The sequence below is a fragment of the Hungatella sp. SL.1.14 genome, from assembly GCF_024460495.1.
Lineage (GTDB): Bacteria > Bacillota > Clostridia > Lachnospirales > Lachnospiraceae > Hungatella > Hungatella hathewayi.
On the sequence record NZ_JANFYJ010000001.1, the window covers coordinates 230,686 to 285,887 of the forward strand.

Consider the following 55,202-nt stretch of genomic DNA (forward strand, 5'->3'; position numbering starts at 1 on the left):
TTGAAGTCTCTTTTTATACCTTCTGACGATTTTTTTAAGACGTGGTTTGATGATATGTATTCCTTCTTTGATGAACGTTTAGGGTTTCTTATGTTGCCTGTTGATCTGCTTGTAAACCTGATTGATATGGTTGTATCTGCCGATTCATCAAATGCAGGTATTCCGTTTCCTGAAATTCAATGGGAAGGCACTATATTGATTCCTGCTCAGACTGTTAAAATAGAAATATTTGATACGGATTTCGGCAAAGAATTACAGGATAAACTTTACTTTGTTGGTAACGTTATTATGATTGGTGCATTGCTTTCATTGATGCATCGTAAGATTGAGGAGGTGTTGCGTTCATGATCTTAGAATCCGTTTTAAATCTTGTAGGTGGACTGATAAAGCTTGTATTTGGGTGGATAAATCTGCCTGACATGCCCTCTTCCGTTACGTCTATCATAGACGAATTGTTCGGGTATATCCGTGGTTCCATGGGGCTTTTAGGTGTCTTTGTCGATCTCAATATGGTTAAGGTTTTACTGCCTATGTTGCTGATCGTGATTAACTTTGAGCATGTCTGGAAGTTTACTATGTTCATTGTCAGGAAAATACCGTTCTTAGGTATTGAATAGAATGTCATGCCATCGGCGCAAGCGGCCAGACCGCGCGCCGTGGCTGTCTTTATGGAGGTGATCTGTTGACTGAACATGAAATAGAGTTTATGGAACTGCTTTCCCACTTAACAACGCTTGCAAATATTTTTTGCGAACATGCAAAGGATACGCCAAATTTAGATACCGATTTGCTAAATCAATTTGTTATTTTAAATGACTATGTTCAGCGTATAAATGAGGTGTTGACTTGCTTCATAGATTAATGAATTTTACTCTCCTGCTTTCATGTCTGCATCTATGAGGGCTTTAACATATCCACTCATGGCTTTATAACCTTGTTTTTCAAAATGTGCTTTAATAGCTTCATATTCATCTACTGGAATATAAACTTTTACAGTCTTGTAGGTTTCTTTGTTGTATTCTCTTTTATAATCAGTTAGTTCTTTTTTATTCATATGCCCTCTTTTCTAGGCCTAGAAATAATGCACAAATACTAGGCCTAGATTTTGTTAGATATGTCAATATACTAGGCCTAGAAAATATGCTATACTTTAGTTACAAGGTAAGTATATCAAATGGTTCAGGGAAAAGAAAGGGGAAAATAAAAAATGACAAAGAAGGAAAAGGAAGCTTTTAAGGCGATTTACAATGATTCTATTAACCAGTATATGCGCTTTCTTATGAACGGTGAGGAAATACCACCTAGAATTGTTATTCGTGGTCTTACTCTTGCTGAATTAAATAAAATGTTTTTTCCTGATGAATATTCAGATGAAAATGAGGTGGGGGCGTAAGCCCTCTCCCCTTTAAACTAGCCGTTGACGGTCACAAGCCCGTATGAGAAATAGTGAGTGGAGGATTAAGACGGAAACTCACTATCTGTATATGTCAAGCTTCATTAAAGGCCAAAGTCTTATAGAAAAACTCACTGTATGGATATGTCAAGCCCGTTTATATTTCCTTGTTCAAGTTGTTTGTTATGACGGTATTCTATCGAGAAATCCGCCGCTGTCGTGTCGGTCTTTATGGCCTTACATCTGGAAGTCTGACGGAGCTATTTCAGAAATACGGGTGTCTGGCACATTGACAATAAAATATAGAAGGAGAAAAAAAGATGAAAGTTAAAATTTTAGGTATTCAGAACGTTGATTACGTAAGCAGGAAAACAGGGAATCCGGTAGTAGGTGTAACCTTACATACCTCTTTTTCTGATGCTCAAACATTGGGGACGGCAGTTGATAAGATTTTTATCTCTGATAATCCGCATCTTCCCTGTATCAAAGATCTGGCGATTGGTCAGACTGTTGATATCGAGTATAACAACCGTGGCTTTGTATGCGGCTGTGAAATAGTCGGTAAGTAGTGATGGCCGATTCCCCTGGTATTTCCTTGTTTACCTTCCCCTCTGGCTCCCCTCGCACGCGTACGTAACTACGGGCGGAATGTGGGAGCATCGCCGGGGGGCCCACATTCACGGCGTTACCGTGGGTGAGGAAGTTCCGGTATAGTATTACCCGGAACTTCTGTCGCAAGCACCAACAAACCTTGTAAAACTGGGGCTTGCCAGTCCGCGACAGCACATTGTCACTTCTGTCGCCGTCGCAAAAAACAAACAAAGGGGAAATAAGCATGGGTGAAAATGTGAAAGACAGCCAGTCACGTAAATGGCAGTTGACAATTAACAATCCCGTTGAAAAGGGATTTACGCATGAGAAGTTAAACAGCATTCTTGCTTCCATGGCTTCGATAGTTTACTACTGTATGGCTGATGAAATAGGTGAGAATCAAACGTATCATACACATGTTTTTCTGTGTGGTCGGTCTGGTATTCGCTTCTCAACTCTCAAGAAACAGTTTGAGGGTGCACACTTTGAAATGGCAAAGGGTACCGCCGAACAGAATATGCAGTACGTTTCTAAAACTGGCAAATGGCTGAATGACCGGAAACGCGAAACGTGCGTAGATGGAACCTTTGAGGAATACGGGGAAATGCCTATTGAAAGGCAGGGTAAAAGAAACGATTTGGATGATTTATACGGAATGATTAAAGACGGGCTGACGAATTATGAGATTATGGAACAGATGCCCGAAGCAATGCTTAATCTCGATAAAATTGAAATAACACGCCAGACGCTTATACAGGAAAAGTATAAAAATCAATGGCGTGATGTACAGGTGGAATACATATACGGCGATACTGGTTCAGGAAAGACTCGTTCGATCATGGAGCAATACGGTTATTCAAACGTCTTCCGTGTAACAGATTATCTCCACCCGTTCGATGGTTATAAGAATCAGGACGTTGTAATATTTGAGGAGTTCCGCTCTTCTATCCGGTTCACCGAAATGCTTACATTAATTGAAGGTTATCCGGTAGAACTGCCGTGCCGATACGCAAATAAATATGCCTGTTACACTAAAGTTTATATTATCACCAATGTTCCATTATCGAAACAGTATCCGGCTGTCCAGTTAGATGAATCTGTCAGTTGGTTAGCGTTTTTAAGACGTATTCATAAGGTTAAAAAGTATACTTATGAGGGTATTCAGGAAAGCCATATCGAAATAACTAAAGATGGTTTTCGAACGGTTTTAGACGGTGAATTTATACCGTTCCGTGAGGTAGTTAATGGTAGTAAAAACGTTGTTGAAAGGCTTGCATTATGACGGTCAACTATCACTCCGCCGCAAGACAAAACACTGGTTTGATTATCTCAGTGCATCACAATCTCAAATGGTAAAATGGTATGGAAATTGTGAGGTAATACGTTCTTGTATAATAGACGGGGTTCTGGTAATATATGTAGAGTAGATCAACTAATTCGTTAAAAACAACTTTTGCAAATAGTAGCAATACGTGGGGCGCTCCTGCGTGAGAATGAATGTCGCGCCCCTTGCGACTATTCGCAACAAGTAGATCTTTAACGAATAGTTGGCGCACAAAAGCACCGTTTTACACCAATTACATAAAGGAGCCATTTTACATGAAACTTCAACGGCTATACAGTCTCACCCGCCAGGCGATCGACTACTACCATCTGATTGAGGACGGCGATCACATTGCTGTCGGTATATCCGGCGGTAAAGACAGCCTTACTTTGTTATATGCGCTGCAGGGGTTAAAACAATTTTATCCAAAGCGTTTTGAATTATCAGCCATTACGGTGGATTTAGGCTTTGGAGACTTTGACTTATCTCCTGTTAAAGAACTCTGTGAGCGATTTTCCGTTCCCTATACGATAGTTTCTACGGAAATTGGAAAAATATTGTTTGAGACGCGCAAAGAATCTAATCCATGCGCACTCTGTGCGAAGCTCCGCAAAGGTGCTTTAAATGATGCTGCCATCAAGCTTGGCTGCAACAAAATTGCATATGCGCATCACCGTGAGGATTTGATTGAAACCATGTTGTTGTCGTTAATTTATGAAGGCCGGTTTTACGCATTTTCGCCCAGCACGTATTTGGACCGCACGGGATTGACCGTGATCCGTCCAATGATCTACGTGAAGGAGGCTGACGTGATTGGCTTTAAGAATAAATACGATTTACCCGTATGCAAAAATCCGTGTCCGGTGGATGGTCATACAAAACGGGAATATGTTAAAAAACTAACGAAAACATTGGAACAGGAAAATCCTGGCGTTAAGGACCGTCTCTTCCATGCAATTGTCGATGGAACGATTGAGGGATGGCCGGAAAGGGGGCAGCTGTCATGAACACACTCTCCTACCATCAGCAGAGAGATATTGAGAATGTCAAGCATCTAAGAGAACTGATCCGGGAACTTCCGCCCTTCTGCGCCGATTTCTTTCGCGGAATCGAGCCACGCACCTCTTCCAGGACCAGAATTGCCTATGCGTATGATTTAAAGGTATTCTTCGATTTTCTTCTGAAAGAGAATCCTGTGATTGCGAAGATGGATATGAAGGATATCAGTCTGGATCATCTCGACAATCTGAAGCTTGTAGATATGGAAGAATATATGGAGTACCTAAAATACCGTTTCAATGATAAGAATCAGGAAATAACCAACAAGGAACGCGGAATTATGCGGAAAATTTCTTCCTTGAAGAGCTTCTACAACTATTATTACCGAAATGAACGGCTTGTAAACAACCCGGCCGCTTTAGTACAGCTCCCGAAACTCCATGAAAAGGAGATAATCCGTCTCGACGTGGATGAGGTCGCTCTTCTCCTCGATGAAGTGGAAAAAGGGGAGGCGCTTACGGAGAAACAGAAAAGCTATCATGAGAAGACGAAGCTGCGCGATTTGGCGCTGCTTACGCTGATGCTGGGGACCGGAATCCGTGTGTCCGAGTGTGTTGGCCTGGATATTGACGACGTAGACTTTAAAAATGGCGGAATCCGGATTCACAGAAAGGGCGGAAAGGAAGTAACCGTGTATTTCGGTTCTGAGGTTGAAGACGCTCTGAACGATTATCTGGAAGAACGGAAAATGATCATTGCGGAGGAAGGCCACGAATCGGCACTGTTTTTGTCCCTTCAGAGAAAAAGACTGGCTGTGCGCAGCGTGGAAAATCTGGTTAAAAAATATGCGCGGATCGTGACGCCTTTAAAGAAAATTACGCCTCATAAACTGCGCAGCACCTATGGAACTAATTTGTATAAGGAGACCAATGACATTTACCTGGTCGCGGATGTGCTGGGGCACGCGGATGTTAATACGACGAAAAAACATTATGCGGCTCTTGAAGATGAGCGGCGGCGCAGTGCGCGGAATAAGGTACGGCTTCGTGAGGACTGAGAATCGTATCAGTATCTATGGATCTTTGGAGTCAGGGTCAGGAAGAGAGAATTTGGTCGGAATCGATCCAATTCTCTCTTCCATTTTTAACAGAGGAGAATATTTATATGCTGAAGATTTACTGTAAAGTCCCTGCTATAGAGATAGTTCCACTGTCGAAAAAGCCTGTGCAGTTGTAGGACCATCTGCCTTCTGATAAAGGAATGGTTTTGGTTTCGCTGCTGCCGCCCATGGTAATGCGCTGCTCCTGGTTGGACGGAGAAAATAAAAACAAATCTACGCTGCCGTTTATGGAAGATGTAATTTCCAGGGTCAGAATCTGTCCGTCTTTTGCCTCAAAGCCAGAGGAATGCACAATGCATTTTTGCCCTTCATCGCTTAAATCTATTACAATCATATCATTTGGATCGGGATCGGTTGCAGTAAGGCCGGAGGGGGCATCTCCCGCCGCTTCTGCCGCCGCAGACTGTGCAGAGGATAACGTACCCACTATGGAGATAGTTCCGCTGTCGAAAAAACCTGTGCAGTTGTAAGACCATCTGCCCTCCGATAATGGGATTGTCTTTGTCTCACTGTTGCCTCCGATCGGAATGCGCTGTTCCTGATTGGATGGAGAGAATAAAAATAAATCCGCAGCCCCCTTTATGGAAGAGGTGATTTTCAGGGTCAGAATCTGTCCGTCCTTTGCCTCAAAGCTTGAGGAATGTATCACACTGTGCTGCCCCTCATTGCTCAGATTTATTACCACTGTATTTTCTGCATCAGGAGAAGCCGCATAAGCACCGGTCACAGCTGCAGTAAAACTCAATACTAAAACCAGGGCAGCCGAAACTGCCGCAGTTAAGCGAGTTGTTCTTTTAAATCTCATAATCGCATCTAACCTCTCTTTCAATAATTCCCTGCTTTCGTTGAGCGTCACGGAGGCAAGAGAATCCCTGTAACGTCCTCCGGCCCCCATAGCATGCAGTAAGGTATCTCCATAGGCTTTCCGCCCGCCCGGGTCAAGGGTCTTTATGACAGCTTCGTCGCAGGACAGCTCACAGGCCCGGTCGATTTCACGTCTCATCAGGTAAACAAGCGGATTAAACCAATGCACGCACACAATTAACTGTATCAGCCACTTATAAAACATATCCCGTCGTTTATAGTGCGTCAATTCATGCAGAATCGTATATTCAAAATCGGAGGATGATAAGTCGGCTGTCGGAAGTACGATACAGGGATGGAAAAATCCGATGAGTAACGGTGATGAAATGAGGCTGTTCGTGCAAAGCTCCACCGTATTTTTCACCCTGCTTTTTTCCACAAGTTTTCCAAAACGCTCCAACAGGTCGATATCTCCTGCTTCTTCGCTGCCGGCCCGAATATATTTTACAAAGTCCTGGTAGATCGTGATTTTCCGAATTAACAGGATGAGAGCAATGGCGAACCAGCCGGGCCACAGATGTTTCCACATGGCCGATGATATGATGCGTGCCAGAATGCCGGCGGATTTCATGGGTTTTCTTTGTTCATGATGCAGCTTTTTGGATCCGTCAGCTTTGTATTCCGCTGAAGAAATACCGGCCACAGCGGTCTGCTGTCCGGTTGGAGCCGCCAACTCTGTCTGCGTGACGGCCCTGTCAATTCCTTGAAAAAATGTTCCCATGAAGTTTTCTTCCGGTGCAAAAGGCAGCATCAGACGGGCGGCGACTACCAGCCAAATATAGTATTGCCACCGCTTGCTCAGCCGCTCCTTAATCACCGGACGGAGCAGAAACAGAAGGAGTATTAACAGGGAGCCGGACAGGGAAAGGGACAATACGGTTTTTAGGATCTCGGTCATTTACCGCTCTCTCCCCCCTCCCAATATCTTCTCAAATCTTCCATATCTTCAGCAGAAAGCAGATCCTTTTCAATTAATGTGGATACAAGCCCTTTTGCATTGCCCTCATAGATTTTCTCCAGGAAGGTCTCCGCCTGTGCCGTCTGATACGACGATTCGGAAACGATGGCGATATATTCATTTCGGCGCCCGATCTTGGCCGTTTTCAAAAAACCTTTGGCAATCAGTCTGGAAGATAATGTAATAATTGTATTTTTCGTCCAGGGCGTTCCCCTGTCCTCCAGTGCTTTTGCAATATCTGCATATAAAGCTTTATTGCCGTTTGCCCATATGATTTTCATCAGTTCCAATTCATATTCCGTTATTTGATGCAAGAATATCAGCCTCCTCATATAAGATTACAATTTGTACTCTAAGTGTATGATAACATTTTGTACTCAAACTATCAAGCCTTTTCCCTGCTTTTTGAAAAAATACTTGACAGAATGATGTGAAACGCTTATGATCAAGTCAGGTAATTTCAGGAACAACAGAAAGAAAATTATAGAAATCAGAGGTCTGAGAGATTGTATATTAGATTAAGATAGTAAACTGTTCGTTATAAGACACCATGTACAACGCCATAACCGTGCAGTACCGTAAGCATTTGCCGGTACGCCTGGTTTGTGTAGTTTGTATGTGTTGATAACCGGAACAGTTTTTTGTGTCTTAGTCTGCCGTTTTGGCAAAGATACAATCTCTTTTTTTGTACCTGAAATTACCACAATGCCGCAGCAAGGAGGCTGAATACTATATGAAACAATTAAATGAGACCATAAGACCCCGCGCTCTTCTGGCAGGGGTACGCTTAAATGAGAATCAAGATTTTGAAGTATCCATGAAAGAACTGAACAATCTGGTAAAGGCCTGTGACATGGAACCAGTGGCCAGGATCGACCAGAATCTGGCCAGTATAAATGCCGCTTACTATATTGGTTCCGGTAAGGTTGGGGAGATTCGGGAGGCGGTGGAAACACTTCGCGCTGACTATGTGGTATTTAACGATACCCTGTCCCCTTCCCAGCTTAAAAACCTGCAGAGAGAGATCGATGTGCCCGTATGGGACCGCACGTATCTGATCCTGGAGATATTTTCACGGAGAGCCCAGACCAAAGAGGCACGGATGCAGGTGGAATCGGCCCGGCTCCAGTACATGCTGCCCCGGCTTATGGGACTCAGAGACTCTCTGGGCCGCCAGGGCGGGGCCAGCGGTTCTCTAAGCAACAAGGGATCCGGTGAAAAGCAGATTGAGCTTGACCGGCGTAAAATTGAGGGGCGGATCAGTGAATTAAGACGTGAACTGGAACGGATGGAGCAGGAACGAAATGTTCAGAGAAGAAAGCGAAGCCGTGGAACCTGTCCCCAGGCCGCCCTGGTTGGATATACGAATGCGGGTAAGTCCACTCTCCTGAACAAACTGGTGGAGCTGTCAAACGGAAAAGAAGAAAAGATGGTCATGGCGAAGGATATGCTTTTTGCCACTCTGGATACCACGGTTCGAAAGATCTCGCCGAACGGCAGCCAGGATTTTCTGCTGTCTGATACGGTTGGATTTATCAGCAGGCTTCCACACAGCCTGGTAAAGGCGTTCCGCTCCACGCTGGAGGAGATTCGCTATGCGGATCTGCTGCTTCACGTAGTGGATTTTTCAGATGAGCACTACAAAGAACAGATGGAAGTAACAGAAGAGACACTGAAGGAACTGGGAGCCGGTGATATTCCCCGAATCTATATTATGAACAAGGCCGATTCCGTTATGGAGGGGGAAACTCTCCCTGAAATTTCCGGGAACCGGATCTATATGTCTGCCAAATACGGCATCGGAATTCCGGAGCTGCTGCGTATGATGGAACAGATTCTCTTTTCTGAATATCAGGAGGCCCGTTTTTTGATTCCTTATGAAAACGGAAACGTGGTACACTATTTTAACAGCCGCGCCATGGTTCACAGCCAGGAGTATCAGGAACAGGGAGTCTGTCTGACTGTCAGCTGCCGGGAGGGCGACAGAGAGAAATATAAACAGTATTTGACGTGATAATATCATGAAACACTTGATCTGCCGATAAAGAAAAGTACCGGATACAGCAGGCCGTCACACGGTTTTTTGTATCTCTGGTACTTTTCTTTTCGGAATATATGTTTTTGATCAATGGCTGTTCTCCTGAATCACCACTGAATTAATCCATGATCACGAGATCTGCAGACGCCGGATTAACGAAAATACGTATGCGGTCTACGGATACCGTTTCGTAAGATCCGATCCGTCTGTTTTTGATATCATCGAGAAGCTGTTCCTTGCCCGCCAGAAAGAGTTCCATATCATTCTGAAGGTAGGCGAATTCAATTCCCACAAACGGATCCTCTGATTCCTGCTCCGAATCTCTTAAGTAGGGAGAGACCGCCTGCTCATTATAGGTGATCTGAAAACGAACGGTATTCTCCGGAACCGTCTCATCCGGTATAATCTTAGTGGGATTACCCGAATGGCTGTAAAAAAAGTAATTGCCATATATTCTCAGCTTCTGATCCTCCTGAAGCTGAAACGAATAGTCGAGATTCTCTGTTACCATCTTCACATCACCAATCGTTGTCTTTCCGGAATAGGCAAATGACGAAAATTCGGAAAGGGCGATTCCGGTGCCGATTCCCGTAATGAATATTCCACTGCAGAAAACTGCGATAAGGGCCTTATGTATGTTACGCATCCTGTACCTCCTCTGTGAGTTCAATAGCGGTTTCCTCCGCTTCATAACGGTTTGATTTGCTGTTTATGCGCAGCAGACTGATACAGAAGCAGGTAAACGCACCGCTGCAGAGCACGGAACCGAACAGAACCAGGGTGGGGCCTGTCAGGGGATATCCCTTGAACAGCCATACGAGAAGAACACCGAAGCAGAACAGGGATCCCAGAACAAACAAACCGCCAAACAGGGCGAGAAACATCATAAACAGATTAAAGCACCACCGCAGGCACCAGAGGAACAGGCGAATGATTCCATGAAAGCCGCTTTGGAACCCATGGGCGATGGAGCGGCCTACTGTATGCAGGACGGGGATTGCCCCTGCGGAGTTCGCTGAGGCAGTTCTTCTTCGCTCTCTCTTTCTTACTTCCGTATTCGCGGTCACAGTACTCTCCTCTCTGCGCAGCAGACTGCGAAGCTTTCGTATGGGACAGAGTAACAGATAAACCGCTTTTCTTCCCAGGGTTTTTCCCGCCTCAAAACAATGGACGGCACCATTTTGTACCGCGGTGAACAACTTCTTACAAAAACGGACGAGCTTATCACGGAGATCCGTTCCCTGTACAGTTCCGGGCTTTACAGGCGGCTTGCCGCTTCCTTTTGCCGTGCCACCGGAAAATTCCGCCTTGACGTGGTAGGCTTCCAAAATCTGGGCAGCCAGCTCCTTAACGCTGCCAAAATCGCGGATCGCTTCCTCTTCGCTCAACCCGCTCTCCACCTTCATATCAATATGTTGGGAGTACTCTTCCAGAATATCCTGCTGTTCCTCATCTTCAAGGACGAGGAGATGCCGGTTTAATTCTTCTAAAAATTCGTTTTTATTCATCCTTCTGCTCCTTTAAAAATGTACATACCCGCTGCTGAAATTCGTTCCACTCCTGCTCCAGCTTCTCCCGGTAGAGGACTCCGGCAGCAGTTAAATGGTAATATTTCCGCGGCGGCCCTTCCGTGGACTCCCGCAGATAGGTCTCAAAATAGTGCTCGTTGGTCAGACGCTTCAAAAGCGGATAAATCGTCCCCTCATTCACATCGATGACCTTGGATACCTCTTCTACCAGCTCGTATCCGTACATATCCTTTTTCCTAACGGACTCCAGCACCACCAGTTCAAGGACTCCTTTTTTAAACTGTGCATTCATGTTAAGTCCTCCTTTAATACTATATTATACATACTACTATGTAATGTCAAGTACTAATTAAAATAAAATACTGAATTTCTGACGGAACCAGGAAAGGTTCAGACAGATGATACACCAATGGCCCTCAGGATACATGAACAAACACCGGCTTCGCATGATCTGATTCGAGTACAGATCATACGAAGCCGGTGCTTGTTGCAGTTATGAATCAGGTGTGTAATGTTCACCTGTGTATATGAATGACAGGCTGCGGCTTTCCGCTCCTTTCGTTACAATCATAAGATATATTCGCAGTAGATCTTCTCCCACTGCCGTTACCTCTCACCTCTCAGCCAGAACTTCAGAAACAGGCACACAGTACATGATAGTCAGATGCTGTCCGCTGTGGATTACATCCTCCTTTAATCCATTCATATTCTTTAATTCAGTGACGTAGTCAGCAGTGGACATTCTGCAGCTCCCTGCATACTCATCTGCGATTCCCCAGAGCGTATCGCCTTTCTGAATCTCAATGCTGGTATAGTATTTTTGAGACTCCGGAAGTTCTGTTTCATCGGCCAGCGCATTCATCAGAGAATGACCGCAGACGTTCGACAGAATCAAAACAACTAGTGCCATTGTAATCATTATTTTTTTCATCTGTAATTACCCCCTGTTACTCTTTTGTTACGAATGCAGAACACATGTTCTGTATGAAAACATCATACCACTCGAACAAATGTTTGTCAAGAAAGAAAATCATTTTTTTCGAACAAAGGTTTGCATTTTTTTCGAACATATGTTACTATTAAAGAAAGAAAAAGGATTGAGGAGGCTGTGTTATATGGCTCAGGAGAAGATTACAGCAAAACAGCAGGAAATTTTAGAATATATCAAAGAAACCATTTTAAAAAAGGGGTATCCGCCGGCTGTCAGGGAGATCTGTGAAGCGGTACATTTGAAGTCAACCTCTTCCGTCCATTCTCATTTGGAGACTCTGGAGGAAAAGGGATACATAAGAAGAGACCCCACCAAGCCCAGAACGATCGAGATCATTGACGACTGCTTTAACTTAACAAGGCGTGAGGTGGTGAACGTGCCGCTTCTCGGTACCGTGGCCGCCGGTGTTCCTCTTCTGGCTGAAGAGAATATTGAGAATTATTATCCCATCCCTGTGGAGCTGCTTCCAAATGCAGATACCTTTATGCTGAACGTAAAGGGAAACAGTATGATTAACGCCGGTATTTTCGACGGGGATCAATTGATCGTGGAACGGTGCTCCACTGCTTACGACGGAGAGATTGTCGTCGCTTTGGTCGATGATTCCGCCACGGTGAAGCGATTTTACAAGGAGGACGGCTATTACCGACTCCAGCCTGAAAACGATGAGATGGAACCCATCCTTGTGGATCACCTGGAGATCCTTGGAAAAGTGATCGGATTGTTCCGCCTGGGGATCCATTAGAATTTGCGTGATTCATAAACGAATAAAAATGGCAGAAACCGGAGAAGAGGTTGACATAATTAATTTATGTCAACCTCTTCTCCGGTTCTGTCTGTTACTGCATGGTTTGATCTTTGATCGTTGTTTTATTCGATTATTCCAGTTCGCTGACATCCAGTCTCTTTCCGTCCCGCCAGATACGCTCCAGATCGTAGAAGAGTCTGTTGTCCCGGTCGAAGACGTGTACAATGATATCACCGTAATCCATAAGAATCCAGTTGGCGGACTGGTAGCCCTCCACCTGTCGGCAGGTGCAGCCCATCTTGCCGAGTTCCTCTTCCACGTTGTCTACCATGGCCTGAACCTGATTGGAATTGGAACCGCTTGCTATAATAAAGTAATACGCCATGACGGAAACGCTGCGGATATCGATGATACTGATATCTTCGCCTTTTTTGTCAGATAAAGCCGCGTAAGCTGCTTTGACCATCTCGCTAGAATGATTCATAATTTAATTTCCTTTCTTTTCCTCGTGAAGCTGTCTGTAATAATCATATGCCAGATTCGTCATGGAATCTACATAACAGCCTTTTCCATTCAGATAATCCAGGGTGTCCTTTAAAATCTGATAGATGCATTCCTTCAGATCCGTAAACGCCAGCGGGCGCACCAGCGGTAAATCGGGGGCCTCGTACCGGCGGGGCTCGATATAATCTGCTGTAAAGATGATCTCCTCCAGCAGTGTCATACCAGGCCTTCCGGTGGTGTGCCACCGGATAGCCGAAAGGATCTCCGGATCTGTTATATGGTATTTCGTCTCTGCCAGCCATGCGCCGTATTTCGCGTGGAGAACGGCTGGCGCCTTCTTCTCATCCTCCGTCAGCGCAATCTTCTGCTTTTCACATTTCCTGATGATCGTATCATTGCTGTAATGCTTCGCGCAGTCATGGAGCAGGCCGGCCAGTTCCGCCTTGTCTAAATCGCAGCCATAGCGCATGGCCAGCGCAGCCGCAGTAAATGATACGCTGATGGTGTGTTCGTATCTGGAAGGCGTCAGCTTTTCACTTAGTGCGCTTCTCAGCTGTGCAATGATTTCCTGCATTCCGCTACCTCCTGATATAAATGATGCTCCTGAATGTACCTGGCCACCGGCCCGGGTACGAATGCATCGATCGATTCTCCCAGGGCGGTCATCCGGCGCAGCTCGGCTGAGGAGATATCGATCTCCCGGCAGTGCAGCATGCGGACGTCGGCCTGATACGTTTCTTTAAGATAGGCAATCTGCTTTTCCATGGAGCGGCCTGCCGATTCATATTCCCGCACCGCCGCCAGGATGACAGCCTGAGCCAGGACCTTCTCCGGTTCATGCCAGTGCTCGATCTCATAGAGGGAATCTGCACCGATGATGAAATAAAACGTATGGCCGGGATAGAGGCCGTGAAGCATTTCAAGAGTCTGCGAGGTGTAGGTATTGCCGCTCCGCATGACTTCAAAATCCGAACAGGTAAACCCTTCATGACCCTCCATGGCAAGCCGGGTCATCTCCAGCCGGATACGGCCGGCTGTCACGTTGTGGTCCTTTTTGTGTGGCGGCTGTCCCGACGGCATGTACCAGATCTGGTCCAGACCGTATTCCTCATAGGCCTGTTCTCCAAGGAGAAGATGGCCGTTATGGATCGGGTCGAACGTACCGCCCATGATTCCGATTTTCCCCATATTCCGTAACTCCTTACGACACGCTGTACGACAGGTTATGGAAGAACAATCTTTCTCTTCTTCTCTTCCTTCGCCGGTTTATAAAGGACAATTTTTCTTCCAATCACCTGAACCACTTCAGAATGGGTGCGCTCAGCCAGTGTTGCGGCGATTACATTTCCGTCGTCGAGGCAGTTTTTTAATACTGTAATCTTAATCAGTTCCCTCGCTTCCAGCGCTTCCGCGATGGCGGCGGTAATCTCCGGCGTAATGCTGGATTTACCAATCTGGAAAATGGGCTCTGTCGTCATTGCTAAGCCCTTTAAATAAGAACGCTGCTTGCTTGTCATATTTCCTCCATCATACTACTTCTCTATTTTATCATTTGTCTATTTATAATAGTCGAATTCCAGGCCGTACATACGGACGGTATCGCCTTCTTCGATTCCGGCCTCCTCCAGTTCTTCGAGGATTCCGTTTTCTTTTAAGAACCGCTGGAAGAATAAAAAGCCTTTTTCTGACTCCAGGTTCGTATATCCCAGCATTTTCTCGATACGCGGTCCTTCTACGACATAGATGCCGTCTTCGTTTTGCTCCACCGTATACGGCAGTGTCTGATCAATCATTGTCGACGGGTCAAACTCTTTCTCAAAGATGACCGGAGTGGAATCGACCGTCTGCAGTAAATCGTAAACAGCGTATAAAAGCTCCTTCACTCCCTGGCCGCTGACTGCGGAGATCGGGTAAACCTTAATTCCCTTCGGTTCAAATTCAGCCTTCAGCTTTGCTACCGGATCCTCGTCCCCGGCGTAAATAACGTCGGTTTTGTTGGCGGCGATAATCTGCGGCCGTTTCATAAGCTCCGGGTTGTAGGCTTCCAGCTCTTTATTGATGGCCAGAATGTCCTCGATCGGATCTCTGCCTTCTGTAGATGCGGCATCCACGACATGAACCAGCACGCGGGTCCGTTCGATATGGCGGAGGAAATCATGGCCAAGGCCGACTCCCTCGGAAGCGCCTTCGATCAGGCCAGGAATATCAGCCATAACAAATCCCTTGCCGCCGTCAATATCCACCACACCCAGATGTGGATTCAGGGTTGTGAAATGGTAATTGGCAATCTTCGGGCGTGCGTTGCTGACACGGGAGAGCAGCGTGGATTTTCCCACATTCGGAAATCCTACGAGACCGACATCCGCGATAACCTTGAGTTCCAACTGGACCCAGAGCTCCTGGCCGGACTGTCCCGGCTGGGCATATTTCGGCGCCTGCATGGTTGGAGTGGCGTAATGCATGTTGCCCTGACCGCCGCGGCCGCCCTTTAAGATGACTTCCCGCCGGTTTTCACCGGACATATCGGCTATGACTTTACCGGATTCGAACTCTTTTATAACCGTTCCTTCCGGAACCTTGACAATGAGATCACTGCCGTTTTTTCCATGGCAGCGTTTCTTGCCTCCCTGTTCTCCATCCTGGGCAGCGTATTTGCGTACCTGGCGGAAATCACTTAAGGTATTTAACCCGTCATCCACTTCAAATATGATATCGCCGCCGTCGCCGCCGTCACCGCCGTCGGGACCGCCGCAGGGGACATAGAGTTCCCGTCGGAAGCTGACGTGGCCGTCGCCGCCTTTTCCTGATTTTATAAATATTTTTGCTCTATCGGCAAACATGTATTCACCTGTTTCCTTTCCATTGGCTTTTTAAAAGAAACGGCTTCATACGGTGAGGTATGAAGCCGGTCTAATTATTCGCTTATTACTCTTGGATAAACAGAAACCTGCTTTTTGTCTCTGCCTTTTCTTTCAAATCTGACAACGCCGTCCACTGTTGCGAACAGGGTATCATCTCCGCCGCGGCCTACGTTAAGACCTGGATGGATATGAGTGCCGCGCTGTCTGTAGAGAATGTTGCCGGCTAATACGAACTGACCATCGGCTCTCTTAGCACCTAACCTCTTAGACTCGGAGTCTCTGCCGTTCTTTGTAGATCCAACACCTTTTTTATGAGCGAAGAATTGAAGGTTCATCTTTAACATCACTTACACCTCCTCAAATCGGATTTTAATATATTGTTTCCCGTATGATTCCATGATATTCGTAAGGCCGAGCACCAGAGAATTCATAAGGAGTTTTGATTCCGGACTGATCTCTCCTGAAAAACGCAGCTGAAAGTCACCCGAACGTTCATCGGCGCTCCCCTCAAAATCGTCTTCCGTGAAAGTCTCGATCGAGTTATAAGCAGAGAATACCAGGGCTGAAACGGCAGCACAGACAATGTCCTGACCTTCCTCACCGTATCCGGCGTGTCCTGTAAGCTTAAATCCCCGTACCACTCTGTCTGAATCTTCGAAAACTGTTACTTTAATCATAGTCTCTGCCTGAATTAAGCGTTGATCTTATCAATCTTAACCTGGGTATAAGCCTGTCTGTGTCCGTTTTTCTTATGGTATCCGGATTTTCTCTTATACTTGTAAACGATGACTTTTTTTGCTTTGCCTTCCTTCACAACTGTACCTGTTACGGTAGCACCTGCTACGGTCGGGCATCCAACTGCTAATTCGCCGTTGTTTACAACCAGTACCTGGTCAAATGTGACTGCTTCACCAGCGTCAACACCAAGCTTTTCTACTTTAATGATATCGCCTTCAGCTACTTTGTACTGCTTACCACCTGTTGCAATAATCGCGTACATATGGCACCTCCTATTATCATTACTCGCCAACTGTGGTGCTTCGCGCAAAACACGAAAACTTTTGAACCTCATTGTGCGGCATACTGTATCATAATACCATTTGTCCCATGCAAAGTCAACATAAATAAATCAAAAACAGCAAAAAAATTACGGTTCTTTTCACCTTGTTTTTCCACTTTCTTCCTAGTATAATGGAAAAAGTTTGATTTGAGAAGGAGTGGAATCCCCATGAAAACAGATAGAAGAAAACAAATTTTTATCCGCTGCTGCTACGGCTATTCGGTCAGCGGGATGGCGGTGCTGGTGATCGGCGCGGTCCTGCCGTCGGTGATCGCGGAGGCCGGTATCAGCTTTCTGTACGCGGGAGGCTTACTGTCCGTAATGGCGGTGGGCAATCTCCTCTCCAGCTTTCTTTTCCCTGCTATGGTTCCTGTGATGGGAAGACGTGCTTCCATCACTCTGATGACAGCCCTGGCGCCGGTCTGCCTGCTGGGATTTACGCTCCTGCCGCCGCTTCCTGTCATGTATGGCATCATGCTGGTCTACGGTCTTGTGAGAGGTTCTGTCACGATCATCAATAACGCGGCTGTCAACGATATTTATGACGAAGGGGCGGCAGGCAAACTGAATCTTCTGCACTGCAGCTTTGCTGTCGGAGCGTTCCTGGCGCCGTTTCTGACTGCAGTTTTTCTGCGGCTGGGGTTTGGCTGGCGGTCGGTGGTCTGCCTTTTGATTGTTGTCACGGCAACGTCTGCAGTCTCTTACGGTACCATGGATTATAGTCTGTTAAATGAACGGGCCGGAGATTCGGCGTTTAAGAAAAACTCCGGCCGTCGCTCCGGCCGGAGTTTCTTAAGATCCCTGCAATTCTACTGTATTGCCCTGATCCTTTTCTTTTATCTTGGGGTTGAAAACTGTATCAACGGCTGGTTTGTCACGTATCTGCAGAATACCGGCGTCATGAGTGAGACGTATGCTGCCACCCTGGTATCGGTCACCTGGCTGGTTATCATGGCAGGACGAATGGTCTGTGCCGCGCTTTCCGGTAAAATGGCGCGCAGCTCCCTCATTCTGCTGAACGCGCTGGGAAGCGGCATCTGCTTTTTCCTTTTAATTTCTACAAAGAGCCTTCCGCTGATTACACTTGCCCTGACCGGCTTCGGCTTTTTCCTGGCAGGAATCTATCCCACCTGTATTGCAGACGCAGGGCCGCTGATCCAGGGTTCCACCTTTGGCATGTCGGTGCTTACGGCGATATCCGCCATGGGAGGCATTCTGACACCGCAGATAGTGGGAGGCGCAGCGGACCGTGTCGGTATTGTGGCGGCGATCAGTATTCTGGCCGTGAATGTGGTTCTGGTAATCCTGCTCTCCGCAGTGAACCGAAGGCTGTACCATAAGTAAATGCTTCAGTTACCATACACCTTATTTTTTCCATGTAGACGGTGCAAACAGGAAAAGCATCGGGAACACCTCCAGGCGCCCGGCCAGCATGTCGAACATCATGACCCATTTCGACAGGGCGGAAAAGCCTGAAAAGTTGCCGGTCGGGCCGACAGCTCCAAGCCCCGGACCGATGTTGTTGAAGGTGGCTGCCACGGCGGTAAAATTCGTAGTAAAATCAAAGTTATCGAGGCTCACCAGTATGGTTGAGAAGATAAAAATCACCAGATAGGCCACCAGAAAGGTATTGATGGAGCGGATTACCTGGTGCTCAACCGGCTTTCCTTCAATCTTCAGGACCTTGACGCTTCTCGGATGAAGCAGGGAGAATAATTCCTTTTTTACCGTCTTAAGCAGGATAATCACTCTGGAGACCTTGATGCCGCCGCCCGTACTTCCTGCACAGGCGCCGATAAACATTAATACGACAAGCAGGCCCTTGGAGAATTCCGGCCATTTATCAAAATCTACGGTGGAGAAGCCGGTCGTCGTGATAATGGAGGCAACCTGAAAGGCTGCGTGATGGAATGCGGCAAACAGACTGGTAAAGCTTCCACGGATATTGAGCGTTATGAGGAGTACGGTTACTCCGATAATACCCAGATATACCCTGGCCTCCTCACAGCGCAGCGCATCCTTTGGATGGTGAACCAGGAATAAGTAATACACATTAAAGTTAATGCCGAAGAGTATCATAAATACGGTGATGACTCCCTGCAGATAATAGCTGTCGTAATAGGCAATACTGCTGTTTTTGATTCCGAATCCACCGGTACCGGCCGTGCCGAAGCCGGTCGCCAGCGAGTCGAATAACGGCATGCCGCCGGCCAGCAGGAGGAGGATCTCCACGACTGTCATGAAGAAATAAATTCCATATAAAATCTTAGCGGTGGACTTTACCTTCGGAACCAGTTTGCCGACGGATGGCCCCGGGCTCTCCGCTTTCATGAGATACATATTATAGCCGCCGGCCAGAGGCAGAACTGCGAGGATAAATACGAGAACCCCCATGCCTCCGATCCAGTGTGTAAAACTCCTCCATATGAGCATGCAGTGGGACAGGCTTTCCACATCCGGCAGTATACTGGCTCCCGTGGTGGTAAAGCCGGAGATCACCTCGAACATGGCATCTTCAAAGCGGGGGATTTCCCTGCTTAAATAGAACGGAAGGGAGCCGAAAAAACTGAGTACAATCCAGCTTAACGCGACAGAGACAAAACCCTCTTTGGCGAAGAATACCATGTTATCCGGTTTCCTGCGTGTCAGAAAGAGACCGGCCGATCCGCATACGGCCATAACAGCCAGAAACCAGATCCCGCTGCTTTCCCGGTAAATAACGGCAACTGCACAGGGAAGCAGCATAAAGATGGCTTCCATATTCATAATCCATCCCAGGAGATAGAAGATAATTTTTTTATTCATTTCCTTCGCCTTTTCTTACTTTAGTATATCCTTTAAATCATTTAATCCGGTTGTGGTGGTAACGATGATTACCCGGTCTCCGGCCTCAATCACGTCTTTTCCGCGGGGGCTTCTGATCTTACCGTTGCGGTTGATGCAGGCAACGAGAAGATTGTCCTTTAACCGGAGCTTTTCCAGAGGAATACCGACGATGGCCGGATTGTTCGTCACGCGGAATTCCAGCGCCTCGGCGCGGTTTGCCACGATCTTATAGAGCGTTTCCACATTGCTTCCCATGGAATTCTGCATGGCGCGCACATACTGTAAGATGGAATCAGAGGTAATCAGCTTCGGATAGATCACACTGCCCAGATTCATGGAATTGATGACATTCTCAAAGGCGATCTTGTTGACCTTGGTAATCAGCTTTGCCTTCGACTGGCTGGCGGCGTACAGGGACAGCATGATGTTTTCCTCGTCGAAACCGGTCAGGGATGCGAATGCCTCCGTCTGGCGGATGCCCTCCTGCAGAAGCAGCTCCTGATCAGAACCGTCTCCGTGGATAATCATGGCTTTCGGCAGCAGCTCGCTGAGCTCGTTGCAGCGCTCGACGTTCTGTTCTATAATTTTAATCTGAATCTTCGTATTTTCCAGAAGCTTTGCCACGTAATACGTAATCTTGCCGCCGCCCACAAACATGGCGGTTTTGATGGTGTTATTGATGATTCCGGCCTGTTTAAAGAATTCCGTGGATTCCGCAGGAGGCGCAATGATGGAGATCTTATCGCCTGACTGCATCTGGAAATCACCGCTTGGAATGATGACCTCCTCTCCCCTCTCCACTGCGCAGATTAAGACGGAGCAGTGCAGCTTGTCCAGGACGTCGCGAACCTTCATGGCATGGAGCTTCGAGTGGTCGGGAACGAGAAATTTGAGGATTTCAATCCGGCCCTTGGCGAACGTATCGATCTTGATGGCCGACGGAAAACGGAGCAGTCTGGAAATCTCCATGGCGGCGGCCATCTCCGGATTGATGGCCATGGAAAGGTCTAACTCCTCCCGGATATAACGGGTCTCCGTACTGTACTCCGGATTCCGGATTCTCGCAATCGTATGGCAGTTACCCGCTTTTTTGGCAATCAGACAGCAGAGCATATTCAGCTCGTCTGAATTGGTGGTGGCAATGAGCAAATCAGTATCCTGAATCCCCGCCTCCATCTGAACCTTGTAAACCGCACCATTTCCCACAACACCCATGACATCGATTCGTTCTGTGACCGCATTGATCACCGATGTGTTTTTATCGATAACTGTGATGTCATGGTGTTCGTTGTTTAACTGCTCGGCCAGGGTGGTTCCAACCTTCCCGCACCCGACAATTATGATTTTCATGATTCTGCCTTCCCCTTTATAAGCGCGGCCTGTTCATGGAACGGCCTGCGTATTTTTTTTCTGGTGACTTCCACCAGATTCAGTTTTGTAATTTCCACGACTGACGTCTTTACCGGGTCCTTTGACAAGGCTCTCGACAATACTGTTAAGAGTTCCTGCCGGTCCTCTTCCGTCTCCATATCGATGAAATCGATGATGATGATTCCCGATAAGTTGCGCAGCCGCAGCTGGCGGGCAATTTGGACGGCCGCTTCCGTGTTGATCTTCATGATTGTATCGTGAAGATTCTTTTTACCGGAATACTTACCGGTGTTGACATCGATGACGCAGAGCGCCTCCGTGGGCTCGATGACGAGATAACCGCCGGATTTCAGCCAGACCCGTTTTCCGAGCGCCTCATCCATGGCTTTTTCCACCTTGAAAAGCTTGAACAGAGGCAGCAGGGCATCGTCATAGAACGTAAGCTTTTTAAGATCTTCCGGCTGAAACGTTTCCAGATAAACCTTTATGGCCTCGTAGATATCGGGCTCATCCGTCACCACGGATTCCAGAGAACCGTGAAGGCTGTCCCGAATATCTGCTAAATAGGCAGGAGGCGTTTGGTAAAGGAGACTTAAGCAGGTTCTGTGAACGGCATCTCCCATTACCTTGCGGTACAGTGCCTTTAAGCTTCTTAATTCTTCCAGAATCGCATCAAAAGAGGCTTCCGGCGCATTTGTTCTCACAATAATACCGAAATCCTCTTCCTTTTCTGCTTCCAGAATGGGCTTTATCTGTTTCTTCCACTCCATATCCGACAGCTTCGAGGAAAATCCCAGCTGCCGTTTCCCGGCTGTCAGGACGATGTAACGTCCCGTAAAGTTTAAGTTGCCGGTAAGGACGGGCGCCTTAGTCTTGACGGCGTCGCGTTCGACCTGAACGACGATTTCATCACCGACCCTTAACTTCCCGTCCGCTCCGCCTGCGGACGCGTGGTGAATGAAACCGTCCGCAAGATTTAAATATCCCATGCAGCCGTCTCCGATCTCGACGAAGGCGGCTCCTATGTTTTTTACAATGTTTTTAACTTTTCCAATATAAATATTGCCGAGAATGGAACGCTCTTCCCCCGGTTCGAGGTTCAGTGAAACGGCAGAACCTTCAGACTGAACCATAGTTAAGACCATGCCGTTCCATTTCGTAATGATAAGTTTATTCAACTGCTTCACCTATAAGCCCCAGAGGTACCAGATTCTTAAGTTCTTCATCTCCGATATTGCCATAGACTTCTTCACGCTGAATGAGGAAGGCGAATTCCGGACAGGACTCGCCGCGCCAGCGGTCGTACGTCTCCATGACCAGCTCCGGTTTTAAGTTGTCCTGGCTTCCGGCGGAAACCTTCATAAAGATGCGGCCGCCTTCCGTGGAAAGTTCATAGATGGCGGGCTTTAAGTCCATCTCCCGCTCCCCTTTTTTCGTCTTCTTTACAGTGATAATCTGGTCCTGCCGGTAGAATTCCTCCAGTCCTTTGAAAAAGACTTCCGGATCAGAGGGGGCTTTTCCTTCGCGGAAGGTAAGGGTATAATCTGCGGCCGCTACGATGGACATTGCATTTTTCGCCCGGTCTTCCAGCTTGTGGCATTCCAGAATTTGAATTCCTTCCACCATCACTTCATTTAACTGGTTCTTCATGGTTTCGCAGTCAGTCATGGAATTGACTTCGATGTCCATATACTCTCCGTTGCTTGTAAGCCCCAGACCCAGAGGGGCTGCAAACGACATAATCTGATGGGGGCTGAAGCCCTCGCTGTATTTGATATCGATGGCGGCACGCCGCATGGCTTTCTGAAAATAACGCATAACATCGAGGTGGCCGATAAACTTTACGGGTCCCTGCTTCGAAAACTTAATTCTTACCTTCATGGCAGACACCTCCTCCAAAACGCATCGCTCCGCACGCAGAACATTTCTGACGGCAGTTTGGCGTCAATTTTTCTCCGATGGCATTCTGCCACTCTCTCTTTAAGAAGTCTTTGGAAACACCCGCGTCGATGAAATCCCACGGGAATATTTCTTCCAGGCTGCGCTCTCTCGTCGTATAGAAATCGATGGAAAGTCCGCAGGTTTCAAATGCCTTCATCCAGATCCGGTTATCAAAGTACTCAGACCAGGAATCATAAATGGCTCCGTTTTTATAAGCTTCCTCGATCAGTGCGCCGGTCTTTCTGTCACCCCTTGCAAGAACGCCTTCCAATACGGTTAAATCCGCCTCGTGGTAATTGTACTTTAAGCTTTTCTGATTCTTCATCTGACGGAACTTATCCTTGACGATATAGGCTCTTTCAATAAATTCCTCTTTCGTACACATACGCGCCCACTGGAACGGAGTAAACGGCTTTGGCACGAAGAAGGACGAACTGGCTACCACGTTGACCTTGCCGTTTCGCTGCTCCTTGGGAATCTCATAGTAGACTTCCGCCACCTTTTCGGAGAGCTCTGCTATGCCTTCCATGTCTTCCTTTGTCTCTGTCGGAAGTCCCAGCATAAAATACAGCTTGACACGGTTCCAGCCGCCGTAAAAGGCGTCTCTCGCCCCCTGTAAGATCACTTCTTCCGTCAATCCCTTGTTGATGACGTCGCGCAGCCGCTGGGAACCCGCCTCCGGTGCAAAGGTCAGAGAACTTTTCTTCACATCCTGGACCTTGCTCATAACGTCTAAGGAAAACGCATCGATTCTTAAAGACGGCAGTGAAATATTCACGCCCTGTCCCTTAAATTCATCGATCAAGAAATTCACAAGTCCTTCCAGATACGTATAGTCGCTGGAACTTAAGGAACTTAAGGATATCTCCTCGTGTCCGGTGCTTTTAAGCATCTTATATGCGTAATCTTTTAAATATTCCAGACTGTGCTCCCGAAGCGGGCGGTATACGTTGCCCGCCTGACAGAAACGGCAGCCTCGGATGCAGCCTCTCTGAATCTCCAGAACTACCCGGTCCTGAGTCGCCTTGATAAAAGGGACTACCGGAGCTTCAATATAATAAGCGTCGTCCATGTTGACGACCAGCTGTTTCGTGATGGTCTCCTTCGCATGGCTGTTATTGGGATGGAAACTCTTTATGGTTCCGTCTTCGTGGTATTCCACATCGTAAAAAGCCGGAACATAGATACCTGTAATCCCGGCAGCCTGTTCCAGAAACTGGCGGCGGCTTCCGCCCTGCTTCTTATTTTCCTTATAGCAGTCCATCAGTTCGAAATATACGGTCTCACCTTCCCCGATATAGAACATATCGAAGAAGTCGGCCAGAGGCTCCGGATTATAGGCACACGGACCGCCGCCGATGACGATGGGATCTTCCTCGCTCCGGTCCGCAGCATGAAGCGGAATATGTCCCAGATCCAGAACCTGCAGGATGTTTGTATAGGACATCTCATACTGCAGCGTGATTCCTAAAAAGTCAAATTCGCGGATCGGATCCTGGGATTCCAGGGCGAACAGCGGGATGTTTTTTTCCCTCATGATTTTATCCAAGTCTGTCCAGGGGGAATAGACCCGTTCACAATAGATGTCTTCCCTGCGGTTGAACATATCGTAAAGGATCTGCATGCCGAGATGGGACATACCGATCTCGTAAACATCCGGGAAACACATGGCAAAGCGGATGTCTGCTTTGGCCGGATCTTTCGTCACTGTATTTACCTCACCACCGATATAACGGGCAGGCTGTTGAATGCTTAATAGTATTTCATCGTTTAACGCTAGTTTTCTCATGATTTTTCCTTATTTAATGTGCTGTTTACACAGTATTTTACTTTATGCCAAGGGCCAGTCTGAATTGAAAAGAGCGAGGGATTCCATCCTTATCTGCTCCTGTTTGCTCCTGTTTCACCCCTTTTTTTGAAGAAAATCAGGCCCCTTAAAAAAACAACAATATTTTTTATCCCAACTGCACAATACGGGATAAAACAATATGCTACAAAGCTTAATTATAAGGCATATCCCTGTATTAAGCAACACTATTCGGCAGATCTCTCAAACAACCCAAAGCCGCGGTCATATTTTACTTTTTTCTTGAGAATATTTACTGTTGTCCGTTTTTATGAATATACATTCTTATCATATCAGGCGTTCCCTCTTCCTGCACCATACAGAGGAATTTCCAACCGTACCGCTCATAAAAGGCTGTGTGGTCTGTAACAAGATAGAGAGTGTCTATCCCCAGACGGCTCATATCGCTGCAGACGAATGCAAGCAATTTCCCCGCAATGCCTTTGCAGCGGTGTTTTTCTTCAACATATAAGGCACAGATATTAGGCGTCAGATCCCTGCGCTCATGGAAATCATTTTCTATCACACCTGTACCGCCAATTATCTCATCATTCTCCATCACAACATACCATTGTGGAACCCGTTTTTTCTGAGTCAGGCAGTCATGGATGCTCTCTCTGTACGCTTCGGTAGGAACTCCCCATTTAGAATGAAACCACACTGCCGCCTGATCTGCCAGTTCCCGGTATTCTCTGATTTTTCGTATCTCCATTCGCTTCTTCTCCTGTATCGTTTTCGATGATCAGCAGCGCTTCCGGCTGCATAAGATAGATTAATTCCATTGTTTACAGAGGTCTTCTATGAATCGTCTCAAACGCTGTACATTAATCGGAATCCTCTTTGTATCTGTGACAGGCACACTCTCCCATTTCCTCTATCAGTTTTCCGGAAACTGTTTTCTGGCCGGACTGTTTTCTCCGGTAGGGGAATCCACCTGGGAGCACATGAAACTGCTGTTTTTTCCAATGCTGTTTTACTCTCTGTGGATGTCTGCCTGTCTCCGGAAGGAAGAACCAGGTGTCGTATCTGCGCTGGCCCTTGGCAATCTGGCCGGCTGTGCCCTGATTCCCATTATTTTTTACACGTATTCCGGAGTTTTGGGGTTTCATCTTCTGTCCCTGGATATTCTGACGTTTCTGATAAGCGTGCTGGCCGCCTTTTATCTGGCTTACCGCCTGACTCCAGGCAGCAAAGCCGGTAAGTATGAAACACTGCTGGCAGCAGCGGTTATCCTCCTGATGCTGTTATTTTTTATCTTTACTTACAATCCGCCGGGGATTGGATTATTCGCGGAACCATAGCGGTACTCATCTCTGATCAGGGAAGTGCTGCAGAGGTATGACAGGTCCTGGACATTACTCAATAAACGAGTGACTCATGATATAAAATTCCTCCTGACTGGGAAGGAATTTCTTTTCCAGCTTTTCCAGCGTATCATCATACTTCTGCGCTTCTTCTTCAGAAACGACCATAACAGGGCTGTCGTAGTAAAACCATTTCCTGCCGTCGAGTGCATGGGGAATGAGCTCTTTTACCATCATTGCTGCCGGATATTTACCATTCTCAATACAGACATGATACTTTTTACAGCTTTTAAACCCACGGCTTACATAGTTCATGGGACTTCCGAATATGACAATCACGTCATATCCCAACCGTGCCGCCTGTTCAAAGGAATGTTCGAGCAGCAGCTTGCCGTACCCTGCCCTCTGATATTCCGGATCAATACTGACCGGTCCAAAGGTGAGAATCTCTTTTTCTGTTCCGGCTTCATCAATTAATCTGGCTTTTGTATACATAATATTTCCGATTACCCTGCCATCCAGCTCAATCACAAAATCCAGCTCCGGAATGAAATCCTCATGCTGACGCATGATATGAACCAGATAATGCTCTGTAGCCCCCGGAACGTAAATATTATAAAATGCTTTTCTGGTAATTTCTTCTACCACGCTGTAATCGGTTTCTTTTTCGTTGCGAATCATGATCGTGCTCATTCAGTTGCTCCTCATTCTTTCTGTTTATGGGATAGTCCCTGTTCTATTCTGGTTTAATCTCCGGCAGCTGCCGGATAGAAAATGGCCGGTTAATAAAACAGCGAGCCCTTAAGAGTCCGCTGTTCCTGATTTTAATCATATGCAGTACCGTACTATGACAGCATCTGTGACACCACGGGCCGCAGCCTTGCAGCCAGCATAATGGCGAGGATGCACAGCAGTCCGTCCGGAAACATGGTTGGCAGACAGTATACTGCAAAAATCGCCGCCCAGCCCACCGTGTTCGGTGTAACGACAACAAAATGTGTAATAAAATAGAAATACAGGATCCCTGTTCCGTAATAGATCACATAACCGATGGCAGCCGCAAGCACCCATGTCCGAATCTTAGACGAGTGCAGAATCTCACATACTTTTCCCATCGCGTATGCAGCCAGCGCAAACCCCAGAAGGAATCCAAAGGTCGGCCGGATCAAATAGGCCGGACCGCCGCCGCGGGCAAAAACCGGGAATCCTACCAGGCCGATGACCAGATACGTCGTCACGCTGTAAAAAGCCCGTTTCGATCCCAGTAAAAGACCTGCCAGGAGTACAAACAGCCACTGCAGCGTAAAATTCATCGTATCCATACCAACCGGAATCACAATCTTTAAAAAAGCCCCGACCGCGATTAACGAGGCAAAGAGGCCGCATACAGCCATGTCCTTCGTCAATTCCCTTCTCTGGGCTATCACACCATTTTTCTGTCTCATCTGTATCCTACCTTTCTGTTCTTCCCTTTGACAGTGTTTTCATGATGATTGTACACTTTTTTTTTGATTTTTACAATCTTTTTTTCGGCGCTGCCACTGCGAAGGACAGAGCGGTCAAAGCCGCAGCCCCTTAATATCTTTGATTCTGGACAGGATCATATTACAGCTGCTGCTTACGACACCGGGAAGAGGATCAATCACTTCCTGAATCAGCCGTTCCATCTCCTCGCCGGATGCGGCAACTGCGTGGACATGCAGCTTGTTCTTTCCGGTGACACGGTAAATCTGTGTGATGGTTTCATTCTGGCGCAGCGTCTCTGTCACCTGCCCCAGCGTATCCGGTTTCGTCTCAATCTCGAAATAGCAGGACACTGCCCCGCTGATCTTCTGCGGATTGATAATGGTGGTGTACTCTTCGATCACGCCCCGCTTTTCCAGTGACTGAACCCGCATCTTGACTGCCACCCGTGAGATACCGACCAGGCTGCCTATTTCGGAATAGGACATACGGGCATTCTTTATCAATAGCTGTACAATCTTCTGATCCAGTTCATCCAGGCCTTCAAGAAACATGGTGTTCTCCTTCTCTGTCAAAATCTCAGTCATCATTTTCTAATATTATAAAATCATTTCCGCTAAAAGGCAATCCAATAATTGACACTGCCTCGGTTTATCGATATAATTATTACGAAACGTAAGTTATAAATTACATATAGAAAGGTTTGCGCGATTATGAAAGGAGATTTAACCCGGGGACCTGTGATGAAAACCATGTTGATTTTTGCAGTTCCCATGATCTTAGGCAATCTGCTGCAGCAGTGCTATAATGTTGCGGATACACTCATTGTGGGACGTTTTCTGGGGCCGGATGCGCTGGCCGCAGTGGGCTCCTCGTTTACTCTTATGACGTTTCTTACATCGATCCTCCTGGGGCTTTGTATGGGAAGCAGCGCTGTCTTTTCCATACGGTTTGGGCAAAAGGACTTTGACGGTCTGAAAGACAGTATTTTTACGTCCTTTCTGCTCATTGCGGCGATCTGTGCTGTGCTTAATCTGGCTGCCTTTTTAAGCATTGGATGGATTCTTCTGCTTTTAAAAGTACCGGAGGAAATACAGGGACTGATGCGGGATTATTTGATGGTTATTTTCAGCGGTATTACGGCAGTGTTTCTCTATAATTACTTCTCCTGTCTTTTGCGCGCCATTGGCAATTCCGTTATCCCACTGGTGTTTTTAGCGTTTTCCGCTGTGATGAATATCGGTCTGGATCTCTGGTTCGTGCTGGGGCTTAAACAGGGTGTTGCCGGAGCTGCGGAAGCTACCGTCATATCCCAGTACGTTTCGGGAATCGGAATTGCCGTGTATTCCTGGTTTGCCTGCCCCTGGCTGCGCATTGGGCGGGAGCACTGCCGGATTCGTCTTTCCTGCTTAAAAGAGATTGCCGGATTTTCGGTGCTGACGTGTGTCCAGCAGTCTGTCATGAATCTTGGAATCCTGATGGTACAGGGACTGGTCAACAGCTTCGGTACCACCGTGATGGCGGCGTTCGCGGTGGCTGTGAAGATTGACTCGTTTGCCTACATGCCGGTTCAGGATTTTGGCAATGCATTTTCTTCTTTTATCGCCCAGAATTTCGGCGCAGGCAGGAAAGACCGCATCCATGCCGGATTTCGGGGAGCGGTCTTAGTCTCCCTCCTGTTCTGTCTCATAATTTCCGCCGTTATCTGGATGTTTGCGCGGCCGCTGATGCTTCTGTTTGTCAATGAGCAGGAGACGGCAATCATTGCGGAGGGAATCCGCTATCTTCATATTGAAGGCGCTTTTTACTGCGGCATTGGCTGTCTGTTCCTGCTGTACGGACTTTACCGCGCGCTGGGAAGGCCCGGGATGTCTGTGGTTCTTACGGTTATTTCGCTGGGAACGCGCGTCGCGCTCGCCTATATCCTGTCTTCCATACCGGAGATCGGTGTCGTCGGTATCTGGTGGTCCGTACCGATCGGCTGGATTCTGGCGGATGCGGCTGGATTCGTTTATTTTATCCGCCGCAGACGGCTGCTTCTTTAAACAGGCTGCTTCCTGCCGTGTTTTTGCTTTCCTGCTGCCTTGACCAGTTCATACCAGAACACGGAAGCCGCGGAGGTGAAAAAAGCCGTCAGCAGCCGGATACCGGTTAAGGGAGCCAGCTTTAAAAACGAATGAACGGGGCTGTAGAGACTGGCACCCAGAAGCAGCAGAGTCAGGGCAGCCGCCAGCAGCATGACACGGTCGCGTGCCAGTTTACGGGCCGAACGCCAGGCGCTGTCGCACTCCGATGAGTTGACCAGTACGAGAAATAAATTTCCCAGAATTACGATGGCAAGCCCCATGGAACGTGCCTGAGGCGCCGCCTCTCCCCGCCGGAGCATCAGATAATAGCTTCCGAAGGAGGCTGCGAAAAGGACAAGACCCTGAATCACGCTTTTCGTCAGGGAAGAGAGAGTAATGAGCTTCTCCGACCGTTTTCGCGGCGGCCTGCACATGACGCATGATTCGGCTGGCTGACGCTCCAGAATCACCGAACAGGTCGGATCAATCATCAGCTCCATTAATACAATGTGCACAGGCAGGAACATGAGATCCTGAGGAACAATCCCCAGGACGGAAGCCACCAGGGAGGCCAGGGCAATGGGAATATGGATGGTGAAGATATAGCCTACCGCCTTTCGGATATTGTCGTAAATTCTCCTTCCGTCCCGCACGGTTTCAACGATCGTGTGAAAGTTGTCATCCATCAGGATTAAATCGGCCGCCTCTCTGGACACCTCGCTTCCGCGCTTTCCCATGGCGATTCCAATGTCCGCATATTTCAGCGCTGGGGCGTCATTGACTCCGTCTCCGGTCATGGCGGCGATCTCCCCATTATCTTTTAAGGCCTGAACGATCCGCATTTTGTGTTCCGGTATGACCCGCGCAAAGATGGAACTTGATGTTACCGCCTGCCGGAGCTCTTCGTCTGTCATTCGGTCCAGCATCTCACCGGTGATACTGCCGCCTTCACAGTCAATTCCGGTCTGGGCAGCGATGGCCGCAGCGGTGAAACCGCTGTCCCCGGTTATCATGACAATGCGGATTCCTGCTTTCCGGCAGAGGGCGATATCCTCTTTTATGCCTTCACGGGGCGGATCATAAAGTCCTGAAAGCCCTGAAAACACCAGGCTGCATTCTTCCAGTGATTCCGGGATTTTTTCATTCGGAGAAAGCTCTGCCGACGCCATGGCAATGACCCGGAGCCCCCGGCCTGACAGCTCTTCGATCTTTTCTTCCACGGTCTTTCTATCCTCAGCGGAAATGGTACAGAGAGAAAGAACCGCCTCCGGAGACCCTTTTGCGGCGATGATCCGCTTCTCTTCCAACTCCCAGACGTGCCCCATTCTCCTGGTTTCGCTGGTAAACGCGTATTCCTTCAGCAGTATGCCGCTAAAGAGTGCTTCTTTTGGGAAACCTGATTGATCACAGAATTCCAGCATGGCTTTTTCCATCGGGTCATACGCCTCAGTCTCACAGGCCAGCCCCATGAGCCGCGCCAGCCCATCGCTGTCTGTTTTCCAGGGCCACAGCTCCTTCACTTCCATATGGTTCTTTGTTATGGTTCCTGTCTTATCCACACAGAGTACGGAGACCGCTCCCAGCGTCTCTACCGACGGCAGACGGCGCACCAGGGAATGCTTCCTGGCAAGCCGCCAGGCACCCATGGAGAGGAATACTGTGAGCACTACAGGGAATTCCTCCGGTATCATGGCCATCGCCAGGGTGACGCCCGACAAAATACTTTTGATCAGCCGCTCCTGAAACGGATAACCGGAGAGGTTGCCGTAGGTAAATGCGCTGACAAGAAGAAACAGGAGCGCAGCGATGCCGGCACAGACCGTAACCAGACTCTTCGTCTGTTTTTGAAGCGGAGTCAGCACCTTTTCGGCCTGAAGGACACGGCTTCCCGCCTTTCCATATTCGGTGGCTGTGCCTGTCTGTTCCACCAGAACCAGTGCATTGCCCTGTATAACCAGTGTGCCTGCATAGCAGAAGTCCTTCTTCCAGTACCCCTCTCCCTCTTCCTCCGCCCGGGCAGGAACGGTATCGGAAGGCCGGGCGTGTTTCCAGACCCGGATGGGTTCGCCGGTCAGAGACGACTCATCCACACAAAAATCGCTGCTGGATAAGATAACGCCGTCGGCCGGGATCTTAACTCCCTCACAGAGTACCATAATATCCCCCGGTACCAGCTCCGTGCTGACAATCTCCTTCCTGGTTCCGTCACGGAGCACGGTGATACGGGGGGCAGACAGATTTTTAAGGGCCCGCAGAGTACGGTCCGTTTTCCATTCCTGCGCCACATCGATGGTGATCATACCGGTAACAAACAGGAGCATCACGGCTCCGTCCCGGGGTTCCCCCAGAATAAAGTAAATAACCGACGCGACCATGAGCAGGAGAAACATGGGCTCAGCCATGACGCAGAGCGCTTTCTTAAAAAAGCTTTCCTTCTTTTGCGGAGTCAGTTCATTTCTTCCGTATTGTTCCAACAGCTTTTGTGCCCCGGCGGTTGTAAGGCCCTCCGGGATTCCATTTTTTCCAGTGTCCATAAGGAACCTCCCTAATAAAAACTAAAAAGCGCACCTGTGGAACATACTACTGTCCCACAGATGCGCCTGATACCCATCTGCTGCCGCCGAAGCGGCCCGGCTTCATGTCGCATGATCAGACATTGCCTGCTCAGTTTGTACTGTTGATCCCGCATCCTTTCAGATGGAATGCAGTGCAAAGAGATTATCTTATGTTATCTTATGAAGGAGGCCGGAAAATGTGACACCGCAAATTTTCTTACATAACAGGGAACTATCCACATGATATAAAACAGGCAGAGTATGCCTTCTGCTATCGCACACTCTGCCTGTTGACTGCTGTTCTTTATTCTGTATCCTGTTTCCTTAAATGATGCGTTTACTTAAAAGAGTGAAAGAAATCCTTCAAATCCTGCTTCGTCTCCGTGGTGAGCTCTGCTTTCTTTATGCCGAGTATGGCTCCTTCCAGCGAATACAGGCGATGAAGACAGGCCGTATCGTCCATGGCCTTGATTTTTAACCAGGCCTGGCGGCTTCCGATTTCTTTTAATTCCTCGTAAGTTGTGATACCTGCCTGATTTAACTGTTCCTCCAATACTTTGCCGATATTCGGCAGCTTCGCCAGTTCTCCCATAAAGAATCCTCCTTTACCGCTCTGCGAATTTTTCTACAATCTTTAACAGAAGCTCTACCACCTTTTCCATGGACTGTACCGGGATAAACTCATACTTCCCATGGAAGTTATGACCGCCGGTGCAGAGATTCGGACACGGAAGGCCCATGTAGGAAAGACGTGCGCCGTCCGTGCCTCCGCGGATCGGAGTGACGATCGGTTCGATGCCGGTCTCTTCCATGGCTGCTTTTGCAATGTCGATCAGATAGATATGCGGCTCGATAATCGCCTTCATGTTGCGGTAGCTTTCCTTCAGTTCCAGTTCTACGGTCCCTTTTCCGTATCTCTCATTTAAGTAGGCAGCGACCCGGGTAATAAATTCCTTCTTTTCTGCAAATTTTTTCTCATCAAAGTCGCGGATAATATAGTCTAAATGAGCCTCTTCCACAGATCCGGTCATCGTGTCCAAATGGAAAAATCCTTCATACCCTTCCGTATACATGGGATTTTCAAAAACCGGGAGCATGTTGTGGAATTCCATGGCCATAAGAATCGCATTTCTCATCTTACCCTTGGAGGAACCGGGATGAATGCTGGAACCGTGAATGTTTACTTTTGCCGATGCGGCGTTGAAGTTCTCATACTCCAGTTCACCTAAAGCACCGCCGTCTACCGTATATGCAGCATCCGCCGCAAAGCCGGCCACATCAAATAAATCGGCGCCGTGCCCCACTTCCTCATCCGGTGTGAAGCCGATGCGGATGGTTCCATGCGGAATCTCGGGATGGGCCAGAAGGTATTCCGCCATCGCCATGATCTCAGCCACGCCGGCCTTGTCATCCGCACCGAGAAGTGTGGTTCCGTCTGTGGTGATAATGTCCTGCCCCCTGTAGTTTAAAAGATCCGGAAAATCCGCGGTCTTCATGGTAAGTCCGGTCTTCTGGTTCATCAGAATATCGCCGCCGTCATACTGTTTCACTATCTGAGGGCGTACACCGGCGCCTGAGTAAGCCGGCGCCGTATCCATATGAGCGATAAAACCGAGCACCGGAACCTTCTTGTCCATGGTAGCCGGTATGGTAGCGTATACGTAGGAGTTCTGATCCACACGCACGTCCTGCGCATGCATGGCGCGCAGTTCTTCTGCCAGCACCTCCGCTAAGACACGCTGCTTTTCCGTACTCGGAATAACTTCCACATCTTCCTTCGACTGTGTATCGTAGGATATATACTTTAAAAAGTGATTTAATACTTCTGACATCATTCATGTCCTCCTTTATCGATTTGCCAGTTCCCGCGTAATATCCTCCCAGGTTACGCCCTTATCCGCCATCAGAACCATCATGTGGTACAGGAAATCAGAAATCTCGTACTTTACCTCCTCCGGATCGGGATTCTTGGCGGCGATGACGATCTCTGTCGCCTCTTCCCCCAGCTTTTTCAGAATCTTGTCAATGCCCTTATCAAACAGATAATTGGTATAGGAGCCTTCCTTCGGATTCTCCTTCCGGTCGAGGATAACGGCAAAAACATCTTCAAATACCTTCAGCGGATTCGTCTCCTGATACTCCTTTTTGACCAGCGTCTGGAAGAAACAGCTGCGTGCGCCCGTATGGCAGGCGGCCCCGATCTGATTGACCTTTGCCAGCATGGTATCGTTGTCGCAGTCCAGGGAGAGAGATTTCACATACTGGTAATGGCCGGAAGTCTCCCCCTTCAGCCACAGGCTTCTGCGGCTTCGGCTGTAATAGGTCATGAGTCCGCTGTGAAGTGTCGCCTCAAAGGATTCCTCATTCATATAAGCCAGCATTAAAACCTCTGAGGTTCTGTAATCCTGAACAATCACAGGGATAAGTCCGTCGGAGTTCAGCTTAAAGTCTTTCCATGCCACGGTGCTTTCAAACGTATCGGCCGGGATTCCGGCTGCTTTTAACTTCTGTTTCAATTCCATACAGGAAGCGGATGACCCGGTCATGGAGGTAATGACGCCGGAAACACGGCCGGAAGCCATCAGGGCGGCGAGCGTCACAGCGTCAGGCCGGTCTGATGAAAGGAGAAAGATCTCCTCCTTCTCCTCTAACCGCGCCATCTCCTCCTGTGAAGGGCAGGCAGTCCCCAGAATCATGACAGAAGCGCCCAGCTGGCTGTATTCCGCCGTCCGGTCCAGATAAGAAAAATCCGGCAGCCAGGCGTAGATCTTGTCGTCACCGAACCGGTTGGAAGCCTCCTTCATGAGATCTACATTTTCATCCACGTCTGCATTGAGAAATACGGCCTTTGCACCTGCATAGAGGTATTTTTTTACATCCTCAAGCCTCCGGACCCGTCCGCCGGTAATCACCGGGACGTCGGCTGTCCGGGCAATCTCTTTGATCAGGCCGATGGTGCGCTCGTGATCCTCATCCGTCTCGGCCATATCATAGAGAAACAGTTCATCGGCGCCGCTGTCACCGTAATACCGGGAAAGTGTGAGAACGTCATCTTCACAGCAGCCCTGGCCCCACAGCCGGACTGCCTTTCCCTCACGGATCCCGAATCCCGGAATCACCTTTTTATATTCTTTCATAACGTTATTCTCCTTTTTCAATCCCTTCGAATGCGCTCACTGCTTCCTTCAGATTGATTCTGTTTTCATACAGAGCTTTTCCAATGATGGCGCCCTTTACCCCCGCCTCATGAAGCCGTTTTAAATCGTCCATGGACGACATGCCGCCGGAAGCGATGATATCCATGCCGGTTTCCTCGGTAAGGGCTCTTGTGGCCTCCACGTTGGGGCCTGTAAGCATTCCATCCCTGGAGATATCGGTATAGACGACATGGCGGACGCCGTACTCCTTCATCTGTCCGCATAAGTCCGAGGCGGTGATTTCACTGAGCTTCTCCCAGCCCTCGACAGCCACCAGGCCGTTCTTCGCATCCACACCGGCAACAATCCGGTCTGCGCCGAACCGGAGCACTGCGTCCCGGAGAAACAGCGGGTTTTCTACCGCCTTGGTGCCGATGATCACCCGGCTTACGCCTAAGTCCAGCATGCGTTCTATGGCCTCTTCTGAACGGATGCCGCCTCCGATCTCCACAGGCATGGAGACGGCGGAAACGATCCGGCGTATGGCTTCTTCATTAACCGAATAACCGGCCAGTGCGCCGTCCAAATCCACCAGATGCAAAAAAGTGGCTCCCTGCGATTCCCAGTACGCCGCCACCTTTTCCGGTGAGTCGGAATATACGGTAATTTCTTTAAACTTTCCCTGCTTTAAGCGGACACACTGTCCGTTCTTCATATCAATTGCCGGATATAACTGCATAATGTTCTCCTTGTATCTTAGCATAGATAATTTTCTCTTCCAGGACTTTTTTCAACCGGTTCAGCCACGAAATCCGATCCGGTTTTTTATGACCCGAAGACAGCAGAATATGGGCCGCCCCATCCCCGGTAACCGCTATGAGGAAGCCTCCTGTCTCTTCGATGGAAGTAATTCGTGCATAAGGAATGATATCAAACTGGTAATTCCCCGTAATCACATAGTCCGCTGTTACGTAGATCCGGGAACGCGGTTCGAATTCCGAGGCACCGGCAAGCTGACGTACGGCTGTCTGCATCTCTTCTTCGCTCAGGACAGACATTCTTTTCTGTTCCCGCTTTTTCTGCACTGCAAATCGCCGGCATTCGGAAAATCCGGTGACGAAAAATACAACCGGAAGAAAGAATACCAGAAGTGTTCCGTACCACGGCAGCTTTTTTAACCACGTCTGTTTCGCTGAATCCAGATAGCAGGAAGCCACCGTCTGTTTAAACTCATTCCGTTCCATGGGAGCCAGTCCCCACATGGTCTGATAGAATTCCAGCGCATAGTCGTAAATATCCGTATTTTCAATGGATACCGACCGGCCGCGTATGGTAACCGGTTCCGGAATTTCTGTGATTCCGGGATTGTGGGTGTATTCCACAAGCGCCCGGCATTCCTCCGGAAGCTCTCCCGTAAAAAGAACCATGACCGGCTCCATCATCAGTCCGTATCCCCAGTAAAACGTCTGTTTATCATCCTGTGTGCTGGCAAACGGTCCCGCCAGCAGCTGGATGTCAACAGAGCAGTCCCTGCTTTCCTGAAAGGCGTTAAACGGTTCCGGAGCCGTATTCCTGGTATGGATTCCATCATACCAGGCCAGCAGGGAAAAGGCAATGATAAAGGCAGCCGCGGCAGACAGACACGCGATCCCTGTCAGAAGGCGTCCGATCCGGAAACGAAGCCGTCCGATCCGCCTCATACCCTCCTGCATCTCCAATTGGTCTTCCATGGTCACAGCGTTCCTTTCGTGGATAATACGTCCGTGATCCTGGAATCCGTCTGCGTCGCCTCGTCAAGAGCCTTTGCAAACGCCTTAAACATCCCCTCGATGATGTGGTGGTTGTTTTCCCCTGAAAGCTTTCTGATGTGGAGATTCATTTCTGCCGCACAGGAAATGGCGTAAAAGAACTCCTTCACCATCTCGGTCTCCAGCTGTCCCACACGCTCGGCCGTGAACGCCGCGTCGAACACAAAGTAGGGGCGGCCTGATAAATCGACGGCACAGAGAATCAGGGATTCATCCATGGGTAGAATCATGTTCCCGTACCGTTTTAAGGATTTCTTGCTGCCAACCGCCTCCTTGATGGCGGTTCCCAGCACGATCCCCGTATCCTCGATGGTATGGTGGGTGTCCACCTCCAAATCTCCCTTCACCTCCACTTCCAGATCAAACAGACCGTGGCGTGCGAAGCTGTTCAGCATGTGATCAAAGAAACCGATTCCTGTCTGTACCGTGGCTTTGCCTGTTCCGTCCAGGTTAAGCTTCAGCCGGATATCCGTTTCGTTTGTCACCCTTGCTATTTCCGCTGTTCTTCCCATATCCTAGTCCTCTCTTGTCTTTTCAAATCTGACCCTGACAGAATTGGCGTGGGCGGTCAGCTGTTCCGCCTCCGCAAACGCCTCGATATCCTCATGGATGGCCTCCAGGGCGTCCTTGGAATAGTAAATAATGCTGGACTTCTTCACGAAATCATCCACATTCAGCGGGGAGAAAAACTTGGCCGTTCCGTTGGTCGGAAGCACGTGGTTCGGACCCGCGAAGTAATCCCCAAGCGGTTCGGAGCTGTATTCGCCAATGAAGATGGCGCCTGCATTCTTCACACGCGTCATGTCTTCAAACGGATTCTTTGTCACGATCTCCAGATGCTCCGGAGCGATCTCATTGACCGTTTCAATGGCATCAGCCATGGTGTCAGCCACCAGGATGTATCCGTAATTATCCAGTGATTTTTGAATGATTTCGGAGCGGGAAAGCTCCTTTGTAAAGCGCTCCGTCTCTTCTGACACCCTCTCTGCCAGCTCCATGCTGGTGGTCACCAGAATCGCGGAAGCCAGTTCATCGTGCTCCGCCTGAGATAAGAGATCCGCTGCTACAAAACGGGGGTTGGCACTCTCATCCGCCAGCACCAGGATTTCACTGGGGCCTGCGATGCTGTCGATGCTGACATGGCCATAGACCGCCTTCTTCGCCAGCGCGACGAAGATATTGCCCGGGCCTACGATCTTATTGACGCGCGGGATGGATTCTGTCCCGAATGCAAGTGCTGCAATGGCCTGGGCGCCGCCTACCTTATAGACTTCAGTTGCCCCGGCAAGATGGGCCGCGGTAAGCGTCACGGGATTGACCTTTCCATCTCTGCCCGGAGGGGTTACCATGACGATTTTTTCGACGCCTGCAACCTCTGCGGGAATGATGTTCATAAGAACGGAGGACGGATACGCCGCCTTGCCGCCTGGAACGTAGACCCCGACACTGGAAAGGGCTGTGATCTTCTGTCCCAGAATCGTTCCGTCCGGTTTGCTGTCGAACCAGCTGTAGGTCTTCTGCTTCTCATGGAATGCCCGGATATTCTTCATGGACCGCTTCATGACTTCTAAAAGGCCCGGTTCCACCGCCCTCATGGCCTCTTTAATCTCTTCCTCCGTCACGCGGATGGTCGAAGCGTCAATCACGGCATGGTCAAACTGTTCTGTATAGGAAAATACGGCCGCATCGCGGTCACGCTTTACCGTGTCCACAATCTCCTGGACCGTATCTGAATAAGCGGTATAATTGTTCGGGTCCCGCTTTAACAAATCTGCGAGAATATCCTTTCTGGACGCTTCGTCTAACGCAACAATTCTCATCTGTTTTCCTCCTGGCTTGTATATGGGTATTTGATCAGTCCGCTGACTGCAGGTAATTCCTCAAATCATGGATCAGCCGGGTAATCCGGTCGTTTTCCCGTTTCATGCTCACCTGGTTGACCACCATGCGGGCGGACAGCGGGCAGATTTCCTCCAGCACCGCCAGACCGTTTTCCTTCAGCGTCGTTCCCGTCTCCACAATGTCCACAATGACCTCGGACAGTCCGACGATGGGAGCCAGCTCGATGGAACCGTTCAGCTTGATGATCTCCACAGTCTGATGTTTTTTGTTATAAAAGTAATCCTTTGCAATGGCCGGATATTTGGTGGCCACCCGGATCCTTTCATGATGCTTTAAAAGCTCTTCCGCCTCTTTCGGGCCGCAGACACACATGCGGCAGTTTCCCAGCCCCAGATTCATTACCTCATAGAGCTTCCGGCCCTCCTCCAGGATTGTATCCTTTCCGACCACGCCGATATCGGCGGCGCCGTACTCCACATAGGTGGGCACATCGCTTGCCTTGGCCAGGAAAAAGCGCATCCCCAGCTCCTCGTTTGTAAAGATCAGCTTCCGGGAGCTTTTATCCCGCATCTCTTCACACGTGATTCCTATTTTTTCCAGCAGATCAAGCGACTGTTCTGCCAGACGGCCCTTTGCCAGGGCAAATGTCAAATATCTCATGTCATCCCTCATTTTAAGTATTCAGACAGCGGCACCTCATCCGTCCGGTTTAAGTTCAAATTCACGATCTTTACAGAAAAGCCCTTCTCATCCAGATACAGCAGGTTGGTAATGGTGGTGCGTGCCGCATACAACTGATAGGCTTCCAGCGTCCGCCCCGCTTTCTTAAGCTGAAGCTGAACCGGTATGGAGGTATCGCGGAAATGCTTTGCCAGCTGAATCGCCTGTTCCCTGGACTCCGGTTCGAAGAGAATCATGGTGCCCACTACCCGGACCGGTGTATCGATCTTCTGCCTCGATAAAGCCAGCATTAAGTCGTCCACTGAGATTCCGAAGCCTACAGCCGGCGCGTCCTTGCCGAACTGGACGAGAAGCTTGTCATATCGTCCGCCGTTTACGATATAGTCGCCGGTTCCGTAGGTATAAGCCTTGAAAATGATTCCGGTGTAATACTGATACTGGCTCAGCATTCCGAGATCATAGGAAACGTATTCCGATAAGTCATAGTATTCCAGAATCCGGTTGACCTCCTCTAACCGGTCAATTGCCCGCAGGGCCCGCGGATTCCTGGTAAATTCTCTGGCGGCCTGGATCTCCTCTAAAGAACCGAACAACTCAGGAAGCTTTAAGAATGCCTCCTTTAGCTCCTGGGGAATGGGCTGTTCCATCACCAGCTCCTCCACGCCGAAATAGTTCTTGTTCTCAATCAGTTCACGGAGTCTCTCTTCCATCTCTTCATCCATGCCCGCTTCCTCCAGAAGGCCGCGGAAAAAATCGACTTCGCCCAGTTCCACCTGGAATTCTGTGAGCCCCGCCGCCTTCAGAGCCCGGATGACCATGGCGAGAATCTCGGCGTCTGCGTCGGAGGAGTCGTCTCCAATCAGCTCCACACCGGTCTGCGCCGCTTCCTTGAGCCGTCCCTGGTAGCTGGTGTTGTTGATAAAGGTGCGTTCCAGATAGCAGAGGCGAAGAGGCATATCCTCCTCTGTAAAATACTTGGTCACACATCTGGCGATGGCCGGCGTCTCGTCGGGCCGGAGCACCAGGGTATGGTTATCCCTGTCGAAAAACTTAAACATTTCCCTGGCTTTTACGCTTCCGCGGGATTCGTTAAAAATATCAAAGAATTCAAAGGTCGGCGTTTCAATATCCTGATATCCGTACAGATGAAAAACCTCCAGGATCCTGTTCTGGATCGCTGCCTTCCGGGTGCATTCCACTCCGTAAATGTCCCGGACGCCATCCGGCGTATGTAATAATTTGTTTGCCATAACTTCCTCCGAACGTTGCTGTTCATTACTTTCGCATGGTAAAGTGCTACCATGATAACGTGTAGTTTATTATAAGGGACACTGCTCCTCTTGTCAATCTCTTCTGTCCAAATCTTTCTGAATCATCTCCAGATAGTGGACAAAGATGTCTCTGCAGCTGCGTATCTGCCAGGACTTATCCACTTCCTCATAGGTGAAGCTTTTGCGTCCGCCTTCCTCCATTCTGGTCCAGAAACGGTCAATTTCATCGAAAGGAAGGTAATAGACCTCATTTTTCACCGTATAGGACAGAATAATGAAGGAAATACCGCCCTGCTCCTCAAATTCCCTCATGAAGGCAATCTGATGCGGGTGGATATTATGCAAGGGAAACGTCTCCACGGCGCATTCCTTGGCGTCAAAGCAGACGGGAATTCCCTGTACGGCGCCGATGTAGTCTACCGTACTCTTCTGATCGAAATAGGCCAGTGTGATGTGGCGGCTTTCCTTGTCGATGGAAATGGGGGTGATCGGAGTCGGCACCTTCTGGATTAAGGCCAGCTTCTTCTCACGGTAGCTGTCGTTGCTGCGGTTGATGAAATCTTCCAGTGTGGAGCCCCGCAGGCCCCTGGTATTCCATGTTCCCATAGCCTAACTCCAATCCCGGCATATTTTCCGGAAGGTCTGCGGAAGAGGCGCCGAAAAGGTTTTACCGGAAAGATAAGCAAGCGGTTCCGGCAGCTCCGGAAAGGTGACGGTACAGGAATGAAGCATCTGTGACCGGATATTCCAGCGCTTTTTCGCTTCCTCATTGACCGCACTGCTGCCGTATTTGAAATCACCGAGAATGGGATGGCCGATGGAGGCCAAATGCGCCCGGATCTGATGCGTCCGCCCCGTAATCAGCTTGACGCTTAACAGGGTGCAGCCTTCTGCCTGGCCCAGCGGTTCGTATTCCGTCATGACAGGAACACTTCCCTCCACTTCCGCAGCGGTTATGGTCACCTGGTTTGTGACGCTGTCTTTCTTTAAAAAGCCGGTGATGACCTGTTTATCCGTCACACTGCCCTTTACCACGCACCGGTAGTACTTATGCAGGCTTCTGTCTTTAAACACCGCCGACATGATCTGAAGCCCCGGCAGCGACTTGCCGGCGACGACGAGCCCGCTGGTGTTCCTGTCCAGGCGGTTGCAGACCGAGGGGCGGAAGCTCTTTAACTGCTCTGTGGATAACTGTCCGCTGGATACCAGGTAATCGATGATGTATTCCACCAGGGACTCATCGGTGTCCTTCGCCTTCTGGGAAAGCATGCCGGAAGGCTTGTTGACCAGAAGAATATGGTCATCCTCGTAAATGATCTGCAGATTTACCTTTTTGACTTCCTGCAGCGTATGGACGGAAAATTTACCGATGGTCTCATCGGAAAAGAACAGCCTGACCTCGTCTCCCGTGACAAGCTTTTCCGAACCGTCGCACTTTTTCCCGTTCAGCGTGATGTTTTTCTTGCGCATCATCTTATACAGGAATCCCTTACCGGCCAGATTCAAGTATTTGGCCAGCAGCTTATCGAGCCGCTGGCCCGATTCATTTTCAGTAACAATGAGAGAACGCATCTTTCAATTCCCCTTACATGGATAAATTTTTAAGCAGCCGGAGTGTATAATCCACGCTGCCGTCATCCTCGTATTCCTCCGCCGGCTTCAGACTCTCCAGCCGGTGGAAAAACGCCTTTTCATCGAGAATGATCTTCACGCCTGAATCCAGCTTGTGGCCTGCAAAGATCTCTTTCAAACACTTTTCCGCTTTTGCAGTATCTAACTTCGGCGCTGTACAGTAAAGAAACACGCCGCCCGGATGAACGATGGCCGCATCGGCCGGGATGATGGTGTCTCTGGTCGTGATGATTAAGTCGTACAGAATGGAAAAACGTCCCTCATAACCTGCCACTCTCCGGTGAAAATCCTCGGAGGGCGTCTTATAACGCCAGCCTGCCAGAAGCGGGGAAGCCACGTTGGCCGTGGGAAGAACGGAAAGGATCGCCATGACCGTCAGAATATTCTTCCAGGCCGTGCTGTCCACAAAATTTCTGGCGGCCAGCTGGACAATGATCATGGCCGCACCGAAGGCGACCTTGCCTGTCTCCGCTTTTTTATGATGATTCCGGTATCCATACTGTCCCTTGTCGTATTTTTTCACAGTAGTCATTCCTTTTTATCGGTATAGTTTTCAGAGCGCTTTCATGATTCTTAAGATCATGCCGTGAGGCATAATCTTGCAGAGAAGATGAAACGCCTTCATGGAAATGCCGTAGACCGACACCGTTCGTCCCATCATACTGTCGCGGATGGCCTTCTTTACCACTCGCCTCGGATCTGCCATGACGATCCGCTTATAGACAGGAATCTCACCCGTAGTCTCCGCGATGTCGAAAAATTCCGTCTTAACCGGGCCGGGGCATACCGCGGTCACGTAGATGCCGCGAGGCTTCAGTTCCTCATTCAGGGCCCGGCTATAGCTGAGTACGAAAGACTTTGTGGCCGCATAGATGGCAAAATCCGGCTGCGGCAGAAAGGAGGCTGAGGAGGCCAGCTGAATGATCCGGCTGTTACCGGAAAGGTAGGGAAGCACCATATGGGTCACGACACAGAGTGCTTTGCAGTTTAAATCCACCATTCCGGCTTCATCAGCGAGATTGATGGAGCCTACAGGGCCGATCTTTCCAAAACCGGCGGAGTTGATCAGCCATTTGACATCGGGATTCTCTTCTTCCAGTGCATACTGAAATTCCATCAGTTCCTTCTGGTCTGTTAAATCCACGGCAAAAAGACGTAAATGTACGGGAACCGTGGATACCAGCTCTTTCAGCCTGTCTCTGCGTCTGGCAATGACCCAGATTTCATCGATTCCGTTAAAACGGTCCGCCAGCTGCCTGACAAATTCTCTTCCCATTCCGGAGGAGGCTCCTGTTACAACTGCAATCTTCATAAAAATCCCTTCTTTTCTTTTTATTTTTTAACCTTTTTATGAACGTTTCTAATGGTCTTTTTCTTTCCTGTCCGCTTGTCATCCCGCTGTTTTCCCGGACCTTTACTTCCTGCTGCCTGCCCGCTTCCCGGTTTTGTGCCTCCGCCGTATGCGCCGCCGCCCGAGTATCTGGGACGGATCAGGCATTTCTTGTCATATCCGATTAGGTCGGTTCGGCCTGCCTTCTTTAACGCCTCCTCCACCAGATCGTAATTCTTTGGATTGCGGTACTGGATGAGCGCTCTCTGCATGGCTTTTTCATGGGGATTCGTAGGAACATAGACCTTTTCCATGGTACGCGGGTCGTATCCGGTATAATACATACAGGTGGATATGGTAGAGGGAGTTGGATAAAAATCCTGCACCTGTTCCGGCATGTAACCTAAGTCCCTTAAATATTCGGCCAGCTCGATGGCCTCAGGCAGGCCGGAGCCTGGATGGGAGGACATCAGATACGGGACGAGATACTGTTTCATGCCCAGCTGCGCGTTCATATCCTTATATTCCTTGACAAACTGGCGGTATACCTTATTCTGCGGTTTGCCCATACGGCTTAACACCTTGTCCGCCACATGCTCCGGAGCCACCTTTAACTGGCCGCTGACATGATACTGGCACAGCTCCTTTAAGAACTTCCGGCTGGGGTCTGCCAGTACGTAGTCAAACCGGATGCCGGAACGGATGAAGACCTTTTTCACCTTTGGCAGAGAACGGAGCTTCCGGAGCAGTTCGATATAGTCGGAATGATCCGCCTTTAAATTCCTGCACGGTTCCGGGAACAGACACTGGCGGCCGGGACAGGCGCCCTTGGTCAGCTGCTTCTCGCAGGCAGGCGAGCGGAAATCGGCCGTAGGCCCGCCTACATCGTGAATATATCCTTTAAAGTCGGGTTCCTCCGTCAGAAGCTTCGCCTCTGCCACCAGCGATTCATGGCTTCTCACCTGAATGATCCGGCCCTGATGAAAGGTCAGCGCACAGAAGCTGCAGGCTCCGAAACAGCCGCGGTTGCTGATCAGGCTGAATTTAATCTCCCGTATGGCGGGAACTCCGCCTGCCTCCTCGTAGGAGGGATGGTAGTTTCTCATATACGGAAGATCGTAAACGGCATCCATCTCCTCTGTTGTCAATGGCTTGGAAGGGGGATTCTGAACAACGTATAAATTGTCCTGGTACGGCTCTACAAGACGTTTTCCGATAAAGGGGTCCGTGTTGCTGTACTGGATATAATAACTTCTGGCGTATTCCAGTTTATCCGCCTTCATGGCGCTGTAGGAGGGCAGAGTCAGCGCATCGTAGACGCTGTCTAAACTGCTGGTTTTGTATACCGTTCCATCAATAAAAGTAATGTCCCTGACATCGATCCCGCTGTTTAACGCATCGGCAATCTCGACGACAGACCGCTCTCCCATTCCATAGGAGATCAAATCCGCCTGGGAGTCGATCAGAATCGAATGCTTTAAGCGGTCCGACCAGTAATCGTAGTGGGCCAGGCGCCGTAAGCTGGCTTCAATGCCGCCGATAACAATGGGAATCCGTTTATATACGCTGCGGATCAGATTGCAGTAGACAATGGTCGCGTAATCCGGGCGTTTTCCCATAACGCCGCCCGGGGTATAGGAATCCTGCTGTCTTCTCTTTTTGGAAACGGAATAGTGGTTTACCATGGAGTCCATGTTTCCGCCGGATACAAAGAAACCCAGCCGGGGCTCTCCCAGCACCCGGATGCTCTCCGGATCTTTCCAGTCCGGCTGGGCGATGATTCCCACCCTGTATCCGTGGGCCTCCAGAAGCCGGGTAATGATGGCATGTCCGAAGGATGGATGGTCCACATAGGCGTCGCCGCTCACATAGACAAAGTCACATTGGTTCCAGCCGCGGATGTTCATTTCCGCGCGGTTCATTGGCAGATAATCGTGTATCATAGAGCAGCTCCATTTCTGTTTATAATATCGTAATAATCACGGATAAAATAGTCGGCCAGACTTTTCTTCTCCGCTTCCATATGTCTGGAGAATTCATCAGCCACGGCACATACCGTCATGCCGGCCCGTTTTCCGGCCAGAATTCCGGCAGGGACATCCTCGAAAACGAGACAATCCTCCGGAATGACGCCCAGGCGGTCCGCGACATTCAGATAGATATCAGGCGCCGGTTTTCCGGCAGCCACCTCGCAGGCTGTGGCGATAACGTTAAAATACTCTCCGATCTTCAGGGAATCGATCACCGCATCCACCATCTCTCTTCCATTGCTGGTGGCAATACCGGCCGCGATGCCCCTGGCCCTTAAATGCTCCAGGAACTCACGGGCGCCGGCTTTTAACGGCACGTGGCAGCGGTATTTTTCGATGGACATATCCCGCCAGATAGCCTTGATGTCTTCGATGGATTCTCTCAGTCCGAACCGGTCTTTAAAGTAGACGGCAGTCTCGGAAAAACTCATCCCCTCGATCTCCTTCTGAAGCTCCGGGGGACAGTCATGTCCGTAATTTTTAAGGAACTCGATGTCGATGTCCTTCCACATCCACATGGAGTCCACCAGCGTTCCATCCAGGTCGAATATGACCGCTTTCGTTTCTTCTATCATCATTCCTGCTCCTGATCTGTCTTATTTAGTAATTCCAGTTCCTCACGGGTCAGCGGCCGGTACTCTCCCGGCTTTAGTGTCTCGTCGAGCGTAAGCGTCCCCATGGATAGTCTCTTTAAGTATACCACATGACACCCCAGTGTTTCAAACATCCGTTTTACCTGATGAAATTTTCCTTCATGAATCGTAAGGCGGATCTCGGACAACTCCCCGCAGCCCCCGCGGCGCACGAGTTCCAAATCGGCGGGAAGCGTCTCCGTTCCATCGGAAAGGGTCAGGCCAGCCGCCATGCGCTCCTTCGCGTCTTCTGGGAGCATTCCCTCTATTTTGGCGTAATAGACCTTATCCACATGCTTTTTCGGTGAGAGCAGACGATGGGCCAAATCTCCGTCATTGGTTATCAGGAGCAGGCCCTCGGTGTCGATATCGAGGCGGCCCACGGGAAACAAGTCATCCCGCATCCTGCCGGTAATCAGATCCAGAACCGTCCTGTGCCGTCTGTCTTCCGTTGCGGAGACGACGCCCTCCGGTTTATGGAGCATGTAATATTCGTACTCTGCATAGGCCACGATCCGCCCATCCACGGCGACCGCATCGGAAGAGGGGGAAATCTTCCGATCACTCTTTTTCTCTGTCACACTGTTGACCGTGATGCGTCCCTTTCTTGCCATCTCTTTGATCTGGCTTCTCGTCCCCTGGCCCATCTCAGTTAAGTATTTATCCAGTCTCATAAGTTCCTTCATCACATCCACCGCCATCCCGGATAATATTTATTCTTAAGTGCCATGCCCGTTCCCTTTGCAAAGCCCAGAGGGCTGCCATCCACGCAGACGAGGCACCAGCCTTTGACCGGTCCTTCTTCCGGAGCCAGGGAGATGGTTTCCCCCTTTAAGTACCGGATGACACGGTCGTCCTCCCTGTTCCAGGAGATGGTCCGGCGAAATTCATCCGCCTTCAGGGTCATGGCGAGAGCCTGTCCCGGTTCAAACCGTCTGTTTTTCAGTTCTCCAAGCAGAAGCCCCGTTCTCAGATAACGGAGTTCCTTTGCCGGAACGAAATCCTCCGGCAGATAGTAGACAGAATCATTTTTAATCATGATTCTGGAAGGATCAAATTCACGGTCGATCAGGGAGAGAAACTCTGTGAGCTCCGCCGGAAGGGGCGCTGCCTTTCTGCTTTGAAGTCCGTTTAAAAGGGCGACTGTCCGCTGCCTCTCCGAACCGCCTTTTTTATGCAGCAGCGCCATAAAATGCCCTTCTCCCTTAATCTTATGAGGGAACAGGCGGAGGCAGCCGTTAAGCCCGATTCCGTCAGACGCCCCTTCGAACAGAGGGAGCTTTACCAGCTCCATCTCCTCGTGGCGGTTCAGGATATGGCAGATGATCTCCTCATCCTCACAGCGGGAAAAGGTGCAGGTGGAATAAAGCAGCAGACCGCCCGGAGCCAGCATGCGGACTGCCTGGTCCGTGATCTCCTTCTGAATCCTGCTGTAATACTCCGGCCCGTGCTCTTCGTAGCTTTTAACCATATCCTCGTCCTTGCGGAACATGCCTTCTCCGGAACACGGCGCGTCAATTAAGATTTTATCGAACCATGGTCCGAATACACCTGCCAGCTTATCAGGCGTCTCGCTGGTGACGCAGATATTGGCGATCCCCCAGAGTTCCAGGTTTTTAAGCAGGGCCTTTGCCCTGGAATTGCTGATATCGTTGGAGATGAGGACGCCTTTCCCCGCCAGCTTAACCCCCAGTTCCGTGCTCTTTCCTCCGGGCGCCGCGCATAAGTCCAGGACCCGGTCTCCCGGCTCCACGGGCAGCAGCATGGCCGGCGTCATGGCACTGGGCTCCTGCAGGTAATAGAGGCCGGCATAATAGTAAGGATCCTTGGCCGGGCGTTTTGTCCCCTCATAACAAAAGCCGTTAGGAATCCAGGGAATCTTCTTTAAATCCCAGGGGACCAGTTCCGGAAATGCTTCCGGCGAGGTCTTTGCCGTATTGACCCGCAGTCCGTACAGCCGCTCCTCGTCAAAGCTTTTTAGATAGGCGGAAAATTCCTCTTCCCCCAGTAAGTCTCGCATTCTGTTTAAGTACTCTTCCGAAAGTTTCAATTCGCTCACGTGTGCAACTCCTGTCTTTCTCTATGGCATAGCGTGTCAGAATCATGATCATACACTATGGCAATCTTAATATACTAATAGGAATATTTCAACCGGTATTTCTGCAGATATTTTAATACCCAGTAGGGATTGATACTCATTTCATCTTCATGGTCCGTCTTCATATAGATCCCGACATGAAGATGGACCTCAAAATTGCCGGTGGTTCCTTCTACTGTGCTGTACCCGGTGTCGCCCATAAATCCCAGCAGTTCTCCCGCCTTTACGGCATCTCCCTCCTGCCACTCCCTGCTGTAGCCGTACAAATGGGCGTAATAGAGATAGGCTCCTCCCGGAGCACGGATTCCGATCCGCCACCCGCCTTTCTCCAGCCATCCTACTTTTTCCACGACTCCGTCCGACATGGAAACGACGGGATAATATCCCCGGGGCCGTTCCGTACCCATGATGTCACAGCCTTCATGGCAGCGTTCCCCTCCGTATGTACGCTTATCCATCCAGCCGTTTTCAAACGTGACGGGAGGAGAGGCGGCATTCGTATTTTCCGGGATGGGAAAGAACTTTAAATCGCCAAGAACCGTCTCATACGCCTGTTTCAGCTTTCGGTATTCCGCCGGTTTCACGGCCAGCAGCCGGTCTGTATGGCAGATGGTATCCTTATTGTCAGTCAGGTCGTAATTGTGCTCGATCATCAGGGAGGTTAGAAGATCGTAATCGATGGGACCCGATTCTGCGATTAAGTTCCCCAGCTTCATGCTGCGGAAATCGTCGCTCTCATACGTATAGGCGTCCAGCTGGTAATAGGTGGGGTTATTGTAAAGGTAATCGATCATGGTCACATGAAAGAAGGAAAGAAGCAGGATTAAAAGAAGAATCATCATCATATCGATACAGCCTCATCATATATTTGTATAAAACAATCTATTCAGGTGCTCATGAAAAAATCCTTCTTCCGCTTCTGTTCGGTTGCGGTGCTCTGCATTCTTCTGTTAAGTCCGGCGGCCGCGTCCCAGGGGGCAAAAAACGGACTGGTTCTGTGGGCAACGGTAGTACTTCCCGCACTCCTGCCGTTTATGATCTGCTCCAATGTCATCGTCGCCCTGGACGCGATTCATATTCTGACATTTCCCTTCCGCGGGTTCCTTCGGAATGTTTTAAAGCTTTCCGACTCAGGAAGCTATATTCTCGTCTCCGGTCTCCTCTGCGGCTATCCCATGGGAGCGAGAAACTGCAGTGATTTTCTGGATGGGGAGCGGATCACGAAGGCGGAAGCCAGATACTTATTAAGCATCTGCAACCATCCCAGTCCCATGTTTCTTCTGGGCTACGCCGCTTCCGAGCTGCCGGGAGCTGTCCCCGTATGGCTGTTAATGGTCTCCGTCTATTTACCGGTATTCATTCTCGCAGAGCTGTCCCGAAAAGTCTATGGGATACAGGCGGTCTCCCCGTCGCTTCCATATGCCAGGGAGGCACAGCTGACCTTTGACGAAAGTCTGATGGATTCCTGTGAAGTCATGGTGAAGATCGGCGGCTATATCATGCTGTTTTCGATTCTCGTTTTTTATATTACGGGACTTCCGCTCCATAATCCGGCCGGAAAAGCGGCTCTGCTGGGCTTTGTGGAGATCACAACCGGAATCCGCGCCATCTCCGGGGCAATTCCTTCCATGGCAGGCGGCATGTGGATCGCCGCCGCTGCCGCATTTGGCGGACTGTCAGGAATCTTTCAGACAAAGAGCGTCATAAAAAATGCCGGATTATCCATCCGGCACTATGTAGCATGGAAAGCGGTTCACAGTCTGCTTTCTGCGGCAATCTTTATTCTGTTGGCATACTGCCGTCGCCTTCTGTGGGCGGCATAACCGCTCCCGTCAATTCCTGACGGTTGGAGGAGACAATATCGTAGCTGGACTGCATGGAAGTCATAAAGGCGTCAAATCTGCCCTGTGCTCCTTCCATGGAGTGGCTGATGATGGTCTGAAGGCTCTTTAACATATCATCTGTGTACTGGACGGCGCTCTGGCGGATATCATTGGCGTCAGAAACGGCTTTTTCCACGATGTCCTGCGCCTGTAAATTGGCCTGATTGATGATCTCGTTGGCCTGGGCATACGCCTTCTGCATAATCTCATGCTCATTTACCAGTTCATCCGTATGGGCGGAAGCCTGGGCGAGTATGGAATCCGCCTGCTGATGAGCTTCGTTTAAGATCGCGTCGCGGTTGCTGATGATTTTCTGATACTGCTTGATCTCATCCGGGATGCGAAGACGCAGCTCCACAAGAAGCTCTTCCAGTTCGTCACGGTTTACGACGATCTTGCTGTTGGAAAGCGGCTGGTACTTACAGCCGTCGATATATTCTTCAATTTCACCAATTAACTGTTCAATTCTACTCATCATAATGCGTCTCTCTCCTTACCCGTTTTTCTATCTATTCTATTTTCTATCTGCCATCTTTCTCCTGATGCATTCTGCCACGCTGGCAGGAACGAATGCACTGATGTCTCCGTCATAAAATGCAATTTCCTTGACGATGCTGGAACTCAAATAGGAGTATTTTAAATTCGTTGTCAAAAATATGGTATCCACTTCCGGCGCGATCACCCGGTTGGTCTGTGCCAGCTGAAGCTCGTATTCAAAATCAGTGACGGCCCGGAGGCCGCGGATCACCACGTCAGCCTGATTGTCGCGCACAAAATCGATTAAAAGCCCTGCAAAAGCCTTCACTTCCACATTGCCTAAATCTTTCGTTATTTCCTTTAACATATTAACACGTTCTTGAACAGAAAACAACGGAGTTTTTGAATTATTATTCAAAACTCCGATAATTAACTGATCGGACATCCGCGCCGAGCGCTCAATGATATCGAGATGGCCCAGCGTTACCGGATCAAAGCTTCCCGGATATACGGCCGTTTTCATAAAACCTCTCCTTTTGCGATAAAAACATGTTTATTCGTCTTATAGATTTTTTCCCTGCGGCACTCGAGTCCCAGGGATTCCAGATAATCAAAACCGGTTTTCAGATCTGCCTCCACGATCATAAGCGTGTCCTCTGAAATGAGAGGGGAGGCTGACAGAAAGGTAAGAACCTGGCGCTCTAATTCCTTACCGTAGGGAGGATCCATGAAGACAAAATCAAAGACGTAATCCTTTCCCTCCAGGCGCTTAAGGCCGGTTAAAACATCGCAGTTCATGACAATGGATTCATCTGTAAACTTCGTAGTCTGAAGGTTTTCCCGTATGCATTCTGCGGCTTTGGGATTCATCTCGATAAAGACTGCCCTGTCGGCTCCCCGGCTTAAAGCCTCGATGCCGATGCCGCCGCTGCCGGAAAAGAGATCAAGAAAGGTGCTTCCCGGCAGATCCGGATTTAAAATGTTAAATAAAGTCTCTTTGATGCGGTCTGTGGTGGGTCTCGTATCCAGACCATCTATGGTTTTTAAAAGAAGCCTTCTGGCTTTTCCTGCTATTACTCTCATGAAATGGTGTCCCTCATTCTTCTTGTATTATGTACCATTATAGTATGAAAACGGAAGATATACAACCCGGTAACGGTAAAAAAGAGCCTTCAGTTTTAAACTGAAGGCCCTTCCTTATTGTTTTTTGGCTTATTTACCAGCCATCTGTCTTTCCTGAGCTTCGATCATTTTCTTAACCATATAGCCACCAACAGAACCGTTCTGTGCAGAGGTTAAGTTTCCGTTGTAACCGTTTGTTAACGGAACACCGATCTCGTTTGCAACTTCCATTTTGAATCTGTCCATTGCTTCTCTTGCTTCTGGTACATTTGTTGTGTTAGAAGATTTTCCTGACATATTGATATGCCTCCTTTTCGTCTATCACCATGCTTTTGTTTTGTGTTTTTCATGGTGTGTTTTGTGCTACACTCCTATTATGGCTCTGAAGAAGAATAATACACTAGAAGGTTTTTCCAAAATTTTTGTCAAAGAATGCTCGTCATATACCATAGTGCTATGAGAACAGCCGCGATGAAAGAACCGTCTGCAAGCCGGTAATTTCTCTTCCTTTCTTTTTCTATTTCATGAAAAGCGGCCGAGTCCAGAATCGTGGTTTTCCCGGACGAAGGAGCGGAGATGGAACGCGCTTTTTCCCATTCCTGGCTCCAGTCGATTTTTTTACCTGATATACGGCTTACCGTATAGAGAAGGATCAGAATCAGAAGTATGGCAAGCAGAAGCCATGGAAGCAGCTGTGATGCGGAAGCCATGGAACCCGTTCCGGTAAATTCAGGGAGTGTGCCGGGAACATACAGTTCCACAAGGCACAGGACAACCGTGAGGGCGGATTCAAAAAGTACTGGTGTCATACTGACAAGCAGAGAATCCGTAAACTCGTATAAAAGTCCCAGACAGATTCCAAACAACACGTACCCGGCCGCTGTATACGGATTGAGGCAGGTCAGGGCAAACAGCAGAGAACTCAGCGCCAGTGCGGAAATGATGCTTTTCTGCTTATACGTATCATAAAACAGGATACAGGCAATCAGGCTGTAAAGCATATTTCTGAAAAACAGAACCAGAGACAGCCAGATGGAACCCGCGCGGGTAACATTATTTATCAGAGCTGCAGGGGCAGGAAAAAAAGTCGTAGTGACGGTTATGCTGCCGTCTACAATCACATAGAACAAAAGACCGATCACTGCAGCAGCCAGATAAACGCGGGCAGGCGCAGGCGTAAAATGAAGATGTTTTCCTACGACCGCCCTGTTTTTTCCGGCCCAATACAGCCAAAGCGCAGTATAGCCGATCACTGAGGCTGGCAGCATCAGCATCCACTGCGGTTTTGACAGCGCAAAATAGAGCATGTTGCAGATAAATACCATGATAAAGGAAAATACCAGTGCTTTGATAAGCTGTCTGTTTAGCTTTCTTACCTCACAGACAACGTCCATACTCCAATAGTCTTTGGAAATATCGGTAAACTGATACCCTGATTTTTCATAACCATCGATCTGCTCCAGCGTTTTTTCCACATCCGGTGACTTTCCGTCTAAATCCTGTTTCCTGAGTTCTTCACAAACCTCCTTAATTTTTGTCATTCTTACCATCTCCCTTTCTGTGTTGGAAATACATTGTTCCATGCAGCTTTCCAGGGACAGAGTCCGGTCTTCCAGCCTTCTGATATCTTCGATGGATACGTTCAGCTTCCGGTACAGTCTGATTCGATGAAGTGTCTTTACGTCGTCTGCAGAATATTCCCGGTACTGGTTCTCCGGATTCCTGCGAGGCGTAATCAGCCCTTCTCTTTCATAAAAACGGATATTCTGACGGGTGATGCCTGTCAGCTGTTCCACCTCTTTAATCGTCATCGCACTCCGCCTCCTTTCAGCCTCAGAATAAGGGGTATACAGGGTATAATGTCAAGACTTATATGAGATTTTCCTTTATATTTTCTTCCATATGAGCAAATTGAACCTGCATTCCTAATGCGCGGTAAAAGGAAACCGCGCTTTCGTTAAAGTTCCAGACTGTCAGTTCCACACTGGAGGCTCCAGACAAAGCTGCGGTCTCTTTAACTTTTGCATACAGCATACGGCCTATTCCCTGACGACGAAAAGATTCCGATACAATAAAATCTTCTATATACAGAATTTTCTTTTTGCGGAGCAGCGGGGAATCCGTTTCGGTCAGTTTTGCAAAACAGAGACCTGCTGTTTCATCACCGATGGTTTTGGCAGTAAACAGAAAAAATGAGTCATTTTTCTGCATGGCCTCATATTCTTCCACTGTCAAAAGTTCATCGCATGGCTGAAATACATCAGGACGGGCCAATACATGCATTGCGTGCTCTTCAGCGATCAGGCAACAGATTGAGGAGTAATCTTTCGGAACTGCTTTTTCTATACGAAATGGGATAGGATTCATGACTGCCTCCCAAATACGTTCTGTACAAGATATTGTGCCCGCTCATACTCCTTTTTCGACACATAAAGATAGTACTGTCTCAAAACGGATTCATCCATAAATGCAGTCCCCAGCGTCCTGCGGCCCCGGCGGCCGCAGGACGGTACAGTCTTCCAGTCATACGGGATATGATTTGCAGCCAGAATATCCTTTACACGGTTAAAATCGTTCAGTGAAAATGTAACCAGAACTTCTTTTTTCTGCCAGAAAAACATTGCCTGTGTCCTCCTATCACTCTATGGCTCTCCCAGTATTTTTTCAATCGATGTCCGGACCAGCTGGAAGGCAACTTCGTTCATTCCGCTGTTTATGATAATATCCGCCAGCGGCTTGGTCGGTTCCACGTACAGGTAGTGCATGGGTTTGACGGTTGTTAAATACTGTTCCACCACGCCTTCGATATCCCGTCCCCGTTCCTTGACATCCCGGATCACACGCCGCAGAATCCGTTCATCTGCATCCGCCTCCACAAAAATCTTGATGTCGAACATATCGCGGAG

Annotated in this window: 65 protein-coding genes and 1 riboswitch (2 of these 66 only partly in view); of the genes, 14 read left to right on the forward strand and 51 right to left on the reverse strand. The window is 48.9% G+C overall.

What is annotated here, in order from left to right; translation table 11 throughout:
* The 3 genes from NE473_RS01095 to NE473_RS01105 form a co-directional block, all read left to right on the forward strand.
* Positions 1–348, forward strand: the 3' portion of a protein-coding gene (locus NE473_RS01095; RefSeq protein WP_256265138.1) for a hypothetical protein. The gene continues 1,197 nt to the left of window position 1, outside the view; the window shows 348 of its 1,545 coding nt (coding positions 1,198–1,545); its start codon lies off the left edge, out of view; it ends in the stop codon at positions 346–348.
* Positions 345–617, forward strand: a complete 273-nt coding sequence (locus tag NE473_RS01100; protein WP_256265139.1) for a hypothetical protein — start codon at positions 345–347, stop codon at positions 615–617. The genes NE473_RS01095 and NE473_RS01100 overlap by 4 nt, the downstream gene beginning before the upstream one ends.
* Positions 618–682: 65 nt before the next feature.
* On the forward strand, positions 683–862 hold the full coding sequence (locus NE473_RS01105; RefSeq protein ID WP_256265140.1) for a hypothetical protein: 180 nt from the start codon (positions 683–685) through the stop codon (positions 860–862).
* A 6-nt stretch (positions 863–868) separates the two neighbouring features.
* On the opposite strand, the gene NE473_RS01110 is transcribed toward NE473_RS01105, so the two are convergent.
* Positions 869–1,054: a hypothetical protein gene (locus NE473_RS01110; RefSeq protein WP_256265141.1), complete on the reverse strand. Its 186-nt coding sequence runs from the start codon at positions 1,052–1,054 to the stop codon at positions 869–871.
* Between the two features lie 153 nt (positions 1,055–1,207).
* Here NE473_RS01110 and NE473_RS01115 point away from each other — a divergent pair, with 153 nt between their 5' ends.
* The 5 genes from NE473_RS01115 to NE473_RS01135 all read left to right on the forward strand — a co-directional run bounded on the left by NE473_RS01115 (position 1,208) and on the right by NE473_RS01135 (position 5,364).
* Positions 1,208–1,393, forward strand: coding sequence for a hypothetical protein (locus NE473_RS01115; RefSeq protein ID WP_256265142.1), 186 nt, complete (start codon positions 1,208–1,210; stop codon positions 1,391–1,393).
* Between the two features lie 320 nt (positions 1,394–1,713).
* The gene (locus NE473_RS01120; protein ID WP_256265143.1) at positions 1,714–1,962 is read left to right on the forward strand and encodes a hypothetical protein; all 249 of its coding nucleotides are present in this window, start codon (positions 1,714–1,716) and stop codon (positions 1,960–1,962) included.
* Positions 1,963–2,228: 266 nt separating this feature from the next.
* Positions 2,229–3,266, forward strand: a complete 1,038-nt coding sequence (locus NE473_RS01125) for a replication protein (protein WP_256265144.1) — start codon at positions 2,229–2,231, stop codon at positions 3,264–3,266.
* Positions 3,267–3,583: 317 nt separating this feature from the next.
* Positions 3,584–4,315, forward strand: coding sequence for a tRNA 2-thiocytidine biosynthesis TtcA family protein (locus tag NE473_RS01130; RefSeq protein WP_055648903.1), 732 nt, complete (start codon positions 3,584–3,586; stop codon positions 4,313–4,315).
* Entirely contained in the window at positions 4,312–5,364 is a 1,053-nt protein-coding gene (locus tag NE473_RS01135) for a tyrosine-type recombinase/integrase (RefSeq protein ID WP_022032518.1), read from the forward strand. Before NE473_RS01130 ends, NE473_RS01135 begins: the two co-directional genes overlap by 4 nt.
* 118 nt (positions 5,365–5,482) lie before the next feature.
* Here NE473_RS01135 and NE473_RS01140 read toward each other — a convergent pair whose 3' ends face one another.
* Positions 5,483–7,189: a M56 family metallopeptidase gene (locus NE473_RS01140; protein WP_081034778.1), complete on the reverse strand. Its 1,707-nt coding sequence runs from the start codon at positions 7,187–7,189 to the stop codon at positions 5,483–5,485.
* Positions 7,186–7,581 carry a BlaI/MecI/CopY family transcriptional regulator gene (locus NE473_RS01145; protein WP_055648904.1) on the reverse strand — a complete coding sequence of 132 codons (396 nt, stop codon included), beginning with the start codon at positions 7,579–7,581 and terminating at the stop codon, positions 7,186–7,188. Before NE473_RS01145 ends, NE473_RS01140 begins: the two co-directional genes overlap by 4 nt.
* Positions 7,582–7,982: 401 nt before the next feature.
* Between NE473_RS01145 and hflX the strand changes: the two genes are divergently transcribed.
* Positions 7,983–9,263 carry a GTPase HflX gene (gene hflX, locus NE473_RS01150; RefSeq protein ID WP_055648905.1) on the forward strand — a complete coding sequence of 427 codons (1,281 nt, stop codon included), beginning with the start codon at positions 7,983–7,985 and terminating at the stop codon, positions 9,261–9,263.
* A gap of 142 nt (positions 9,264–9,405) precedes the next feature.
* Here the strand turns inward: hflX and NE473_RS01155 are convergent, their stop codons facing one another.
* The 4 genes from NE473_RS01155 to yneA form a co-directional block, all read right to left on the reverse strand.
* Positions 9,406–9,933: a hypothetical protein gene (locus NE473_RS01155; protein WP_055648906.1), complete on the reverse strand. Its 528-nt coding sequence runs from the start codon at positions 9,931–9,933 to the stop codon at positions 9,406–9,408.
* Positions 9,926–10,795 carry a DUF1700 domain-containing protein gene (locus NE473_RS01160; RefSeq protein WP_055648907.1) on the reverse strand — a complete coding sequence of 290 codons (870 nt, stop codon included), beginning with the start codon at positions 10,793–10,795 and terminating at the stop codon, positions 9,926–9,928. Before NE473_RS01160 ends, NE473_RS01155 begins: the two co-directional genes overlap by 8 nt.
* Positions 10,788–11,108, reverse strand: coding sequence for a PadR family transcriptional regulator (locus NE473_RS01165; RefSeq protein WP_006776601.1), 321 nt, complete (start codon positions 11,106–11,108; stop codon positions 10,788–10,790). Before NE473_RS01165 ends, NE473_RS01160 begins: the two co-directional genes overlap by 8 nt.
* A gap of 321 nt (positions 11,109–11,429) precedes the next feature.
* On the reverse strand, positions 11,430–11,747 hold the full coding sequence (gene yneA, locus NE473_RS01170; RefSeq protein WP_006777472.1) for a cell division suppressor protein YneA: 318 nt from the start codon (positions 11,745–11,747) through the stop codon (positions 11,430–11,432).
* Between the two features lie 184 nt (positions 11,748–11,931).
* Here yneA and lexA point away from each other — a divergent pair, with 184 nt between their 5' ends.
* A complete protein-coding gene (lexA, locus tag NE473_RS01175) occupies positions 11,932–12,552 on the forward strand; it encodes a transcriptional repressor LexA (RefSeq protein ID WP_039894026.1) in 621 nt (206 codons plus the stop codon).
* Between the two features lie 133 nt (positions 12,553–12,685).
* Here lexA and rsfS read toward each other — a convergent pair whose 3' ends face one another.
* The 8 genes from rsfS to rplU form a co-directional block, all read right to left on the reverse strand.
* On the reverse strand, positions 12,686–13,039 hold the full coding sequence (gene rsfS / locus NE473_RS01180) for a ribosome silencing factor (RefSeq protein ID WP_256265145.1): 354 nt from the start codon (positions 13,037–13,039) through the stop codon (positions 12,686–12,688).
* A gap of 3 nt (positions 13,040–13,042) precedes the next feature.
* Positions 13,043–13,633, reverse strand: coding sequence for a bis(5'-nucleosyl)-tetraphosphatase (symmetrical) YqeK (gene yqeK, locus NE473_RS01185; RefSeq protein WP_022032510.1), 591 nt, complete (start codon positions 13,631–13,633; stop codon positions 13,043–13,045).
* Positions 13,609–14,247, reverse strand: coding sequence for a nicotinate-nucleotide adenylyltransferase (gene nadD, locus NE473_RS01190; protein WP_055648909.1), 639 nt, complete (start codon positions 14,245–14,247; stop codon positions 13,609–13,611). The genes yqeK and nadD overlap by 25 nt, the downstream gene beginning before the upstream one ends.
* Before the next feature lie 35 nt (positions 14,248–14,282).
* On the reverse strand, positions 14,283–14,576 hold the full coding sequence (gene yhbY / locus NE473_RS01195) for a ribosome assembly RNA-binding protein YhbY (protein ID WP_055648910.1): 294 nt from the start codon (positions 14,574–14,576) through the stop codon (positions 14,283–14,285).
* A 39-nt stretch (positions 14,577–14,615) separates the two neighbouring features.
* Positions 14,616–15,899, reverse strand: a complete 1,284-nt coding sequence (obgE, locus tag NE473_RS01200) for a GTPase ObgE (RefSeq protein WP_055648911.1) — start codon at positions 15,897–15,899, stop codon at positions 14,616–14,618.
* Positions 15,900–15,973: 74 nt separating this feature from the next.
* Positions 15,974–16,264 (reverse strand): 50S ribosomal protein L27, encoded by a 291-nt coding sequence (rpmA, locus tag NE473_RS01205; protein WP_002604077.1) that lies wholly within the window; start codon positions 16,262–16,264, stop codon positions 15,974–15,976.
* A 3-nt stretch (positions 16,265–16,267) separates the two neighbouring features.
* Positions 16,268–16,597: a ribosomal-processing cysteine protease Prp gene (locus NE473_RS01210; RefSeq protein WP_006777203.1), complete on the reverse strand. Its 330-nt coding sequence runs from the start codon at positions 16,595–16,597 to the stop codon at positions 16,268–16,270.
* 14 nt (positions 16,598–16,611) lie between these two features.
* On the reverse strand, positions 16,612–16,920 hold the full coding sequence (gene rplU / locus NE473_RS01215) for a 50S ribosomal protein L21 (protein ID WP_022032507.1): 309 nt from the start codon (positions 16,918–16,920) through the stop codon (positions 16,612–16,614).
* A 228-nt stretch (positions 16,921–17,148) separates the two neighbouring features.
* Between rplU and NE473_RS01220 the strand changes: the two genes are divergently transcribed.
* Positions 17,149–18,324: an MFS transporter gene (locus NE473_RS01220; protein WP_055648912.1), complete on the forward strand. Its 1,176-nt coding sequence runs from the start codon at positions 17,149–17,151 to the stop codon at positions 18,322–18,324.
* 21 nt (positions 18,325–18,345) lie between these two features.
* On the opposite strand, the gene NE473_RS01225 is transcribed toward NE473_RS01220, so the two are convergent.
* From NE473_RS01225 to NE473_RS01250, 6 genes are all read right to left on the reverse strand, one after another.
* Positions 18,346–19,785, reverse strand: a complete 1,440-nt coding sequence (locus NE473_RS01225) for a TrkH family potassium uptake protein (RefSeq protein WP_022032505.1) — start codon at positions 19,783–19,785, stop codon at positions 18,346–18,348.
* A 15-nt stretch (positions 19,786–19,800) separates the two neighbouring features.
* Complete coding sequence (gene trkA / locus NE473_RS01230) at positions 19,801–21,156, reverse strand: Trk system potassium transporter TrkA (RefSeq protein WP_256265146.1); 1,356 nt, start codon at positions 21,154–21,156, stop codon at positions 19,801–19,803.
* Positions 21,153–22,355, reverse strand: a complete 1,203-nt coding sequence (locus NE473_RS01235; RefSeq protein ID WP_412349892.1) for a ribonuclease E/G — start codon at positions 22,353–22,355, stop codon at positions 21,153–21,155. The genes trkA and NE473_RS01235 overlap by 4 nt, the downstream gene beginning before the upstream one ends.
* Positions 22,348–23,058: a TIGR03936 family radical SAM-associated protein gene (locus tag NE473_RS01240; protein ID WP_055648913.1), complete on the reverse strand. Its 711-nt coding sequence runs from the start codon at positions 23,056–23,058 to the stop codon at positions 22,348–22,350. Before NE473_RS01240 ends, NE473_RS01235 begins: the two co-directional genes overlap by 8 nt.
* Entirely contained in the window at positions 23,042–24,907 is a 1,866-nt protein-coding gene (locus NE473_RS01245) for a TIGR03960 family B12-binding radical SAM protein (protein ID WP_055648914.1), read from the reverse strand. Before NE473_RS01245 ends, NE473_RS01240 begins: the two co-directional genes overlap by 17 nt.
* A gap of 310 nt (positions 24,908–25,217) precedes the next feature.
* Positions 25,218–25,676: a GNAT family N-acetyltransferase gene (locus tag NE473_RS01250; RefSeq protein ID WP_055648915.1), complete on the reverse strand. Its 459-nt coding sequence runs from the start codon at positions 25,674–25,676 to the stop codon at positions 25,218–25,220.
* A gap of 88 nt (positions 25,677–25,764) precedes the next feature.
* Between NE473_RS01250 and NE473_RS01255 the strand changes: the two genes are divergently transcribed.
* Positions 25,765–26,265, forward strand: a complete 501-nt coding sequence (locus NE473_RS01255; RefSeq protein WP_055648916.1) for a DUF6512 family protein — start codon at positions 25,765–25,767, stop codon at positions 26,263–26,265.
* Between the two features lie 54 nt (positions 26,266–26,319).
* On the opposite strand, the gene NE473_RS01260 is transcribed toward NE473_RS01255, so the two are convergent.
* The 3 genes from NE473_RS01260 to NE473_RS01270 form a co-directional block, all read right to left on the reverse strand.
* Entirely contained in the window at positions 26,320–26,961 is a 642-nt protein-coding gene (locus NE473_RS01260) for a GNAT family N-acetyltransferase (RefSeq protein WP_055648917.1), read from the reverse strand.
* Between the two features lie 152 nt (positions 26,962–27,113).
* A complete protein-coding gene (locus tag NE473_RS01265) occupies positions 27,114–27,713 on the reverse strand; it encodes a biotin transporter BioY (RefSeq protein WP_022032497.1) in 600 nt (199 codons plus the stop codon).
* Positions 27,714–27,827: 114 nt separating this feature from the next.
* Complete coding sequence (locus NE473_RS01270) at positions 27,828–28,286, reverse strand: Lrp/AsnC family transcriptional regulator (RefSeq protein ID WP_022032496.1); 459 nt, start codon at positions 28,284–28,286, stop codon at positions 27,828–27,830.
* Positions 28,287–28,445: 159 nt separating this feature from the next.
* Here NE473_RS01270 and NE473_RS01275 point away from each other — a divergent pair, with 159 nt between their 5' ends.
* Positions 28,446–29,777 carry an MATE family efflux transporter gene (locus tag NE473_RS01275; RefSeq protein WP_055648918.1) on the forward strand — a complete coding sequence of 444 codons (1,332 nt, stop codon included), beginning with the start codon at positions 28,446–28,448 and terminating at the stop codon, positions 29,775–29,777.
* Here NE473_RS01275 and NE473_RS01280 read toward each other — a convergent pair.
* From NE473_RS01280 to NE473_RS01370, 19 genes are all read right to left on the reverse strand, one after another.
* A complete protein-coding gene (locus NE473_RS01280; RefSeq protein WP_055648919.1) occupies positions 29,774–32,332 on the reverse strand; it encodes a cation-translocating P-type ATPase in 2,559 nt (852 codons plus the stop codon). The genes NE473_RS01275 and NE473_RS01280 overlap by 4 nt on opposite strands.
* 47 nt (positions 32,333–32,379) lie before the next feature.
* Positions 32,380–32,476, reverse strand: a riboswitch (NiCo riboswitch).
* Positions 32,477–32,690: 214 nt separating this feature from the next.
* Complete coding sequence (locus NE473_RS01285; RefSeq protein ID WP_006776811.1) at positions 32,691–32,945, reverse strand: TfoX/Sxy family protein; 255 nt, start codon at positions 32,943–32,945, stop codon at positions 32,691–32,693.
* A 13-nt stretch (positions 32,946–32,958) separates the two neighbouring features.
* The gene (gene pepT / locus NE473_RS01290; RefSeq protein WP_155521555.1) at positions 32,959–34,185 is read right to left on the reverse strand and encodes a peptidase T; all 1,227 of its coding nucleotides are present in this window, start codon (positions 34,183–34,185) and stop codon (positions 32,959–32,961) included.
* Positions 34,186–34,200: 15 nt separating this feature from the next.
* On the reverse strand, positions 34,201–35,490 hold the full coding sequence (hisIE, locus tag NE473_RS01295) for a bifunctional phosphoribosyl-AMP cyclohydrolase/phosphoribosyl-ATP diphosphatase HisIE (RefSeq protein ID WP_055648921.1): 1,290 nt from the start codon (positions 35,488–35,490) through the stop codon (positions 34,201–34,203).
* A 4-nt stretch (positions 35,491–35,494) separates the two neighbouring features.
* Positions 35,495–36,229, reverse strand: coding sequence for a 1-(5-phosphoribosyl)-5-[(5-phosphoribosylamino)methylideneamino]imidazole-4-carboxamide isomerase (gene hisA / locus NE473_RS01300; RefSeq protein ID WP_055648922.1), 735 nt, complete (start codon positions 36,227–36,229; stop codon positions 35,495–35,497).
* Positions 36,207–37,220: a hypothetical protein gene (locus NE473_RS01305; protein ID WP_055648923.1), complete on the reverse strand. Its 1,014-nt coding sequence runs from the start codon at positions 37,218–37,220 to the stop codon at positions 36,207–36,209. Before NE473_RS01305 ends, hisA begins: the two co-directional genes overlap by 23 nt.
* Before the next feature lie 2 nt (positions 37,221–37,222).
* On the reverse strand, positions 37,223–37,810 hold the full coding sequence (gene hisB / locus NE473_RS01310) for an imidazoleglycerol-phosphate dehydratase HisB (protein WP_022032489.1): 588 nt from the start codon (positions 37,808–37,810) through the stop codon (positions 37,223–37,225).
* Between the two features lie 3 nt (positions 37,811–37,813).
* On the reverse strand, positions 37,814–39,118 hold the full coding sequence (gene hisD / locus NE473_RS01315) for a histidinol dehydrogenase (RefSeq protein ID WP_055648924.1): 1,305 nt from the start codon (positions 39,116–39,118) through the stop codon (positions 37,814–37,816).
* Between the two features lie 34 nt (positions 39,119–39,152).
* Positions 39,153–39,800 (reverse strand): ATP phosphoribosyltransferase, encoded by a 648-nt coding sequence (gene hisG / locus NE473_RS01320; RefSeq protein WP_022032487.1) that lies wholly within the window; start codon positions 39,798–39,800, stop codon positions 39,153–39,155.
* A gap of 8 nt (positions 39,801–39,808) precedes the next feature.
* Positions 39,809–41,071: an ATP phosphoribosyltransferase regulatory subunit gene (gene hisZ / locus NE473_RS01325; protein ID WP_022032486.1), complete on the reverse strand. Its 1,263-nt coding sequence runs from the start codon at positions 41,069–41,071 to the stop codon at positions 39,809–39,811.
* A 93-nt stretch (positions 41,072–41,164) separates the two neighbouring features.
* On the reverse strand, positions 41,165–41,698 hold the full coding sequence (locus NE473_RS01330; protein WP_055648925.1) for a Holliday junction resolvase RecU: 534 nt from the start codon (positions 41,696–41,698) through the stop codon (positions 41,165–41,167).
* A gap of 3 nt (positions 41,699–41,701) precedes the next feature.
* Complete coding sequence (locus NE473_RS01335; protein ID WP_055648926.1) at positions 41,702–42,664, reverse strand: RluA family pseudouridine synthase; 963 nt, start codon at positions 42,662–42,664, stop codon at positions 41,702–41,704.
* 13 nt (positions 42,665–42,677) lie between these two features.
* Complete coding sequence (locus NE473_RS01340; protein ID WP_006776293.1) at positions 42,678–43,256, reverse strand: hypothetical protein; 579 nt, start codon at positions 43,254–43,256, stop codon at positions 42,678–42,680.
* Positions 43,257–43,277: 21 nt separating this feature from the next.
* Positions 43,278–44,036 carry an SDR family NAD(P)-dependent oxidoreductase gene (locus NE473_RS01345; RefSeq protein ID WP_006776294.1) on the reverse strand — a complete coding sequence of 253 codons (759 nt, stop codon included), beginning with the start codon at positions 44,034–44,036 and terminating at the stop codon, positions 43,278–43,280.
* Between the two features lie 20 nt (positions 44,037–44,056).
* Positions 44,057–45,997, reverse strand: coding sequence for a YgiQ family radical SAM protein (locus NE473_RS01350; protein ID WP_022032483.1), 1,941 nt, complete (start codon positions 45,995–45,997; stop codon positions 44,057–44,059).
* Positions 45,994–46,662, reverse strand: coding sequence for an HAD family hydrolase (locus NE473_RS01355; RefSeq protein ID WP_006776297.1), 669 nt, complete (start codon positions 46,660–46,662; stop codon positions 45,994–45,996). Before NE473_RS01355 ends, NE473_RS01350 begins: the two co-directional genes overlap by 4 nt.
* Positions 46,659–47,402: a pseudouridine synthase gene (locus NE473_RS01360; RefSeq protein WP_022032482.1), complete on the reverse strand. Its 744-nt coding sequence runs from the start codon at positions 47,400–47,402 to the stop codon at positions 46,659–46,661. Before NE473_RS01360 ends, NE473_RS01355 begins: the two co-directional genes overlap by 4 nt.
* Positions 47,402–48,775, reverse strand: coding sequence for an RsmF rRNA methyltransferase first C-terminal domain-containing protein (locus NE473_RS01365; protein WP_081034779.1), 1,374 nt, complete (start codon positions 48,773–48,775; stop codon positions 47,402–47,404). The genes NE473_RS01360 and NE473_RS01365 overlap by 1 nt, the downstream gene beginning before the upstream one ends.
* Before the next feature lie 74 nt (positions 48,776–48,849).
* Positions 48,850–49,653, reverse strand: a complete 804-nt coding sequence (locus tag NE473_RS01370) for a M23 family metallopeptidase (protein WP_490393351.1) — start codon at positions 49,651–49,653, stop codon at positions 48,850–48,852.
* A gap of 57 nt (positions 49,654–49,710) precedes the next feature.
* Here NE473_RS01370 and NE473_RS01375 point away from each other — a divergent pair, with 57 nt between their 5' ends.
* Complete coding sequence (locus NE473_RS01375; protein WP_055648929.1) at positions 49,711–50,637, forward strand: hypothetical protein; 927 nt, start codon at positions 49,711–49,713, stop codon at positions 50,635–50,637.
* Here NE473_RS01375 and NE473_RS01380 read toward each other — a convergent pair.
* From NE473_RS01380 to udk, 8 genes are all read right to left on the reverse strand, one after another.
* Positions 50,594–51,175: a hypothetical protein gene (locus NE473_RS01380; protein WP_006775049.1), complete on the reverse strand. Its 582-nt coding sequence runs from the start codon at positions 51,173–51,175 to the stop codon at positions 50,594–50,596. The genes NE473_RS01375 and NE473_RS01380 overlap by 44 nt on opposite strands.
* Before the next feature lie 36 nt (positions 51,176–51,211).
* Positions 51,212–51,697 carry a pantetheine-phosphate adenylyltransferase gene (coaD, locus tag NE473_RS01385; RefSeq protein WP_006775048.1) on the reverse strand — a complete coding sequence of 162 codons (486 nt, stop codon included), beginning with the start codon at positions 51,695–51,697 and terminating at the stop codon, positions 51,212–51,214.
* Positions 51,694–52,257, reverse strand: coding sequence for a 16S rRNA (guanine(966)-N(2))-methyltransferase RsmD (gene rsmD, locus NE473_RS01390; protein ID WP_006775047.1), 564 nt, complete (start codon positions 52,255–52,257; stop codon positions 51,694–51,696). Before rsmD ends, coaD begins: the two co-directional genes overlap by 4 nt.
* A 129-nt stretch (positions 52,258–52,386) precedes the next feature.
* A complete protein-coding gene (locus NE473_RS01395; RefSeq protein WP_002604153.1) occupies positions 52,387–52,593 on the reverse strand; it encodes an alpha/beta-type small acid-soluble spore protein in 207 nt (68 codons plus the stop codon).
* 128 nt (positions 52,594–52,721) lie between these two features.
* Positions 52,722–54,107 (reverse strand): MerR family transcriptional regulator, encoded by a 1,386-nt coding sequence (locus NE473_RS01400; RefSeq protein WP_055648930.1) that lies wholly within the window; start codon positions 54,105–54,107, stop codon positions 52,722–52,724.
* 58 nt (positions 54,108–54,165) lie between these two features.
* Positions 54,166–54,663: a GNAT family N-acetyltransferase gene (locus NE473_RS01405; protein WP_006775045.1), complete on the reverse strand. Its 498-nt coding sequence runs from the start codon at positions 54,661–54,663 to the stop codon at positions 54,166–54,168.
* Positions 54,660–54,917: a hypothetical protein gene (locus NE473_RS01410; RefSeq protein WP_022032474.1), complete on the reverse strand. Its 258-nt coding sequence runs from the start codon at positions 54,915–54,917 to the stop codon at positions 54,660–54,662. Before NE473_RS01410 ends, NE473_RS01405 begins: the two co-directional genes overlap by 4 nt.
* A 21-nt stretch (positions 54,918–54,938) precedes the next feature.
* Positions 54,939–55,202 carry the 3' portion of a uridine kinase gene (gene udk, locus NE473_RS01415; protein WP_006775043.1) on the reverse strand. 351 nt of this gene lie beyond the right edge of the window, so 264 of the gene's 615 nt are visible here — the last part of the coding sequence; the start codon falls outside the window, past its right edge; its stop codon occupies positions 54,939–54,941.

Bases quoted from the DNA above. Each gene is read 5' to 3' on its own strand.
- NE473_RS01100 (WP_256265139.1), top strand. From the start codon at position 345: ATGATCTTAGAATCCGTTTTAAATCTTGTAGGTGGACTGATAAAGCTT.
- NE473_RS01110 (WP_256265141.1), bottom strand. From the start codon at position 1,054: ATGAATAAAAAAGAACTAACTGATTATAAAAGAGAATACAACAAAGAA.
- NE473_RS01115 (WP_256265142.1), top strand. From the start codon at position 1,208: ATGACAAAGAAGGAAAAGGAAGCTTTTAAGGCGATTTACAATGATTCT.
- NE473_RS01120 (WP_256265143.1), top strand. From the start codon at position 1,714: ATGAAAGTTAAAATTTTAGGTATTCAGAACGTTGATTACGTAAGCAGG.
- NE473_RS01125 (WP_256265144.1), top strand. From the start codon at position 2,229: ATGGGTGAAAATGTGAAAGACAGCCAGTCACGTAAATGGCAGTTGACA.
- NE473_RS01130 (WP_055648903.1), top strand. From the start codon at position 3,584: ATGAAACTTCAACGGCTATACAGTCTCACCCGCCAGGCGATCGACTAC.
- NE473_RS01135 (WP_022032518.1), top strand. From the start codon at position 4,312: ATGAACACACTCTCCTACCATCAGCAGAGAGATATTGAGAATGTCAAG.
- NE473_RS01140 (WP_081034778.1), bottom strand. From the start codon at position 7,189: ATGACCGAGATCCTAAAAACCGTATTGTCCCTTTCCCTGTCCGGCTCC.
- NE473_RS01145 (WP_055648904.1), bottom strand. From the start codon at position 7,581: ATGAGGAGGCTGATATTCTTGCATCAAATAACGGAATATGAATTGGAA.
- hflX (WP_055648905.1), top strand. From the start codon at position 7,983: ATGAAACAATTAAATGAGACCATAAGACCCCGCGCTCTTCTGGCAGGG.
- NE473_RS01155 (WP_055648906.1), bottom strand. From the start codon at position 9,933: ATGCGTAACATACATAAGGCCCTTATCGCAGTTTTCTGCAGTGGAATA.
- NE473_RS01160 (WP_055648907.1), bottom strand. From the start codon at position 10,795: ATGAATAAAAACGAATTTTTAGAAGAATTAAACCGGCATCTCCTCGTC.
- NE473_RS01165 (WP_006776601.1), bottom strand. From the start codon at position 11,108: ATGAATGCACAGTTTAAAAAAGGAGTCCTTGAACTGGTGGTGCTGGAG.
- yneA (WP_006777472.1), bottom strand. From the start codon at position 11,747: ATGAAAAAAATAATGATTACAATGGCACTAGTTGTTTTGATTCTGTCG.
- lexA (WP_039894026.1), top strand. From the start codon at position 11,932: ATGGCTCAGGAGAAGATTACAGCAAAACAGCAGGAAATTTTAGAATAT.
- rsfS (WP_256265145.1), bottom strand. From the start codon at position 13,039: ATGAATCATTCTAGCGAGATGGTCAAAGCAGCTTACGCGGCTTTATCT.
- yqeK (WP_022032510.1), bottom strand. From the start codon at position 13,633: ATGCAGGAAATCATTGCACAGCTGAGAAGCGCACTAAGTGAAAAGCTG.
- nadD (WP_055648909.1), bottom strand. From the start codon at position 14,247: ATGGGGAAAATCGGAATCATGGGCGGTACGTTCGACCCGATCCATAAC.
- yhbY (WP_055648910.1), bottom strand. From the start codon at position 14,576: ATGACAAGCAAGCAGCGTTCTTATTTAAAGGGCTTAGCAATGACGACA.
- obgE (WP_055648911.1), bottom strand. From the start codon at position 15,899: ATGTTTGCCGATAGAGCAAAAATATTTATAAAATCAGGAAAAGGCGGC.
- rpmA (WP_002604077.1), bottom strand. From the start codon at position 16,264: ATGTTAAAGATGAACCTTCAATTCTTCGCTCATAAAAAAGGTGTTGGA.
- NE473_RS01210 (WP_006777203.1), bottom strand. From the start codon at position 16,597: ATGATTAAAGTAACAGTTTTCGAAGATTCAGACAGAGTGGTACGGGGA.
- rplU (WP_022032507.1), bottom strand. From the start codon at position 16,920: ATGTACGCGATTATTGCAACAGGTGGTAAGCAGTACAAAGTAGCTGAA.
- NE473_RS01220 (WP_055648912.1), top strand. From the start codon at position 17,149: ATGAAAACAGATAGAAGAAAACAAATTTTTATCCGCTGCTGCTACGGC.
- NE473_RS01225 (WP_022032505.1), bottom strand. From the start codon at position 19,785: ATGAATAAAAAAATTATCTTCTATCTCCTGGGATGGATTATGAATATG.
- trkA (WP_256265146.1), bottom strand. From the start codon at position 21,156: ATGAAAATCATAATTGTCGGGTGCGGGAAGGTTGGAACCACCCTGGCC.
- NE473_RS01240 (WP_055648913.1), bottom strand. From the start codon at position 23,058: ATGAAGGTAAGAATTAAGTTTTCGAAGCAGGGACCCGTAAAGTTTATC.
- NE473_RS01245 (WP_055648914.1), bottom strand. From the start codon at position 24,907: ATGAGAAAACTAGCGTTAAACGATGAAATACTATTAAGCATTCAACAG.
- NE473_RS01250 (WP_055648915.1), bottom strand. From the start codon at position 25,676: ATGGAGATACGAAAAATCAGAGAATACCGGGAACTGGCAGATCAGGCG.
- NE473_RS01255 (WP_055648916.1), top strand. From the start codon at position 25,765: ATGAATCGTCTCAAACGCTGTACATTAATCGGAATCCTCTTTGTATCT.
- NE473_RS01260 (WP_055648917.1), bottom strand. From the start codon at position 26,961: ATGAGCACGATCATGATTCGCAACGAAAAAGAAACCGATTACAGCGTG.
- NE473_RS01265 (WP_022032497.1), bottom strand. From the start codon at position 27,713: ATGAGACAGAAAAATGGTGTGATAGCCCAGAGAAGGGAATTGACGAAG.
- NE473_RS01270 (WP_022032496.1), bottom strand. From the start codon at position 28,286: ATGTTTCTTGAAGGCCTGGATGAACTGGATCAGAAGATTGTACAGCTA.
- NE473_RS01275 (WP_055648918.1), top strand. From the start codon at position 28,446: ATGAAAGGAGATTTAACCCGGGGACCTGTGATGAAAACCATGTTGATT.
- NE473_RS01280 (WP_055648919.1), bottom strand. From the start codon at position 32,332: ATGGACACTGGAAAAAATGGAATCCCGGAGGGCCTTACAACCGCCGGG.
- NE473_RS01285 (WP_006776811.1), bottom strand. From the start codon at position 32,945: ATGGGAGAACTGGCGAAGCTGCCGAATATCGGCAAAGTATTGGAGGAA.
- pepT (WP_155521555.1), bottom strand. From the start codon at position 34,185: ATGTCAGAAGTATTAAATCACTTTTTAAAGTATATATCCTACGATACA.
- hisIE (WP_055648921.1), bottom strand. From the start codon at position 35,490: ATGAAAGAATATAAAAAGGTGATTCCGGGATTCGGGATCCGTGAGGGA.
- hisA (WP_055648922.1), bottom strand. From the start codon at position 36,229: ATGCAGTTATATCCGGCAATTGATATGAAGAACGGACAGTGTGTCCGC.
- NE473_RS01305 (WP_055648923.1), bottom strand. From the start codon at position 37,220: ATGGAAGACCAATTGGAGATGCAGGAGGGTATGAGGCGGATCGGACGG.
- hisB (WP_022032489.1), bottom strand. From the start codon at position 37,810: ATGGGAAGAACAGCGGAAATAGCAAGGGTGACAAACGAAACGGATATC.
- hisD (WP_055648924.1), bottom strand. From the start codon at position 39,118: ATGAGAATTGTTGCGTTAGACGAAGCGTCCAGAAAGGATATTCTCGCA.
- hisG (WP_022032487.1), bottom strand. From the start codon at position 39,800: ATGAGATATTTGACATTTGCCCTGGCAAAGGGCCGTCTGGCAGAACAG.
- hisZ (WP_022032486.1), bottom strand. From the start codon at position 41,071: ATGGCAAACAAATTATTACATACGCCGGATGGCGTCCGGGACATTTAC.
- NE473_RS01330 (WP_055648925.1), bottom strand. From the start codon at position 41,698: ATGGGAACATGGAATACCAGGGGCCTGCGGGGCTCCACACTGGAAGAT.
- NE473_RS01335 (WP_055648926.1), bottom strand. From the start codon at position 42,664: ATGCGTTCTCTCATTGTTACTGAAAATGAATCGGGCCAGCGGCTCGAT.
- NE473_RS01340 (WP_006776293.1), bottom strand. From the start codon at position 43,256: ATGACTACTGTGAAAAAATACGACAAGGGACAGTATGGATACCGGAAT.
- NE473_RS01345 (WP_006776294.1), bottom strand. From the start codon at position 44,036: ATGAAGATTGCAGTTGTAACAGGAGCCTCCTCCGGAATGGGAAGAGAA.
- NE473_RS01350 (WP_022032483.1), bottom strand. From the start codon at position 45,997: ATGATACACGATTATCTGCCAATGAACCGCGCGGAAATGAACATCCGC.
- NE473_RS01355 (WP_006776297.1), bottom strand. From the start codon at position 46,662: ATGATGATAGAAGAAACGAAAGCGGTCATATTCGACCTGGATGGAACG.
- NE473_RS01360 (WP_022032482.1), bottom strand. From the start codon at position 47,402: ATGAAGGAACTTATGAGACTGGATAAATACTTAACTGAGATGGGCCAG.
- NE473_RS01370 (WP_490393351.1), bottom strand. From the start codon at position 49,653: ATGATTCTTCTTTTAATCCTGCTTCTTTCCTTCTTTCATGTGACCATG.
- NE473_RS01375 (WP_055648929.1), top strand. From the start codon at position 49,711: ATGAAAAAATCCTTCTTCCGCTTCTGTTCGGTTGCGGTGCTCTGCATT.
- NE473_RS01380 (WP_006775049.1), bottom strand. From the start codon at position 51,175: ATGATGAGTAGAATTGAACAGTTAATTGGTGAAATTGAAGAATATATC.
- coaD (WP_006775048.1), bottom strand. From the start codon at position 51,697: ATGAAAACGGCCGTATATCCGGGAAGCTTTGATCCGGTAACGCTGGGC.
- rsmD (WP_006775047.1), bottom strand. From the start codon at position 52,257: ATGAGAGTAATAGCAGGAAAAGCCAGAAGGCTTCTTTTAAAAACCATA.
- NE473_RS01395 (WP_002604153.1), bottom strand. From the start codon at position 52,593: ATGTCAGGAAAATCTTCTAACACAACAAATGTACCAGAAGCAAGAGAA.
- NE473_RS01400 (WP_055648930.1), bottom strand. From the start codon at position 54,107: ATGACGATTAAAGAGGTGGAACAGCTGACAGGCATCACCCGTCAGAAT.
- NE473_RS01405 (WP_006775045.1), bottom strand. From the start codon at position 54,663: ATGAATCCTATCCCATTTCGTATAGAAAAAGCAGTTCCGAAAGATTAC.
- NE473_RS01410 (WP_022032474.1), bottom strand. From the start codon at position 54,917: ATGTTTTTCTGGCAGAAAAAAGAAGTTCTGGTTACATTTTCACTGAAC.